At 73.8% G+C, this 57399-nt stretch carries 46 protein-coding genes, 1 tRNA gene and 1 pseudogene (1 of these 48 only partly in view); 28 read left to right on the plus strand and 20 right to left on the minus strand.

Annotated elements, in window-relative coordinates; translation table 11 throughout:
- Window positions 1-167: 167 nt before the first annotated feature.
- The 22 genes from E0W78_RS11100 (at window position 168) to E0W78_RS11200 (ending at window position 19345) form a co-directional block, all read left to right on the plus strand.
- A complete protein-coding gene (locus E0W78_RS11100; RefSeq protein WP_131404024.1) occupies window positions 168-1235 on the plus strand; it encodes a tetratricopeptide repeat protein in 1068 nt (355 codons plus the stop codon).
- 66 nt (window positions 1236-1301) lie between these two features.
- Window positions 1302-1643 (plus strand): single-stranded DNA-binding protein, encoded by a 342-nt coding sequence (locus E0W78_RS11105; RefSeq protein WP_131404025.1) that lies wholly within the window; start codon window positions 1302-1304, stop codon window positions 1641-1643.
- A complete protein-coding gene (locus E0W78_RS11110) occupies window positions 1640-2638 on the plus strand; it encodes an HAD-IIA family hydrolase (protein WP_242686321.1) in 999 nt (332 codons plus the stop codon). The genes E0W78_RS11105 and E0W78_RS11110 overlap by 4 nt, the downstream gene beginning before the upstream one ends.
- A complete protein-coding gene (locus E0W78_RS16570) occupies window positions 2635-2790 on the plus strand; it encodes a hypothetical protein (RefSeq protein ID WP_165570481.1) in 156 nt (51 codons plus the stop codon). Before E0W78_RS11110 ends, E0W78_RS16570 begins: the two co-directional genes overlap by 4 nt.
- A 25-nt stretch (window positions 2791-2815) precedes the next feature.
- Complete coding sequence (locus E0W78_RS11115) at window positions 2816-3631, plus strand: TlyA family RNA methyltransferase (RefSeq protein WP_131404026.1); 816 nt, start codon at window positions 2816-2818, stop codon at window positions 3629-3631.
- Window positions 3628-4539: an NAD kinase gene (locus tag E0W78_RS11120; RefSeq protein ID WP_131404027.1), complete on the plus strand. Its 912-nt coding sequence runs from the start codon at window positions 3628-3630 to the stop codon at window positions 4537-4539. The genes E0W78_RS11115 and E0W78_RS11120 overlap by 4 nt, the downstream gene beginning before the upstream one ends.
- Window positions 4539-6218: a DNA repair protein RecN gene (gene recN, locus E0W78_RS11125; protein WP_131404028.1), complete on the plus strand. Its 1680-nt coding sequence runs from the start codon at window positions 4539-4541 to the stop codon at window positions 6216-6218. The genes E0W78_RS11120 and recN overlap by 1 nt, the downstream gene beginning before the upstream one ends.
- Before the next feature lie 57 nt (window positions 6219-6275).
- On the plus strand, window positions 6276-7628 hold the full coding sequence (steA, locus tag E0W78_RS11130) for a putative cytokinetic ring protein SteA (RefSeq protein ID WP_131404029.1): 1353 nt from the start codon (window positions 6276-6278) through the stop codon (window positions 7626-7628).
- The gene (locus E0W78_RS11135; protein WP_131404030.1) at window positions 7625-8500 is read left to right on the plus strand and encodes a copper transporter; all 876 of its coding nucleotides are present in this window, start codon (window positions 7625-7627) and stop codon (window positions 8498-8500) included. Before steA ends, E0W78_RS11135 begins: the two co-directional genes overlap by 4 nt.
- Window positions 8501-8617: 117 nt before the next feature.
- The gene (locus tag E0W78_RS11140; protein ID WP_131404031.1) at window positions 8618-10294 is read left to right on the plus strand and encodes a CTP synthase; all 1677 of its coding nucleotides are present in this window, start codon (window positions 8618-8620) and stop codon (window positions 10292-10294) included.
- Entirely contained in the window at window positions 10291-10917 is a 627-nt protein-coding gene (locus E0W78_RS11145) for an NUDIX hydrolase (RefSeq protein ID WP_131404032.1), read from the plus strand. The genes E0W78_RS11140 and E0W78_RS11145 overlap by 4 nt, the downstream gene beginning before the upstream one ends.
- Window positions 10914-11837, plus strand: a complete 924-nt coding sequence (gene xerD, locus E0W78_RS11150; RefSeq protein WP_131404033.1) for a site-specific tyrosine recombinase XerD — start codon at window positions 10914-10916, stop codon at window positions 11835-11837. The genes E0W78_RS11145 and xerD overlap by 4 nt, the downstream gene beginning before the upstream one ends.
- Window positions 11838-11883: 46 nt before the next feature.
- On the plus strand, window positions 11884-12729 hold the full coding sequence (locus tag E0W78_RS11155; protein ID WP_131404034.1) for a ParA family protein: 846 nt from the start codon (window positions 11884-11886) through the stop codon (window positions 12727-12729).
- Window positions 12714-13052, plus strand: a complete 339-nt coding sequence (locus E0W78_RS11160; protein WP_131404035.1) for a hypothetical protein — start codon at window positions 12714-12716, stop codon at window positions 13050-13052. The genes E0W78_RS11155 and E0W78_RS11160 overlap by 16 nt, the downstream gene beginning before the upstream one ends.
- On the plus strand, window positions 13049-13951 hold the full coding sequence (locus tag E0W78_RS11165; RefSeq protein WP_131404036.1) for a segregation/condensation protein A: 903 nt from the start codon (window positions 13049-13051) through the stop codon (window positions 13949-13951). Before E0W78_RS11160 ends, E0W78_RS11165 begins: the two co-directional genes overlap by 4 nt.
- Window positions 13948-14652 (plus strand): SMC-Scp complex subunit ScpB, encoded by a 705-nt coding sequence (scpB, locus tag E0W78_RS11170; protein ID WP_131404037.1) that lies wholly within the window; start codon window positions 13948-13950, stop codon window positions 14650-14652. The genes E0W78_RS11165 and scpB overlap by 4 nt, the downstream gene beginning before the upstream one ends.
- Window positions 14649-15395: a pseudouridine synthase gene (locus E0W78_RS11175; protein ID WP_131404038.1), complete on the plus strand. Its 747-nt coding sequence runs from the start codon at window positions 14649-14651 to the stop codon at window positions 15393-15395. Before scpB ends, E0W78_RS11175 begins: the two co-directional genes overlap by 4 nt.
- Before the next feature lie 88 nt (window positions 15396-15483).
- Entirely contained in the window at window positions 15484-16539 is a 1056-nt protein-coding gene (locus E0W78_RS11180) for a prephenate dehydrogenase (RefSeq protein ID WP_242686322.1), read from the plus strand.
- Between the two features lie 10 nt (window positions 16540-16549).
- The gene (cmk, locus tag E0W78_RS11185; RefSeq protein ID WP_131404040.1) at window positions 16550-17197 is read left to right on the plus strand and encodes a (d)CMP kinase; all 648 of its coding nucleotides are present in this window, start codon (window positions 16550-16552) and stop codon (window positions 17195-17197) included.
- Window positions 17197-17901 carry a lysophospholipid acyltransferase family protein gene (locus E0W78_RS11190; RefSeq protein WP_131404041.1) on the plus strand — a complete coding sequence of 235 codons (705 nt, stop codon included), beginning with the start codon at window positions 17197-17199 and terminating at the stop codon, window positions 17899-17901. The genes cmk and E0W78_RS11190 overlap by 1 nt, the downstream gene beginning before the upstream one ends.
- Complete coding sequence (der, locus tag E0W78_RS11195; RefSeq protein WP_131404042.1) at window positions 17894-19216, plus strand: ribosome biogenesis GTPase Der; 1323 nt, start codon at window positions 17894-17896, stop codon at window positions 19214-19216. Before E0W78_RS11190 ends, der begins: the two co-directional genes overlap by 8 nt.
- A gap of 55 nt (window positions 19217-19271) precedes the next feature.
- Window positions 19272-19345, plus strand: a tRNA-Pro gene (locus E0W78_RS11200).
- A 131-nt stretch (window positions 19346-19476) separates the two neighbouring features.
- Here the strand turns inward: E0W78_RS11200 and E0W78_RS11205 are convergent.
- The 3 genes from E0W78_RS11205 to E0W78_RS11215 form a co-directional block, all read right to left on the minus strand.
- The gene (locus E0W78_RS11205; RefSeq protein WP_131404043.1) at window positions 19477-20472 is read right to left on the minus strand and encodes a hypothetical protein; all 996 of its coding nucleotides are present in this window, start codon (window positions 20470-20472) and stop codon (window positions 19477-19479) included.
- 369 nt (window positions 20473-20841) lie between these two features.
- Complete coding sequence (locus E0W78_RS11210) at window positions 20842-22077, minus strand: hypothetical protein (protein ID WP_131404044.1); 1236 nt, start codon at window positions 22075-22077, stop codon at window positions 20842-20844.
- A gap of 131 nt (window positions 22078-22208) precedes the next feature.
- Window positions 22209-22763, minus strand: a complete 555-nt coding sequence (locus E0W78_RS11215) for an MSMEG_6728 family protein (RefSeq protein WP_207392728.1) — start codon at window positions 22761-22763, stop codon at window positions 22209-22211.
- Window positions 22764-22870: 107 nt separating this feature from the next.
- Between E0W78_RS11215 and E0W78_RS11220 the strand changes: the two genes are divergently transcribed.
- Window positions 22871-25312, plus strand: a complete 2442-nt coding sequence (locus E0W78_RS11220) for an excinuclease ABC subunit UvrA (RefSeq protein ID WP_131404045.1) — start codon at window positions 22871-22873, stop codon at window positions 25310-25312.
- A 118-nt stretch (window positions 25313-25430) separates the two neighbouring features.
- Entirely contained in the window at window positions 25431-27323 is a 1893-nt protein-coding gene (locus E0W78_RS11225) for an alkyl sulfatase dimerization domain-containing protein (RefSeq protein WP_131404046.1), read from the plus strand.
- Window positions 27324-27333: 10 nt separating this feature from the next.
- Here E0W78_RS11225 and E0W78_RS11230 read toward each other — a convergent pair whose 3' ends face one another.
- The 5 genes and pseudogenes from E0W78_RS11230 to E0W78_RS16995 form a co-directional block, all read right to left on the minus strand.
- A complete protein-coding gene (locus E0W78_RS11230) occupies window positions 27334-28725 on the minus strand; it encodes a DUF1254 domain-containing protein (RefSeq protein WP_131404047.1) in 1392 nt (463 codons plus the stop codon).
- A gap of 59 nt (window positions 28726-28784) precedes the next feature.
- Window positions 28785-30443 carry a hypothetical protein gene (locus E0W78_RS11235; RefSeq protein WP_131404048.1) on the minus strand — a complete coding sequence of 553 codons (1659 nt, stop codon included), beginning with the start codon at window positions 30441-30443 and terminating at the stop codon, window positions 28785-28787.
- Complete coding sequence (locus tag E0W78_RS11240) at window positions 30440-30964, minus strand: DUF1269 domain-containing protein (protein ID WP_131404049.1); 525 nt, start codon at window positions 30962-30964, stop codon at window positions 30440-30442. Before E0W78_RS11240 ends, E0W78_RS11235 begins: the two co-directional genes overlap by 4 nt.
- A gap of 222 nt (window positions 30965-31186) precedes the next feature.
- On the minus strand, window positions 31187-33841 hold the full coding sequence (locus tag E0W78_RS11245) for a LuxR C-terminal-related transcriptional regulator (RefSeq protein ID WP_131404050.1): 2655 nt from the start codon (window positions 33839-33841) through the stop codon (window positions 31187-31189).
- A gap of 196 nt (window positions 33842-34037) precedes the next feature.
- Window positions 34038-34232 (minus strand): annotated as a pseudogene (locus E0W78_RS16995) (LuxR C-terminal-related transcriptional regulator); the annotation flags it as partial.
- A 2692-nt stretch (window positions 34233-36924) separates the two neighbouring features.
- Here E0W78_RS16995 and E0W78_RS11255 point away from each other — a divergent pair.
- Window positions 36925-37593, plus strand: a complete 669-nt coding sequence (locus E0W78_RS11255) for a GAP family protein (protein ID WP_131404052.1) — start codon at window positions 36925-36927, stop codon at window positions 37591-37593.
- Window positions 37594-37711: 118 nt separating this feature from the next.
- Here E0W78_RS11255 and E0W78_RS11260 read toward each other — a convergent pair whose 3' ends face one another.
- Both E0W78_RS11260 and E0W78_RS11265 read right to left on the minus strand, forming a co-directional pair.
- Window positions 37712-38758: an SUMF1/EgtB/PvdO family nonheme iron enzyme gene (locus E0W78_RS11260; RefSeq protein ID WP_242686323.1), complete on the minus strand. Its 1047-nt coding sequence runs from the start codon at window positions 38756-38758 to the stop codon at window positions 37712-37714.
- Window positions 38759-38768: 10 nt separating this feature from the next.
- Window positions 38769-41111 (minus strand): arylsulfatase, encoded by a 2343-nt coding sequence (locus tag E0W78_RS11265; RefSeq protein WP_131404053.1) that lies wholly within the window; start codon window positions 41109-41111, stop codon window positions 38769-38771.
- Between the two features lie 159 nt (window positions 41112-41270).
- Between E0W78_RS11265 and E0W78_RS11270 the strand changes: the two genes are divergently transcribed.
- On the plus strand, window positions 41271-42875 hold the full coding sequence (locus E0W78_RS11270) for a SulP family inorganic anion transporter (protein WP_131404054.1): 1605 nt from the start codon (window positions 41271-41273) through the stop codon (window positions 42873-42875).
- A 30-nt stretch (window positions 42876-42905) separates the two neighbouring features.
- Here E0W78_RS11270 and E0W78_RS11275 read toward each other — a convergent pair whose 3' ends face one another.
- The 10 genes from E0W78_RS11275 to E0W78_RS11320 all read right to left on the minus strand — a co-directional run bounded on the left by E0W78_RS11275 (window position 42906) and on the right by E0W78_RS11320 (window position 55799).
- Window positions 42906-44621, minus strand: a complete 1716-nt coding sequence (locus E0W78_RS11275; RefSeq protein ID WP_131404055.1) for a SulP family inorganic anion transporter — start codon at window positions 44619-44621, stop codon at window positions 42906-42908.
- Window positions 44618-46375: a SulP family inorganic anion transporter gene (locus E0W78_RS11280; RefSeq protein WP_131404056.1), complete on the minus strand. Its 1758-nt coding sequence runs from the start codon at window positions 46373-46375 to the stop codon at window positions 44618-44620. The genes E0W78_RS11275 and E0W78_RS11280 overlap by 4 nt, the downstream gene beginning before the upstream one ends.
- Window positions 46375-47358 (minus strand): FUSC family protein, encoded by a 984-nt coding sequence (locus E0W78_RS11285; protein ID WP_131404057.1) that lies wholly within the window; start codon window positions 47356-47358, stop codon window positions 46375-46377. Before E0W78_RS11285 ends, E0W78_RS11280 begins: the two co-directional genes overlap by 1 nt.
- Window positions 47359-47583: 225 nt before the next feature.
- A complete protein-coding gene (locus E0W78_RS11290; protein WP_131404058.1) occupies window positions 47584-48897 on the minus strand; it encodes a threonine/serine exporter family protein in 1314 nt (437 codons plus the stop codon).
- 17 nt (window positions 48898-48914) lie between these two features.
- Window positions 48915-50261: a dipeptidase gene (locus tag E0W78_RS11295; protein ID WP_131404059.1), complete on the minus strand. Its 1347-nt coding sequence runs from the start codon at window positions 50259-50261 to the stop codon at window positions 48915-48917.
- Window positions 50262-50264: 3 nt separating this feature from the next.
- Window positions 50265-50711: a hypothetical protein gene (locus E0W78_RS11300; RefSeq protein ID WP_131404060.1), complete on the minus strand. Its 447-nt coding sequence runs from the start codon at window positions 50709-50711 to the stop codon at window positions 50265-50267.
- Window positions 50708-52171 carry an APC family permease gene (locus tag E0W78_RS11305; protein WP_131404061.1) on the minus strand — a complete coding sequence of 488 codons (1464 nt, stop codon included), beginning with the start codon at window positions 52169-52171 and terminating at the stop codon, window positions 50708-50710. Before E0W78_RS11305 ends, E0W78_RS11300 begins: the two co-directional genes overlap by 4 nt.
- 122 nt (window positions 52172-52293) lie before the next feature.
- Entirely contained in the window at window positions 52294-53427 is a 1134-nt protein-coding gene (locus tag E0W78_RS11310) for an aminopeptidase P family protein (protein ID WP_131404062.1), read from the minus strand.
- Window positions 53424-54923: an MFS transporter gene (locus tag E0W78_RS11315; protein WP_131404063.1), complete on the minus strand. Its 1500-nt coding sequence runs from the start codon at window positions 54921-54923 to the stop codon at window positions 53424-53426. The genes E0W78_RS11310 and E0W78_RS11315 overlap by 4 nt, the downstream gene beginning before the upstream one ends.
- Window positions 54924-54932: 9 nt before the next feature.
- Window positions 54933-55799: a class II glutamine amidotransferase gene (locus E0W78_RS11320; protein ID WP_131404064.1), complete on the minus strand. Its 867-nt coding sequence runs from the start codon at window positions 55797-55799 to the stop codon at window positions 54933-54935.
- Window positions 55800-55962: 163 nt separating this feature from the next.
- Between E0W78_RS11320 and E0W78_RS11325 the strand changes: the two genes are divergently transcribed.
- A complete protein-coding gene (locus tag E0W78_RS11325) occupies window positions 55963-57084 on the plus strand; it encodes a YbdK family carboxylate-amine ligase (RefSeq protein WP_131404065.1) in 1122 nt (373 codons plus the stop codon).
- A protein-coding gene (locus tag E0W78_RS11330; protein WP_131404066.1) for a hypothetical protein crosses the window boundary here: on the plus strand, window positions 57081-57399 show its 5' portion. Its footprint extends 230 nt past the window's final position; 319 of the gene's 549 nt are visible here — the first part of the coding sequence; it begins with the start codon at window positions 57081-57083; its stop codon lies off the right edge, out of view. Before E0W78_RS11325 ends, E0W78_RS11330 begins: the two co-directional genes overlap by 4 nt.

Genomic DNA, 57399 nt, shown 5'->3' on the forward strand with positions numbered 1-57399 from the left:
CCCGGAAGTTAAGCCTCTCAGCGCCGATGGTACTGCCCCCGGGAGGGGGTGGGAGAGTAGGACGTCGCCGGACAATTTCTAGTGCGCGAGGCCGCCCCAACACACCGGGGCGGCCTCGCAGCCATTTACGCTGAACTTCACGAACTCGAGAACGAAGGACCTGACTCATGGCTGACGGACGCACCCCTCGCGGTGGCGGCTCGGGCGGACCGCGCCGCAACGGCAAGCCCGGAGGCGGCAAGCCCGGATCGGGCGGCGGCAAGCCCGGATCGGGCGGCGGCAAGCCCGGCGGCGGACGCCCCAGCAGCAGCGGTGGACGTCCCGCCGGCGGCGGCCGGTCCGGTGACGGCAAGCCCCGTCGCGACGGCGCGCCCGCGGGTCGCGGCGGTTCCGCCGGATCGGGTCGTGGACGCGACGATCGTCGTGACGACCGTCGTGACGACCGCCGCGACGACCGTCGCGGTGGCCCGCAGTCGCGTGGCGGACGTCCGCCCCAGCGCGGTGCCCGCCCCGACCGCGGTCGTGACCGCGAGGACCGCACCACCGACCAGAAGGTCTACGACGGCCCGCCGATCCCCGAGGAGGTCACGGCCGCCGAGCTCGACAAGCACGCGATGCGCGCGCTGCAGGGCCTGCCGGACAAGCTGGCCGATCGCGTCGCCCGTCACCTGGTGATGGCGGGCCTGCTGGTCGACGAGGATCCCGAGACCGCCTACCAGCACGCGCTGGCCGCGCGAGCCCGCGCCCAGCGCGTCGCCCTCGTGCGCGAGGCCGTCGGCGAGGTCGCCTACGCCGCGGGCAAGTTCTCCGAGGCGCTCGGTGAGTTCCGCGCCGCGAAGCGGATGAACGGCCAGCTGTACTACACGCCGATGATGGCCGACTGCGAGCGTGCCCTCGGCCGTCCGGAGAAGGCCGTGAAGATGGACGCCCCCGAGGTGCGCAAGCAGCTGGACGAGGCGGGCTCGGTCGAGCTCGCGATCGTCGTCGCCGGCGCCCGCCGTGACATGGGCCAGCCCGAGGCCGCGCTGCGCGTGCTGGAGGTCGAGCCGCTCAACAGCCGCGCCCGCTCGTCCTGGGTCGCTCGCCTGCGCTACGCCTACGCCGACACGCTGCTCGCCCTCGGCCGCACCGACGATGCCATCGAGTGGTTCCACCGCACGGTCGCCGTCGACGGCAACAAGGAGACCGACGCCGAGGAGCGTCTCGCCGCGTTGTCCACCGTCAAGGACGACTGAGCGCGTCGTCCACAGGCGGCTCCGGACCCGATCGGGGCCGTCGGAGCCGACGACGAGGGTGACGGCATGGACACCAACACCGTCACCCTCGTCGGGCGCCTCAGCGTGGCGCCCTCCGCCCTCACCCTGCCCAGCGGCGACGAGCTGGTCTCGTTCCGGCTCGTCGTCCCGCGCTCGGCCGCCGCGCGGCGTCGCTCCAAGCAGACCGTCGACACCTTCGAGTGCAGCGTCTGGCCGGCCAAGCTGCGGCGTCGTGTGCTCAAGCTCGAGCCGGGCGCCACGGTCCGCGTGAGCGGCGAGCTCCGTCGCCGGTTCAGCCGGTCCGGTGGGGCCCCGACCAGCTGGGTCAGCGTCGACGCGGCGCTCGTCGAGCCGGTCGCCGACGCGTCGGTACGATCGAGCGCGTGACGTTGTCCAGCTGCCCGGTGCCGCTCGTCGAGCAGCACGACCTCGTGATGCTCGACCTCGACGGCGTGGTCTACCGGGGCCCTGATCCCGTGCCGCACGCCGTGGACGCCCTCGAGCGGGCCCGCACCGCCGGCACACGCCTGGCCTACGTCACCAACAACGCCTCGCGCACCGCCGCGGCGGCGGCCCAGCACCTCGCCGACCTCGGCGTGCCGGATGTGGGCCCCGACGACGTCGTGACGGCCGCGCAGGCGGTCGTCGACCTCATCGCGGCCGACCTGCCGTCGGGCTCCCGCGTGCTGGTGGTCGGGGGCCCCGGCCTGCGTGAGCCGCTTGCCGCCGCCGGCCTGGTGGCGGTCGGCTCGGCCGACGACGACCCGGTCGCCGTCGTCCAGGGCTTCCACCCGGACGTCGCCTGGCGCGACCTGGCCGAGGCGACCTACGCCGTGGCCGCCGGGGCCCGGTACTACGCGAGCAACCTCGACCTCACCGTCCCGACCGCCCGCGGCGTCGCCCCGGGCAACGGCTCGCTGGTGTCGCTGGTGCAGCAGGTGACCGGTGTCGACCCGACCGTGGCCGGCAAGCCCGAGCCGCCGCTCCTGCGGTCGACCATCGCCCGGTGCGACGGAACGTCGCCGCTCATGGTCGGCGACCGGCTCGACACCGACATCCGCGGCGCCGCGAACGTCGGCGTCCCGAGCCTGGCCGTGCTCACCGGTCTCAGCGACGCGCAGACGATCGCCGACGCCGAGGGCGACCTCCGGCCGTCATTCGTGGCCCCCGACCTGCGTGGCCTCCTGGTGGCGCATCCGGAGGTGACGGTCGACGGCGAGCGGGCGCGCTGCGCCGACGCCGAGGTGCGGCTCGACGGCGACCGGGTCGAGGTGAGCGGGGGCGAGGAGCTCCACGGGCTGCGGGCCGCCGTGGCCCTGGCCTGGGCGTGTCGCGACGGGTCCGGTCGGCGGGTGCGGCTCGATGGGATGATGACGCCATGAGCGCTGACCACGAGACCGGGCTGGCCCGCCTGGACGCCGCCGTGCGTGGGCTGGACGCGCTCGACGAGCGTCCGGTCGACCAGCACCCGCCGGTCTTCGACGAGATCCACCACGCCATGCGCGAGGTCCTGGCCGGCGCGCACGACGCATGAGCGTCCGCGACACGGAGCGCACCGCGTGACCCGGCGGCTGAGGCTGGACGCCGAGCTGGTGCGGCGCGGGCTCGCCCGCTCGCGCGAGCACGCCAGCACCCTGGTCGAGCAGGGACTGGTCAGCGTCGGGGGAGCGGTGGCGACGAAGCCGGCCACCGGCGTCACCACCGACCAGGCGATCGTCGTCCGGGAGGCCACCGGCCCGAGCTGGGCGTCCCGCGGCGCCTACAAGCTGCTCGGTGCGCTGGAGGTGTTCGAGCCGCTCGGTCTGGACGTGTCCGGGCGGCGCTGCCTCGACGCCGGCGCCTCGACCGGCGGGTTCACCGACGTGCTGCTCAGCAAGGGCGTCGAGTCCGTCGAGGCCGTCGACGTCGGCTACGGCCAGCTGGTCTGGGCGCTGCAGAACGACCCGCGCGTCCACGTGCACGACCGGACGAACGTCCGCACCCTGGAGCCCGAGACCCTGGGCGGCCAGGTCGACCTCGTGGTGTCGGACCTGTCGTTCATCTCGCTGACGATCGTCATGCCCGCCCTCACCCGCTGCTGCCGGCCCGACGGCGACGTCGTGCTGATGATCAAGCCGCAGTTCGAGGTCGGCAAGGAGAACCTGGGCAAGAAGGGCGTCGTCCGCGACCCCGTGCTCCACGCCGACGCCGTGCAGCGGGTCTGCGAGTCGGCGTTCGAGCTCGGCTGGGGCACCCGGCACCTCGCGCCGAGCCCGCTGCCCGGTCCCGCGGGGAACGTCGAGTACTTCTGCTGGCTGCGCACCGACGCCGGCCGGCCCACCTACGAGCAGGCCGAGCGCGTCGTCGCCGACGGCCCGCTGAAGGAGCGCGCATGACCGACCGCAGCATCCTGCTGGTGGTGCACGCCGGGCGCGAGGACGCCCGGCGGGTGGCCAGCGACTTCGCCGCCGACCTGTGCGACGCCGGCATCACTGTCCGTCTGGTGGAGCCGGACGCCCGCGACCTGGACATCCCCAAGGCCGTCGTCGTGCCCGAGGGTCACGAGGCGGCCGAGGGCTGCGAGCTCGCCGTCGTGCTCGGGGGCGACGGGACGATCCTGCGTGCCGCCGAGCTGTGCCACGGCGTCGGCACCCCGGTGCTCGGCGTCAACCTCGGGCACGTCGGGTTCCTGGCCGAGGCCGACGTCGAGGAGGTCCACGCGGTCACGCAGCGGGTCATCGCCCGCGACTACGCCGTCGAGGAGCGCCTCACCGTCGAGGTCGAGGTGGAGGTCGACGGCCGGGTCGTCGCCCGCAACTGGGCGCTCAACGAGGCCACCGTGGAGAAGGCGTCGCGCGAGCGGATGCTCGAGCTCGTCGTGGCGATCGACGACCAGCCGGTCTCCCGCTGGGGCTGCGACGGTGTCGTGTGCGCGACCCCCACCGGCTCGACCGCCTACAACTTCAGCGCCGGAGGCCCGGTCGTCTGGCCACAGGTCGAGGCGCTGCTCATGGTGCCGATCAGCGCCCACGCGCTCTTCGCGCGTCCGCTCGTGGTGTCACCGGACTCGGTGCTCGCGATCGAGATCGTCGGCACGGCCGCGACCGGCGTGCTGTGGTGCGACGGTCGGCGGGCCGCCGACCTGCCGCCCGGGGCCCGCGTCGTGGTCCGCCGCGGCCGCCAGCCGGTGCGGCTCGCGCGTCTGCGCCACGCCAGCTTCGCCGAGCGGCTCGTCCGCAAGTTCGACCTGCCGGTCGCCGGGTGGCGCGGGGCGGCCGAGCAGCGCCGGGGAGATGGGGCCTGATGTGGCAGCACATCCGCCTGTCCTCGCTGGGCGTCATCGACGAGGCCGAGCTCGAGCTCGGCGAGGGCTTCACGGTCATCACCGGTGAGACCGGTGCGGGCAAGACCATGGTCGTGACCGCGCTCGGCCTGCTGCGCGGCGCCCGTGCCGACTCCGGTCTCGTGCGCCACGGCAGCGGCCAGGCCCGCGTCGAGGCCACGGTCGAGCTGCCCGCCGGCTCGGCGCTCGGCGACCAGGTCCAGGAGGCCGGCGGCTCGGTCGACGACGGCACGCTCGTGCTGGGTCGCGTGCTGTCCGCCCAGGGACGCTCGCGGGCGTACGTCGGGGGAGCGGCGGCCCCGGCCGCGCTGCTGACCACCGTCACCGACGAGCTGGTCGCGGTGCACGGCCAGTCCGACCAGCACCGGCTGCTGCAGGCCGCCGAGCAGCGGGCCGCCCTCGACGGGTTCGCCGGGGCGCCGCTGACCGAGCTGCTCGACGCGTACCGCCCGGTCCACGCCCGGCTGCTCGAGGTCACCCAGCGGCTCGCCCGCATCCGCGAGGACGCCCAGGCCCGGGCCCGCGAGCTCGACCTGCGTCGCTTCGGCCTGGCCGAGATCGACGCCGTCGAGCCGCAGGACGGCGAGGACGAGCAGCTGCAGGCCGAGGAGAACCGGCTGGCCCATGCCGAGTCGCTCGTCCGCGCGGCGCTCACCGCGCACGAGGGGCTGGTGGGCGAGCCCGACGGGGGAGCCCGGGCGTACGTCGCCGGCGCGCAGGCCGCGCTCGACGAGGCGTCCGGCCAGGACCCCGCCCTCGACGCGCTCACCGCGCGGCTCCGCGAGGTCGCGATCGAGCTGGACGACCTCGGTCTGGAGCTGAGCTCGTACGCCTCGTCGGTCGAGATGGACCCGGCCCGGCTGGCCGCGGTGCAGGAGCGTCGCGCCGCGATCATCGCGCTGCTGCGCAAGTACGGCCCCACGCTCGCCGACGTGCTGGCCTGGCGCGAGGAGTCCGCCGCCGCCGTCGAGGAGCTCGACGACGAGCAGGTCGTCGGACGGCTCGAGGGCGAGCAGCGCGAGCTGGAGAAGCAGGCCCGCGAGCTCGCCGGCCGCATGACGACGGTTCGGGAGCAGGCCGGCGTCGAGCTGTCCGCGCGCGTGCAGGACGAGCTGTCCGCGCTGGCCATGCCGCACGCGCGGCTGACGGTGCAGGTGCGTCCGCGTCCCGACGGCCGCCTCGGCGCCAGCGGTGCCGACCAGGTCGAGATGCTGTTCGCGGCCAACAACGGGGCCGAGCCGCGTCCGCTCCACCGCGGCGCCAGCGGCGGTGAGCTCTCGCGACTCATGCTCGCGCTCGAGGTCGTGCTGGTCGACGCGCGCGACGTGCCGACGCTGGTCTTCGACGAGGTCGACGCCGGCATCGGCGGACGTGCCGCGGTCGAGGTGGGCCGACGGCTCGCCCGGCTGGCCCGGCGCTCGCAGGTGCTGGCCGTCACCCACCTGCCGCAGGTGGCCGCGTTCGCCGACCACCACTTCCACGTGCAGAAGGACGACGACGGGGTGGTCACCCGCAGCGCCGTGGTGGTGCTGCAGGGAGACGAGCGGGTCGACGAGCTGGCACGGATGCTGGCCGGTCAGGACGACTCGGCCGCGGCGCAGGCGCACGCCCGCGAGCTGCTCGACCTCGCACGCGAGTAGCGGACACGCCCGGCGCGCGCCCCGGAATCACGGGCCCTGCGTGCGACGATGGCGGGGATGAAGATCCGCCACCGCAAGTCCGAGGACGTCCCGGCCGACGCCGCCGACGACCTCACCGCGACTGCCGACGAGACCCGCGACGAGCCTGCCGCCTCGACCGGCACCGTCACCGACGACACGGTCGGTGAGGTGCCCGCGGCCGAGCCGGCCCGTCCCACCCCGACCATCGCGTCCACCCCGCCGCGGGTGCGCGAGCCCGAGCCGTCCGAGGCCGACCGCGGCATCACCGGCACGGTGCGGCTCGAGCGCGACCACCGCGTCCTGGGCGACAAGGTCGGTCCCGGCGACGTCGTCGTCATCGAGCACCCCGACCTGGACCGCCGGCGCGCCGAGGACCTCGTCGACCGCGGTGTCGCGGTGGTCGTGAACGTCGCCGCCTCGGTCTCCGAGCACCTGCCGAACAACGGCCCGCTCGTGCTGGCCCGCGCCGGCGTCGTGCTGGTCGACGCGGTCGGGCCCGACGGCTGGAACCTCAAGAACGGCGACACCGTGCGCGTCGTCGACGGCGCGGTGCACAAGGGCAGCAAGCAGGTCGCGAAGGGCACCGTGCTCCACGTCGAGGACCTGCGCGAGCGTCACGGCGCCGCCGAGCAGGCCCTGCGCACCCAGCTCTCGGCCCTGTCGGCCAACGCCGCCGACCACCTCCAGCGCGAGCACGAGCTGCTGCTCGACGGCTCCGCCATCCCGTACCTGGACGTGTCACGCCGCGGACGTCCGTACCTGGTCGTCAGCCGCGCCCACGACTGGTCCGACGACCTGGCCGGGCTGCGCCGCTACATCCGCTCGTACCGTCCGGTGCTGGTCGGCGCCGGCGCGGGTGCCGACGCGCTGCTCGAGGCCGGGCACACGCCCGAGGTCGTCGTCGGCCCGCTCGACGAGCTCTCCGACCGCGCGCTGACGTCGGCCCAGGAGGTCGTCGTCACCACCGCCACCGCCGCGCTCCCGCCGCTGGACCGGCTCGAGCGGCTCGCGGTCGACGCGACGCTGTTCCCCGGCGTCGGCTCCAGCGAGGACCTTGCGATCCTGCTCGCCGACACCAACGAGGCCAGCCTGGTCGTCGTCGCCGGTGCCGCCCCGGACCTGCGCGCCGTGCTCGAGCCCGGGCCGAGCGAGGCGGCCACCGCGCTGCTCTCGCGCGTCCGTGCCGGCTCGCGCGTCGTGGACGCCAAGGCGCTCGGCGCGTTCTACCGCCAGCGCGCCAGCACCTGGCCGCTCGTGCTGCTCGTGATCGTGGCGGTCGTGGCCGTGGCCGCGGCCATCGCCACGACCCCCGTGGGCCAGGACTGGTACGAGGCCCTGGGTGACTGGATCGGGGCCCGCGCCGACGACGTCCGGGGGTGGTTCGCATGAGCCGCGTCCGCACCGCCGTCGTGGGCGGCTCGCTCGTCGCCGTCGGCCTGGCCGCCGGCGTCGCGCTCGGGGTCGGTCCGCTGGACGAGGTCGACAGCGTCCGCCCGGCCGCCCAGTCCGACGCCAAGGACAAGCCCGCACCCGACACCGACCCGGTCGAGTCGGCGTTCGTCGACGAGGCGGGGACGAAGCTCGTGGCCGGCACGCTCGAGGGACGTTCGGCGCTCGTCGTCACGCTGCCCGGCGCCGCGGACGGCGACGCCGACCGGCTCGCCGACGCGCTGCGGGCCGCCGGTGCCACCTACGCCGGACGTATCGGCTTCAGCGCCCGCCTGCTCGACCCGGCCGAGCGCCAGTACGCCGAGAGCGTCGCCGAGGAGGCGGCCAAGGGCGTCAAGGACGTCCCGGCCTCCGAGGACGTCTACACCCGCGTCGGTGCCGTGCTCGCCCGGGCCTACACCGGCACGGGCGCCGCGGACGCGCCGGCGAGCACGATCCGCACGGTCGTCACCACGGCCGGCCTGGTCGACCAGGTGCAGGAGCCCGAGACCCGGGCCGACCTGGTCGTCCTGGTCGGCGGGCCGCAGCGCGACGCCGACGAGAGCGGCCGCGCCGAGGTGCTCGGCGGCCTGCTCGAGGCCTGGGACGCCGCCGCGACCGGTGTCGTCCTGACCGCCCCCGAGGCGGCCGGCTTCGAGGGCGGGCTGCTGCACGAGCTGCGCCGCGCCGGCAAGGCCGAGGGCGTCTCGACGTTCGACGGCCTGGACGCCACGGCCGGCGCGTACGTGACGGTCGAGGTGGCCGCCGGCGAGCTCGAGGGCCGCACGGGCAGCTACGGCACGGGTGACGACGCCTCGGCGGTGCGTCCCTGAGCGTGTCGCTTCCGGCGACGGCCGGGGTGTTGATAGGCTGGAGTCCCGTGGAGGAGACGCAGGCGTGAGCCCGCGACGAGCCCTGATCATCCGCTCATCACGACCACGGGAGTCACCTTGGCAACCAACACGCCCACCAAGCACGTCTTCGTCACGGGCGGCGTTGCCTCGTCCCTCGGCAAGGGCCTGACCGCCTCCAGCCTCGGACGCCTGCTGAAGTCGCGCGGGCTGCGGGTCACGATGCAGAAGCTCGACCCGTACCTGAACGTCGACCCGGGCACGATGAACCCGTTCCAGCACGGCGAGGTGTTCGTCACCAACGACGGCGCCGAGACCGACCTGGACATCGGCCACTACGAGCGCTTCCTCGACGAGGACCTCGTCGGCCGCGCGAACGTCACCACCGGCCAGGTCTACTCCGACGTGATCGCGCGCGAGCGCCGCGGCGACTACCTGGGTGACACGGTGCAGGTCATCCCGCACATCACCAACGAGATCAAGGACCGGATGCTCTCGATGGGCGGCCCGGACGTCGACGTGGTCATCCACGAGATCGGCGGCACGGTCGGTGACATCGAGAGCCAGCCGTTCCTGGAGTCGGCCCGTCAGGTGCGCCACGACGTCGGCCGCGGCAACGCGTTCTTCATCCACGTCTCCCTGGTGCCCTACATCGGCCCCTCCAAGGAGCTCAAGACCAAGCCGACCCAGCACTCGGTCGCCGCGCTGCGCTCCATCGGCATCCAGCCCGACGCGATCGTGTGCCGCTCGGACCGCGCGCTGACCCCGGGCGTCAAGGACAAGATCGCGCTCATGTGCGACGTCGACTCCGAGGCCGTCATCACCTGCGCCGACGCCCCGTCGATCTACGACATCCCGAAGGTGCTGCACGCCGAGGGCCTGGACGCCTACGTCGTCCGTCGCCTCGACCTGCCCTTCCGCGACGTCGACTGGAAGCAGTGGGACGAGCTGCTGCGCCGGGTGCACCAGCCGGTCGAGGAGGTCACCGTCGCGCTGGTCGGCAAGTACATCGACCTGCCCGACGCCTACCTGTCGGTCTCCGAGGCGCTGCGCGCCGGCGGCTTCGCCCACGAGGCCCGCGTGAACCTGCGCTGGGTGCCCTCCGACGAGTGCGCCACCCCGGCCGGCGCCGCCCAGCACCTGGGCGACGTCGACGCGGTCTGCGTGCCCGGCGGCTTCGGCATCCGCGGCATCGAGGGCAAGATCGGCGCCCTCACGTACGCCCGCAAGAACGGCATCCCGACGCTCGGCCTGTGCCTGGGCCTGCAGTGCATGGTGATCGAGTACGCCCGGGTCGAGGCCGGCATCACCGACGCCAGCTCCACCGAGTTCGACGCCGCCACCACCTCGCCGGTCATCGCCACGATGGCCGAGCAGAAGAGCATCGTCGACGGTGCCGGCGACCTGGGCGGCACGATGCGCCTGGGCCTGTACCCGGCCGACCTGAAGGCCGGCAGCATCGTGGCCGAGGCCTACGGCGCGGAGCACATCGAGGAGCGCCACCGCCACCGCTTCGAGGTCAACAACGCCTACCGCGACCAGCTCGAGGCGGCCGGCCTGGTGTTCACCGGCCTGAACCCCGAGCTCGACCTGGTCGAGTTCGTCGAGCTGCCGCGCGACGTGCACCCGTACTACGTCGCCACGCAGGCCCACCCCGAGCTGCGCTCGCGCCCGACCCGTCCGCACCCGCTCTTCGCCGGCCTGGTCGGCGCGGCCGTCGCCCGTCAGCGCGAGCTGCTGCTGCCGGTCGAGGCCGACGCCGTCGTCGAGGCATGACCGCCCACCCGTCGCTGCCCGGCGAGGTCGTCGACGGCGCCCAGCTGCGCGACCGTCCGGCGTCCTGGCCGGTGGTGGCCAAGGAGAACAAGTACGCCAGCGCGTACCTGCGGGTCTGCCTGGACACGGTCGAGACGCCCACGGGCGACCGGGTCGACCGCGTCGTGGTCAAGCCGCACGGCGCCGTGGGTGTCGTCGCCCTGGACGACGAGGGCCGCGTGCTGCTCGTCGAGCAGTACCGCCACGCGGTGAAGGGCCGCCTGCTCGAGCTGCCCGCCGGGACGCTGGACGTCGAGGGGGAGCCCTCGGTCGACGCCGCCCGTCGCGAGCTGCGCGAGGAGGCCGACCTGACCGCCGAGCAGTGGAGCGCGCTCGTCGCGCCGTACGCGTCGCCGGGCTACTCCAGCGAGCGCTGGGAGGTCTTCGTGGCCACCGGGCTCAGCGCGGTCGACGAGGCCGACCGGTTCGAGCGCGAGGCCGAGGAGGCCGAGATCCGGCAGCTGTGGGTGCCGCTCGAGCAGGCGGTCGAGGCCGTCCTGGACGGCCGGGTCGCGGACTCGATGACGGTGGCGGGGGTGCTGGCCGCGCACGCGCGCGGTCTGGGGCGCACGGACCGTCGGTGAGCACGCTGGCCCGCGCGGTCGCGGACTACCTGAGCCACCTCTCGGTGGAGCGCGGCCTGGCCGCCAACACCATCGCGTCCTACCGGCGCGACCTGAGCCGCTACACGGCTCACCTGGACGCCCAGGGGGTCGGCGACCCCGCTGACGTCACCGAGGCGCACGTGCTGGGCTTCCTGGCCGCGCTGCGCACCGGCGACGACGACCACGCGCCGCTCGGGCCGGCCAGCACCGCCCGGACGATCGTCGGCGTGCGCGGCTTCCACAAGTTCTTGCTGCGCGAGGGCGTCGTCACCGTCGACGTCACCGCCGCGGTCAAGCCGCCGGCGCCGGTCAAGCGGCTCCCGAAGGCGCTGCCGCTGTCGGACGTCGAGGCGATCCTCGAGGCGGCCGGGGCACCCGGCACCGTGCTCGCCGCCCGCGACCGCGCGCTGCTCGAGGTGCTGTACGGCACCGGTGCGCGCATCTCCGAGGCGGTCGGCCTGGACATCGACGACCTCGACCTCGAGGACGGCTCGGTGCTGCTGCGCGGCAAGGGCGGCAAGCAGCGCATCGTCCCGCTCGGCTCGTACGCGCTCACCGCCCTCGGCGACTACCTCACGGCGTCCCGCCCGGCGCTCGTGCGCGCCGGTGCCCACACCCCGGCGGTGTTCCTCAACGCGCGCGGCGGGCGGTTGTCGCGGCAGAGCGCCTGGGCGGTGCTGAGCCGGGCCGCTCGCGCCGCCGGCGTCACCGCGGAGGTGTCCCCGCACACGCTGCGGCACTCGTTCGCGACCCACCTGCTCGACGGGGGAGCGGACGTCCGCGTCGTCCAGGACCTGCTCGGCCACGCCTCGGTGACGACCACGCAGATCTACACGCTGGTGACCGTCGACCGGCTCCGCGAGGTTTACGCGACGGCTCACCCAAGGGCGCGACGCTGAGTTGTAGAGTGACGCGAAACCTCCGCCCGCGACCCGAAGGACGTGCATGACTCAGGAGCTGGGACCCACCGGGCGGCCGTTGCCGTCGTTCCCGGAGCCCTCGCCTCCGACGCCGGGCAAGGCGACGATCATCGCGATGTGCAACCAGAAGGGTGGCGTCGGCAAGACGACGACCACCATCAACCTGGGCGCCGCGCTGGTCGAGGACGGACGCAAGGTGCTGCTCGTCGACTTCGACCCGCAGGGCTCGATGACCGTCGGCCTGGGCTTCAACGCCCACGAGCTGGACCTGAGCATCTACCACGCGCTCATGGACCGCGACGTGAAGCTCGAGGACGTCCGGCTCAAGACGACGGTGCCGAACCTGGACCTGGTGCCGGCCAACATCGACCTGTCGGCCGCCGAGATGCGCCTGGTCAGCGAGGTCGGCCGCGAGCAGGCGCTGCTGCGCGTGCTCCGTGACGCCCGTGACGAGTACGACGTCATCCTCATCGACTGCCAGCCGTCGCTGGGCCTGCTGACCGTCAACGCCCTCACCGCCTCCGACGGCGTCATCATCCCGCTGGAGTGCGAGTACTTCGCGCTGCGCGGCGTGGCGCTGCTCAAGGAGACGATCGAGAAGGTGCGCGAGCGTACCAACCCCGACCTGGAGATCATCGGCCTGCTCGGCACGATGTACGACGGCCGGACGCTGCACGGCCGCGAGGTGCTGCAGACGCTCGTCCAGGGCTGGGGCGACGCGGTCTTCCACACGGTGATCCGCCGCACGGTGAAGTTCTCCGACTCGACCGTCGCCGGCGAGCCGATCACCGAGTACGCCTCGAAGTCGCCGGGTGCCGACGCGTACCGCCAGCTCGCCCGGGAGGTGCTGGTCCGGTGCCCCGCCGCGTGAGCATGCCGGGCGCCGACGAGCTCTTCCGCCCGACGACGCCCAAGCCACGCGACGGTGCTGCGCCGGCCGAGCCCGAGGCCGCCCCGGAGCCGGCCGCCCCGGCCCGCACCAGCGGACGGGTCAAGCACGACGAGAAGATGACGGTCTACGTCACGTCCGCCGAGCTGCTCGAGATCGAGCAGGCGCGGCTGCGGCTGCGCTCCGAGCTCGGCCGCACCGTCGACCGCGGCCGGCTCGTGCGGGCCGCGCTCGCCGTCGCGCTGCGCGACCTCGACGCCCGCGGCCTGGGCAGCGACGTCGCCCGAGAGCTGGACGAGCGATGAGCACCGCCGGGCCCGCGACGCAGGCGCCCGGTGCCGACGAGACCGCGCCCACCTCGGGGTTCTCGGTCGTCCTGGACTCCTTCGAGGGTCCCTTCGACCTGCTGCTGCAGCTCATCTCGCGGCACAAGCTGGACATCACCGAGGTGTCGCTGGCCACGGTGACGAGCGAGTTCATCACCTACATCAAGCAGATGGACGGCGACCTGGAGGAGACGACGCAGTTCCTGGTCGTCGCGGCCACGCTGCTCGACCTCAAGGCCGCGCGCCTGCTCCCGCAGGGCGACGTGGACGACGAGGAGGACCTCGCGCTGCTCGAGGCGCGTGACCTGCTGTTCGCCCGCCTGCTGCAGTACCGCGCGTTCAAGCAGGTCGCCGGCGTCATGGCCGAGCGGCTGGCCACGCAGGGCCGTCGCTACCCGCGCTCGGTCGGCCTGGAGCCGCGCTTCGCGTCGCTGCTGCCCGAGGTGCTGCTCACCGTCGGGCCCGACGACCTGGCGCAGCTCGCGGCCCGCGCCATGGAGCCCAAGCAGGCGCCGGTCATCTCGCTGGCCCACCTGCACGCGCCGAGCGTGAGCGTCCGCGAGCAGGCCCACCTGCTCGTCGACCGGCTGCGCCGTGAGCAGCAGACGACGTTCCGCGCGCTCGTGGCCGACGCGCCGGACGTGATCACCCGCGTGGCGCGGTTCCTGGCCGTGCTGGAGCTGTTCCGCGAGGGGGCGCTGTCGTTCGACCAGGCCACCCCGCTGGGCGACCTGCACCTGCGCTGGACCGGCTCGGACGAGGGCGACATCGACGTCGGCGACGAGTTCGACGTCCCGGCCGGCACCGAGGTGGAGCCCGGCGACACGTACCCGCTGCCCGAGGACGCCGATAGCGTCCCGACCGAGGAAGACCGATGAGCGACACGACTCCCGACACCGCGGCCGAGGCGACCCTGCCGCTGCAGGGCACCGACGAGCTCGAGCTCGGGCTGCTCGACCTCGAGCCCGCCCTGGAGGCGGTGCTCATGGTCGCCGACCAGGCGCTCGACCACCTCACGCTGGCGCAGGCCGTCGGCCACCCGCCGGCCGACGTCGAGCAGGCGCTCGCCCGTCTGGCCGCCGAGTACGACGAGCAGGGCCGCGGCTTCGAGCTGCGCCGCGTCGCGGGCGGCTGGCGCTTCTACACGCGTGAGGCGTTCGCGCCGGCGGTCGAGCGCTTCGTGCTCGACGGCCAGCAGGCCCGGCTCACCCAGGCGGCGCTGGAGACGATGGCCGTCGTGGCCTACCGCCAGCCGGTGAGCCGCTCGCGCGTCTCGGCGATCCGCGGCGTCAACGTCGACGGCGTCATGCGCACCCTGGTGACGCGCGGCTTCGTCGAGGAGGTCGGGAACGACCCCGAGACCGGCGCGGTGCTGTACGGCACGTCGGCGTACTTCCTCGAGCGCATGGGGCTGGACAGCCTCGACGAGCTGCCCGAGCTGGCGCCGTACCTGCCCGAGATGGACGACATGGAGGACGAGCTCAGCGCGCTGGCCGCGCCCGCCCCGGCGGCACCCGCCGAGGCCGCGGACGCGCAGGCGCCCGGGCTCGACGACGCACCGGAGGGTGAGAAGCAGTGACCGAGGGGACCGAGGGCGCCGAGGGCGTCCGGCTGCAGAAGTACCTGGCGCAGTCCGGGGTCGCGAGCCGGCGCAAGTGCGAGGAGCTGATGCTCGAGGGCCGCGTGGAGGTCGACGGCGAGGTCGTCACCCTCATGGGCACCCGCATCGACCCGGCCACGGCCATCGTCCGGGTCGACGGCAAGCGCCTGCTGCCGCCCACCGAGCACACCTACCTGGTGCTGAACAAGCCGCGTGGCGTCGTGACGTCCATGGCCGACGAGCGCGGGCGTCCCGACCTGGCCGGCGTGCTGAAGGGCCGCGAGGAGCGGCTGTTCCACGTCGGGCGGCTCGACACCGACACGTCCGGGCTGCTGCTGCTCACCAACGACGGCGAGGCCGCCCACCGGCTGGCCCACCCGTCGTACGAGGTGACCAAGACCTACGTCGCCCTCGTCGAGGGACGCATGAAGGACGCCGCGGGCCGTCGCCTGGTCGACGGGATCGAGCTCGAGGACGGCCCGGCGAAGGCCGACCGGTTCACCGTCCGCGACCGCCAGGACGACCGCACGCTCGTCGAGCTGGACGTGCACATCGGCCGCAACCGCATCGTGCGGCGCATGCTCGCCGAGGTCGGCCACCCGGTGCGCGAGCTGACCCGCACCGCGTTCGGCCCGGTGCGGCTCGGACAGCTGCGGCCGGGCGCGACGCGCGACCTCACCGCCGAGGAGCGCGGGGAGCTCTTCGATAGCGTGGGCCTGTGAACGAGCGCAGCGAGAGAACGATGAGGATTCTCGCCGGCGCGCGTCCGTACCCTGTTCTTCCGACGGAGGCTCGCCGGTGAGCCAGAGCGTGCCTGAACCCGTTCTCGTCGTGGGGTGCGGGCTCATCGGCACCTCGGTGGCGCTCGCCCTGCGCGGGCGCGGCGTCGAGGTCGTCCTGGCCGACGCGTCCGAGAAGCACCTGGAGCAGGCCGTCGCGCTCGGCGCGGGCGTGCCCGTCGACGAAGCGGTCGTGCCGGGACTCGTCGTGGTCGCCGTGCCCCCGGCCGTGGCGCCCGGCGTCGTCACCGACGCCCTGGCCCGCTGGCCCGAGGCGCTGGTCACCGACGTCACCAGCGTGAAGTCGCTCCTGCAGCAGACCCTGGCCGACGTGCCCGGTGCCGAGCGCTACGCGGGCGGGCACCCCATGGCCGGCAGCGAGCGCAGCGGCCCGACCGCGGCGTCCGCGCAGCTGTTCGAGGGGCGTCCGTGGGCGGTCACGCCCACCACGCAGACGCTGCCCGGCGCCCTGGACGCCGTGGTCGACCTGGCCCTGAACCTGGGCGCCGTGCCGATCATCATGGACGCCTCGGCGCACGACCGGGCCGTCGCGGTCGTCTCGCACGTGCCCCAGGTGATGTCGACGCTCACCGCCGCTCGGCTCAACGACGCGGCCGAGAACCACCTCGCGCTGTCGGGCCCGGGCCTGCGCGACGTCACCCGCATCGCCGGCAGCGACATGAGCCTGTGGATCGACATCCTCAGCAACAACGCCCGCGACGTCGGCGCCGTGCTCAAGGACGTCCGCGCCGACCTCGACCGCGTCATCGCGGCGCTCGACGTCGCCGACGGCGACACGCTGGGCGAGGTGCTGGAGTCCGGCCGTCAAGGCACCCGGCTCATCCCGGGCAAGCACGGCGACGCGCCGTCGACCCTGGACACCGTCCGGGTGCAGGTCGCCGACCGCCCCGGCGAGCTGTCGCGCCTCATGACCGACACGGGACAGTCGGGGGTCAACATCGAGGACCTCCGGCTGGACCACGACCTGGGACGTCCCGTGGGCCTCGCCGAGATCGCGGTCGCGCCGGGTCTCGGGGACGTCCTGGTCGCCGCGCTCGCCGAGCGCGGCTGGATCGCATACCGATAGGAACCGCTGCATGACCTTGGTGATCGCCCTCGACGGACCCTCCGGGTCGGGCAAGTCCAGCACGTCCCGCGCCGTCGCGGCGCGGCTCGGCCTGGACTACCTCGACACCGGCGCGATGTACCGCGCCGTGACCTGGGCGGTGCTCGAGCGCGGCGCCGACCCGCACGACCCCGAGGCGGTGGCACGCGTCGCGGCGACGATCAGCATCGAGCCCGGCACCGACCCGCTCAAGCCGGCCATCGCGGTCGACGGCGTCGACGTCAGCGAGCCGATCCGCTCCGACGCGGTCAACGCCGCGGTGAGCCCCGTGGCCACCGTGCCGGACGTGCGCACCCGCATGGTCGGGCTGCAGCGCAGCATCATCGCCGCGTCCGAGGGCATCGTCGTGGAGGGTCGCGACATCGCGTCCACCGTGGCGCCGGACGCGCAGGTGAAGGTGTACCTGGTCGCCGACCCGGCCGCGCGCGCCGCCCGCCGCGCCGCCGAGGAGGGGCACGCGGACGCCGAGGCGACCAAGGCGTCGCTGCTGGCCCGCGACCGCATCGACTCCAGCCGCGAGACGTCCCCGCTGGTGCGGGCCGATGGCGCGGTCGAGGTCGACAGCACGTTCCTCACCCTCGACGAGGTCGTCGACCGCGTCGTCGCGATGGTGCCGTGATGACGGACTCGGGGGAGAAGACGTACAGCGCGCCCGGCCACGCCGGGCTCACGGTGCTGCGCGCGACGGTCGGACGCTGGCTGGGCTCGCGCTACGACCTGCACCAGCACGGCACCGAGCACGTGCCGGCCGACGGACCGGTGATCTTCGCGGCCAACCACTCCGGCTGGCTGGACGGCCCGCTGCTCATCGCGTGCACGCCGCGCCCGGCGCACGCGCTGGTCAAGGCCGAGCAGTTCGAGGGTCGCAGCGGCGCGCTGCTGCGCCTGGCCGGGCAGATCAGCGTCCGTCGTGACGAGAACGACGCCGCCGCCGTGCGCAAGGCGGTCGCCGCGCTCGAGGCGCAGCACGCCGTGGCCGTGTTCCCGGAGGGGACGCGCGGCGCCGGCGACGTGGCCCACGTCAAGGACGGCATGGCCTACCTGGCCCTGGTCACCGGCGCCCCGGTCGTCCCCGTCGCCATCTTCGGCACCCGTCAGGCCGGTCAGCCGGGCGACGCGAAGCCGGACAAGGGCGCGCGCATCGAGCTGTTCTACGGCCGGCCGATCGCCGTCGAACGACGCCCGTGGCCGCGCGCTCGGGGTGAGGTGCGTACGCTTGCGGGGCGGCTCCAGCAGGAGCTGCGCGTACACGTCGAGAAGTCCGCAGAGGTCAGCGAGGTCGCGCTGCCCGGACCTTTGCCCCCAGGAGACACCCATGTATGACCAACTGCCCGTTCTCGCCGTCATCGGCCGGCCGAACGTGGGCAAGTCCACGCTGGTCAACCGCATCATCGGCCGGCGCGAGGCGGTCGTCGAGGACGTCCCCGGCGTCACGCGTGACCGGGTCGCCTACGAGGCGACCTGGAACGGACGCGAGTTCACCGTCGTCGACACCGGCGGCTGGGACCCCGACGCCCGCGGCATGGCCGAGCTGATCGCCGCCCAGGCCGAGCTGGCCATCGCGGCCGCGGACGCGGTGCTGTTCGTCGTCGACGCCAACGTCGGCATCACCGACGCCGACGAGGCCGTCGTCCGCATCCTGCGCGCGGCCAAGAAGCCGGTGCTGCTCGCGGCCAACAAGGTCGACGACCAGCGCGCGGAGAACGAGTCGTCCTCGCTGTGGGCCCTGGGCCTCGGCCAGCCCTACCCGGTCTCGGCGCTGCACGGACGCGGCTCGGGCGACCTGCTCGACGCCGTGCTCGACGCGCTGCCCGAGGCGCCGCCGGAGGACTTCGACAAGATCGAGGGCCCGCGCCGCGTCGCCATCGTCGGCAAGCCGAACGTCGGCAAGTCCAGCCTGCTGAACAAGCTGGCGGGGGAGAACCGTGTCGTCGTCTCCGACGTCGCCGGCACCACCGTCGACCCGGTCGACGAGATCATCGAGCTCGGCGGCCGCGAGTGGCACTTCATCGACACCGCCGGAGTGCGCCGCCGGGTCAAGGAGGCGTCGGGCCACGAGTACTACGCGAGCCTGCGCACCAACACCGCGATCGACCGCGCCGAGGTGGCGGTCATGGTGGTGGACGCGAGCGAGCCGCTCTCGGACCAGGACCTGCGCATCATCAACACGATCCGCGAGGCCGGCCGCGCGCTGGTGCTGGCGTTCAACAAGTGGGACCTCGTCGACGAGGAGCGCCGCTACTACCTGGACCGTGAGATCGAGCGCGACCTCGTCCAGGTGCCGTGGGCGCCGCGCATCAACGTCGCGGCCCGCACCGGCTGGCACGTCGACCGGCTCGTCCGGGCGCTGGACGCCGCGATCGAGGGCTGGGAGACGCGCGTCCCGACCGGCCAGCTGAACGCGTTCCTGGGCCGTCTGGTCGCCGAGCACCCGCACCCGATCCGTGGCGGCAAGCAGGCCAAGATCATCTACGGCACGCAGGCGTCGACCGCGCCGCCGACGTTCGTGCTGTTCACGCGCGGCAAGCTCGAGGCGTCGTACCTGCGCTTCGTGGAGCGTCGCCTGCGCGAGGAGTTCGGCTTCGTCGGCTCGCCGATCCACATCCAGCAGCGTCCGCGCGAGACCCGCAAGCGATAGGGGATCCCGCGTCGAGGACGTCCGGGGGAGTGCGGTAGGCTTCTGGACGTTGTCACGGGCTGTAGCGCAGCTTGGTAGCGCACTTGACTGGGGGTCAAGGGGTCGCAGGTTCAAATCCTGTCAGCCCGACAACGGAAGGGTCTCTCACCACCGGTGAGGGACCCTTCGTCGTTGCCTCCTGCGTGGTTCGCCCGCTGCCCAGCCGCCTTCGCGAGCCTGGGGCGGACGGGCTGGTCGGCAAGGCGGAGGCAGGTCGGGTCTCAGTCGGCGTTGGCGGTGAATCGTATGGCCGTGTAGTCGCCCCGGGTGACGTCGATGGACGGGGTCGGCACCTGGGAGACGCTGGTTCCGGGGTACGGCACCGTCCCGGGCGTCCCGTCCTGGCGCACCACCCAGCAGCTGCCGGTGGCGTCCTGTCCGTCAGGGCCGGGGATGTTGCTCGAGTCGCAGACGGTGTAGAGCCCCGGCGGCACGTCGAATTGGAAAGACCCGTTGAAGAAGTCTGGTCGAGCAGCGAAGGCACCCACCAGCTTCAGCGCGCCAGGACGTCCCGCAAACGCCGAGACGGTGCGCTGGCCGCCATCGCCAGGGGCGAAGGTGACCGTGCCGCTGAGACGCTGGGAGCCGAGCACGGTCGAGGTGTTGGCGTAGGAACGGGAGAAGTTGCCGGCCTGGTCACGCTCGATGACGAAGTAGTAGTAGGTGAGTCGGTTGAACCCAGGGTTACCCGGCCCGGGCCACCCTGCATCCTCGCTCCACGCCCGCGGGCCGATCTTGGTGTCGGTCCAGCTCTCGGTGCCGGCCGGAAGCCGGGCCGCCACCACCTCGCCTCCGGTGGTGGTCGGGTCGACGTTGCGTACGATCCGCACGTAGCCCATCCGGTCGGTGTGGTCGCCGGTCCACGTCAGCGTGACCTGTCCCGACCCATCGCCGATGGACGCCTTCGCCGTGAGACCGGTGACCGGGTTGGGCCGGGTGGTGTCGGGCCGCGTGCGGGTGGTGATCGTGATCCGCTTGGAGTAGACGCCGCGATGACGGATCCATACCGCGAACGTGTAGTACGTGTTCGCCACGAGGGGCGAGGTAGCAGCCGTGCGGGCGACGTGGCGGCCGTCCGTAGCCACGGCGTATCCCTTGCTGGGCGACGCCGCCGGGGTGCGTCCGGCGGTCAGGCGTACGACGCTGCCCGCACCAGGGCGGTAGAAGGCCGCCGGGACCGCGAACTGCACCGCCAGACGGTGGTCGGTGCGCTGCACGACCTTGAGGTGCGAAGCAGCGGGAGGCTTGGCCGCCGCCTGTGCCGGGGCACCCCCCGATGCCGCAGCGAGGACGAGTCCGCCGGCCACCATGGCCGTGACGAGCATTCCACTGATGAGGCGAGACATAGGACCCTGCCTTCTGTGCTGTCCGCAACCAGACGAGATCGGACTCTAACTCCTTCCTCATGCCCTGACCAGCACGTGCGGGCCGCAGCACCTCACGGCGCGACGGGGGCGGACGCGCTCGGTCGAGGCATGAGCCGGGCCTGCGCCGGGCCGGCGCCAGCGGCATGCGGCGGGGGAGGGCAGGCCGGCGCGGGCGCGTCATGCGACGCCCCGCAAGGGCGGCCCTGACCCACCGCAGGCTCAACGAACCCTGAGCGTCCGGGTGCTCGACTGGCCGAGGGAGTAGCCCGGCTCCGCCGTGACGCGGGTGACGACGCGCCAGGTGCCGGTGCGACGCGCCGTGAACCTGACGCGATAGTTCCCGCGAGCGTCCGCCACGTCCGAGCCGAGCTTGACCAGGCGGGAGCCCGCCTTGCGGTAGACCGAGACGACCTGGCGTCCGCCGGGGGCGACTCGGCCGTGGGCGCGGACGGTGGTGCCCTTGCGGACGGTCGAGTCGTCCAGACGGAGGGAGACCTTCGGCCGGACCCGGACGCTCACCGCCGAGGTCACGAGACGGGCACGGTCCCGTCCGACCGCCGGTGCGACCCACCGGTAGCTCGTGTGCTCGGAGGGCTTCACCCGCCAGCGAGCGACGCCACCGGCACCGGTCCTGACGACGACCGAGGTCCGGGTGAAGGTCGGCTCGCCCGAGCGCCTGCGCCACAGCTCGACAGCGCGACCCGCGCGGGGCGTGCCGGCCTCGCGGTAGACGGTGGACACCACGGCAGAACGACCGTAGGTGACGACGGACGACGAACGCGCGACGGACAGGCTGTCGGGCACCGGCGCCTCGAAGTCGACCAGGTCGTCGCCGACCGCCCAGCGGTCGACGCCCACGACGGGGCTGAGGTTGCTGGCACCCGGGCAGCTGACGGAGCCGAGGCTCACCGCGCCCGCCGGGGGGAGGTTGTCCCAGTTCTCCCGCTCCGCGAGCGCGGCGAGGGTCCAGGAGCCCAACGGCGTGCCGTCCGGGTCGGCCTCGTCCCCCGGGAGCGCGTCCGGGTGGCCGGTCCACTCGTAGGTCAGCGCCAGCAGGTCGAAGGACCCCCGGGCCGAGGTCGTCGGGATCACGGCCCGCCCGGTGTAGGTGATGCCCCCACCGTTCGACAGGTTCGCCGTGACGAGCGACGGTCGTGCGCTCGGGCTCCAGGCGGTGACGCGCATGGTGCGCTCGCTCAGGAGGTCGGGGGACGAGGCCGACACCCGGTTGATGCCGGTCGTGCCCGGCGCGCCGATCTCGAGCCCGCCCCAAGAGGATCCCCCGTCGGTGAACCGGCGGTGCGAGTAGACGGCCGGCGAGACGACGCCGTCGCAGGTCTCGCCGGTGGCGGTGAACCCGGCCGGGAGCCCGTGCCGCGACACGACGACCGGTGCGGCGGAGGGAGCGGCAGAGGCGGCTGCCGGGACGATGGACAGGGCGGCGAGGACCGCCAACGGGAGGACGGTCGCAGTGGTTCGACGCATCGGTCACCAGGTTCGCTAGGCGCAGCACGGACGAAGGGCGGCCCCGACGGGCACCGGCCCGATCGTACCGACGAGAGGGCTCTCGGGCGGACGAATCGGGATCACCGTCGGGCGTCGCTGGGACCACCGTCCGCCTGCTCGGCGCGGAGCCGCCGGCGCTCGGCGTTCTCGGCCTTGCGCCGCTCAGCCGCGACGACCGCCGCAGACCGCACCGGCCAGACGTAGTCCAGGTCGTCGGGGACGTCCGGGAAGAGCGGCCGGTAGTGCTCGGGGTCCTTGCGGACGAGCGCGGACCGGTGGCTGCGGTGTACGGCCTCGTCGCCGAGCCAGGGCGGAAGCGCGCCCGCGTCCGCGAGCTCGGACTGGGTCCGGACGGCGTCGACGCCGTACGCCCGCAGGTCCGTGACGATGGTGGCGGCGCACGTGTCGGCGAACCCGAGGTCGGTCCAGGCCGTGCAGCAGGTGAGCCCGTACCGCCCCAGCGCCTCCTCGAACCCCTTCCACATGAGGACGGCCGGGTGGTTCTTCCACCCGTAGTCGGTCCGGGTCAGCGCGCGGACGACCTGGAGGGTCTCCACCCGTTGCTTCCCGAGCCGCTTGTCGTCCAGCACACCGGCCGACCGGTCGAAGTCGGCGTAGGGGAGGAAGGTCTGCACCGCTGGACTGTGCCCACGAGCCGGCCGATGAATCGTCCGGCGTCACGGTGGCCTGCGTGCGCCACCTCCGCGGGGCGGACGTCGGCGGCCGCCACTAGGTTGGGGCGATGCCCGACCGTGAGCCCGACCTGCACGACACCGACCTGCCGAAGGGGTCGTCCGGCTGGATCAAGGTCCGGGGCGCGCGGGAGCACAACCTGCGCGATGTCGACGTCGACCTGCCGCGCGACTGCCTGGTCGCGTTCACCGGCGTCTCCGGGTCGGGCAAGTCGTCGCTGGCGTTCGGCACCGTGTTCGCCGAGTCGCAGCGGCGCTACTTCGAGTCCGTGGCGCCGTACGCCCGGCGGCTCATGTCGCAGGTCGGTGCCCCGGAGGTCGACACGATCGAGGGGATGCCGCCCGCCGTCGCGCTGCAGCAGTCGCGCGGCGCGGCCAGTGCTCGCTCCACGCTCGGCACGCTGAGCTCGCTGTCGGACGTCCTGCGCCTGCTCTACAGCCGGGCCGGCACGTACCCCGAGGGCGCCGCGCACCTGCCGGCGTCCGCGTTCTCGCCCAACACCGCGATCGGCGCCTGCCCGACCTGTCACGGCAGTGGTGTCGCCCGCAGCACCAGCGAGGCGCTGCTCGTGCCCGACCCCGACCTGTCCATCGAGGACGGCGCGATCGGCGTGTGGGCGTCCCGCGCGTGGGTCGGCCTCAACGTGCGGCGCATGGTGACCAAGCTCGGCATCGACCGCTTCGCGCCCTGGCGCACCCTGCCGCAGGAGCAGCGCACCTGGATGCTGTTCACCGACGAGGAGCCGCGGATGCTCCTGCAGGGCAACAAGCAGGGCCAGGAGAGCAGCTACCACGGCACCTGGCAGTCGGCCGAGAAGTACCTCATGCGCAACCTGGCCAAGACCAAGTCCGACACCGAGCGGGCCAAGCTCGAGCAGTTCCTCGCCGAGGGACCGTGCCCGACCTGCCACGGCAAGCGGCTGACGCCCGAGGCCCTGGCGGTGACGTTCGCCGGCATCGACATCGCCGACATGACCGCCATGCCGCTGTCGCAGGTGTGCGGGCTGCTGGACGAGGGGCTCGTCGAGCAGGCCCGCGGCACCGACCGGCACGGCGCCGCCGCGTCCACCGCCGCCCGCTCGCTGGTCAAGGACTTCGGCGCCCGGGTCGAGGCGATCATCGGGCTCGGCCTCGGCTACCTCTCGATGGACCGGCCGAGCACCGCGCTCTCGGCCGGGGAGCTGCAGCGCGTCCGGCTCGCCGGCCAGCTGCGCTCGGGCCTGTTCGGCGTGCTCTACGTGCTGGACGAGCCGTCCGCCGGCCTGCACCCGGCCGACTCCGAGGCGCTGTACGCGGCGCTGCGCGAGCTCGTCGCCACCGGCAACTCGCTGTTCGTGGTCGAGCACGACCTCTCCATCGCCCGCAACGCCGACTGGGTGGTCGACGTCGGCCCGAGCGCCGGCGTGCTCGGCGGGCACGTCGTGCACAGCGGCCCGCCCGAGGCGCTCGCCGACGTCGCGGACTCCGCCACCGCCGAGTTCATGTTCGGACGCCACGCGCTGCCGAGCCTGGACGCCCGCGAGCCGCGCGGCTGGCACGAGCTCGACCACCTGTCACGGCACAACCTGCGGGACGTCTCGGTGCGCCTGCCGATCGGCGTGATGACCGCGATCACCGGCGTCTCGGGCGCCGGCAAGACGTCCCTGCTCACCGCGGTCGCCGAGCGGCTCCAGGCGGCGGGCGAGGACGGACGAGACGCACCGCGCCTGGTCGAGATCGACCAGCGGCCGATCGGCCGCTCGCCGCGCTCCAACCTGGCCACGTACACCGGTCTGTTCGACGCGGTGCGGCGCCTGTTCGCCGCCACCGACGAGGCGAAGGCCCGCGGCTGGTCGGCCGGACGCTTCTCGTTCAACGTCGAGGCCGGCCGCTGCCCGACCTGCGAGGGGGAGGGGTTCATCGCCATCGAGCTCGTCTTCCTGCCGACGAGCTACTCGACCTGCCCCACCTGCCACGGGTCGCGCTACAACCCCGAGACGCTCCAGGTGCGCTACCGCGAGCGCGACATCGGCCAGGTGCTCGCCATGACCGTGCAGGAGGCGGCGGAGTTCTTCGCCGACGTGCCCGCGGTCAGCCGCTCGCTGACCACGCTGCTGGACGTCGGGCTCGGCTACCTGACCCTCGGCCAGCCGGCCACCGAGCTGTCCGGCGGCGAGGCCCAGCGCATCAAGCTGGCCACCGAGCTGCAGCGTCCGCGCCGTGGCGACACCGTCTTCGTGCTCGACGAGCCCACCGGCGGCCTGCACCCGGTGAACGTCCGCGACCTCGTGCGCGTGCTCGTCCGGCTGACCGAGGCCGGAGACACCGTGGTGGTGGTCGAGCACGACATGCAGGTCATCGCGGCGGCGGACTGGGTGATCGAGCTGGGGCCCGGCGGGGGAGACCGGGGCGGCACCGTCATCGCCGCGGCGACGCCGGCCGACCTGCTCGAGAACCCCGACAGCGTCACCGCGCCCTACCTGCGTCGCGCCCTCGAACGTCCGGAGGCGTAGCCGGGGCGGGCTGTCCCGGCGCGAGCGGCCCTGTGCCGAGGGCGACCGCCACAGCGGGGTCCGGACGTCGCCTGATTCGGGCGAAGCGTCCGGCGAGGAGCCCTCGGACGCTCGACCCATGACCACCGCCCCGAAGGACGCCAGCCCCGCCGTCGTGGCCCAGCAGCGCGCCGTGCTGGACACGTTGCCCTTCTCGGACGTCCGCGACTTCGACGCCGTGCGCCGTGGCCTGGTCGCGCGCCGCGAGCCGAACGCCGTGACCGCCGAGGACGGACGGGTGGTGTGGGACAACGACACCTACGGCTTCCTCACGGGGGACGCGCCGGACACGGTGAACCCCAGCCTGTGGCGGCAGTCGACCCTCGTCGCCGCCGACGGGCTCTTCGAGGTGGTGCCGGGCGTGTACCAGGTCCGCGGCCTGGACCTGTCCAACATCAGCTTCGTGGAGGGCGACACCGGCGTGATCGTCATCGATCCGCTGATCTCCACCGAGACCGCCGCGGCCGCGCTCGACCTGTACCGCGAGCACCGTGGCGACCGTCCGGTCACCGGCGTGATCTACACCCACTCGCACGTCGACCACTTCGGCGGCGTGAAGGGAGTCACGTCGCAGGAGGACGTCGACGCGGGTCGGGTGCCGGTCCTCGCGCCGGAGGGGTTCGTCGAGCACGCCGTGGCCGAGAACGTCTACGCCGGCACCGCGATGGGACGACGTGCCGGGTACATGTACGGCGCCGCCCTGCCCCGGAGCCCGCGAGGCGCGCTCGGCGCCGGGCTCGGCCAGACGACCTCCACCGGCACCGTCACGCTCATCGCGCCGACGGTCGAGATCACGACGACGGGGCAGGAGGAGGTCGTCGACGGCGTCCGGATCGTGTTCCAGATGGCCCCCGACACCGAGGCGCCGTCCGAGATGCTGTTCTACTTCCCCGACCTCAAGGCGCTGTGTGCCGCCGAGGACGCGACCCACACGCTGCACAACCTGCTGACGCTGCGCGGCGCGCTCGTCCGCGACCCGCACGTGTGGTCCACGTACCTCACCGAGACGCTGGACCTGTTCGGCGCCGAGGTGGAGATCGTCTTCGCCTCGCACCACTGGCCGACCTGGGGCAACGCGGACGTCGTGGAGTTCCTCACCCTGCAGCGGGACCTGTACGCGTACCTGCACGACCAGACGCTGCGGATGCTCAACCAGGGCCTGACCGGCTCGGAGATCGCTGAGCAGATCACGCTGCCTCCTGCGCTGGAGGACGCGTGGTCGACACGCGGCTACTACGGCAGCGTGAGCCACGACGTGAAGGCGATCTACCAGCGCTACATGGGGTGGTTCGACGGCAATCCCGCCCACCTGTGGGAGCACACGCCGGTCGAGAAGGCCGTACGGTACGTGGCGCTCGGGGGCGGCGCGGACGCGGTCGTCGCGCACGGACGGGACGCCCTGGAGGCCGGCGACCTGCGTTGGGCGGCCGAGGTCCTGAGCCACGTCGTGTTCGCCGAGCCCGACCACCCCACGGCACGCGAGCTGCTCGCCGACACCCTCGAGCAGCTCGGGTACGGCGCCGAGAACGGCACCTGGCGCAACTTCTACCTCTCCGGCGCGTACGAGCTGCGCAACGGCGGGTTCGGGACGCCGACGGTCACCGCCTCGCCCGACATGGTGGCCGAGCTCAGCCCGGGGATGCTGTTCGACGCCCTCGCCGTCCAGGTCGACGGACCGGCGGCCTGGGACGAGCGGCTGACGATCGACGTCGTGCTCACCGACGCCGACGAGCGGTACCGGCTGCGCCTGGCCCACGGCGTGCTCGTGCACAGCGCCGCGCCGCAGACCGGCGCGCCCGACGCGACGCTCACCACGACGCGGCGCGGACTCACGGCCCTGGCCACGGGTCCGCTGACGTCCGAGCGGCTGACGGCGGCAGGCATCGCGGTCGACGGCGACGCGTCGGCGCTGACCCGGCTGGCCGCGGTGCTCGACCCGGGTGACCCGGACTTCGCGATCGTCACTCCCTGAACGGCGCCGGTCACTGACGGGTGATGTCGCCGAGCTTCCAGGAGCGGTCGAAGTAGGGCTCGAGCGGTCCGTAGAGCCGGAAGTACGAGAACCAGTGCCGGCCCGGGAGCGTCTGCACCCAGTTGCTCTCGCGGCCCGGGGGCGGCGTCGGGCCGAAGTGCAGGTCCACCGAGCCGTCCTCGTTGACCTGCAGGTCGGCGTCGCGGGAGCCACGGTCGCCGCGCTGCTGGTCGTTGTCGACCAGGCAGCGGGTCCACGCGTCGTACACGGTCACCGACCAGAACAGCCGGGCCGGCGGGTCCGCCGGGACGTGCAGCGCGTACGCCGAGCCGCCGTCCAGCCACTGCCCCTCGGCGTCCGTGTAGGCCCCGAGGTAGGCCTGGCCGACGCCGGGCGTCCGGCTCTTCATCGCCTCGGAGAAGCTGACCGCCTCGTAGAACCAGGACGCGCGCTCGAGCAGCTCGTCGTGGTGCTCGGCGCGCTGGTCGGACCGGCTCAGCACGATCGCGGTGTCCCAGCGCCGGTCCGGCCAGTAGCGCGAGCCCTCGAACCGCTTGGCGAACGTGTTCGCCTGGGCCATGAGCTCGCCGGAGGCCGTGGCCGTCGTGAGCAGCCGGGCCATCCGCTCGTCCGGGTCGAAGGGGCGCCCCTTCTCGATGCCCAGCGCCGCGAGCATCGCGAGGTGGAAGCGGTCGCGCTCGTCCACGACCTCGGACTGGTAGACGTCGTGGAGCCGCACCCAGTAGTCCAGGCCGCGGGGCTGGTCGCCCGTCCACGGACGCCCCTCGGGCGACACGATGCGGGTCGACGGCGGGTCGTTCCGCTCGGCCAACGGGTGCACCCGGACGGCGTCGACGAGCCGGCGCGCGCTCGCCGGGTCGGGGTCGAGCGTCCGGAAGCCGAACATGACGTTCATGCCGGTCGCGTGCAGGACGTACCAGGCGTCGTCCACCTCGGGCGGCTGCTGCCCGGGCGGCACGACGACGTAGGTGCCGCCGCGTCCGGCGTCCGGGCCCATCTCGCCCATCACCGCGAACTCGCGCTGCCAGAAGTCCGACATGCCACCCGCGGTGTGGCCCGGCGGGAGCTCGACGACCAGCGGTCCGGTCTCCGCGAGGTCGAAGAAGTTGAGGACGTAGGGCGTCGTCGCGTTGGCGGTGATCAGCCCGAGACGGTCGCGGTAGCTCTCGTAGAGCACCAGGTCCGAGCTCGTCGCGCCGAACACGTCACGGTGCTGGGTGCGCCACTGGGCGTACGAGACGAGGGGGAGGGCCCACAGGTAGACCTGGCAGGCCATCTGGTGGTCCAGCTCGTCGAACACGAGCGGCAGGTCGTCGCGGGCAGGCAGCTCGCCGTCCATGCGGACGTCGCCGAGCCGTCCGGGCAGAGGGGTGTCGGTCATGGCCTGACAGTCGTCGGGCGGTGGCGGCGCCGCGTCACCCGAATCGGACCAGCGGACGGTCAGGGGCTCCCGTGCCGGCGCCGGTGGACGAGCAGGAGCGAGCCGCCGACGACGACCAGGACGACGCCCGCGACGGCGGCGGCCAGGACGCCGGCCGGCGCACCGGCGCCCGGGAGCCCGTCGGCCCCGGCCTCGTCCGCGTCGCGAGCATCGGCGGGCGGGTCGCCCGCCTCGGCCCCGTCGTCCGGGGCGGTCGGCGGCGGGGGAGCGGCTGACGACGCGGTGGGCTCCGGCGTGGGGCCCGGCGCCGGGACGTCCACGCGGACCACTGCGTCGTCGCGGTTGGAGGTGACTCCGCCCTGCTCGGCGCTCGCGACGGCGGTGTTCACCACCTCGCCGGCCTCGCCGTCGGCCGCCCGGACCCGGTAGGTACCCGAGCACGTGGTGGCGTTCCGCGGCGCCTCGGTCACCGGCTCCAGACGCGTGGCCTCGCACCGGACGGTGTCGATCCGGTCGTCGGTGACGACCAGGTCCTCGACCGTCGCGTAGCCCGTGTTGACGACGTCGTACCGGTACCGGACGTCGTCACCCGGGAGGTACGGGCCGGAGCCGACGACGGTCTTCTCGAGCGTGAGCGACTGCACCGGCTGGACCGACTCGATGACGACGTTGCGCAGGAGGTGGACGTCGGTGAACTGGCCGGTCGACGCCGAGAACCCGAACTTGTAGCCGTCCGGCACCGGTGACGGGGCGTCGAACCGCAGGACCTCGACGGCCGCCTCGTCCCCCCGGGCCAGGCTGACGACGACGACCGGGTCCGGTGCGGGCGTGACGGTCACCGTGACGGTGCGGCGCACCGGTCGCAGCACCGCCTCGGCCGCCGCGGGATCGGCGGGCACCGTCGTCACGTCGCTGCGCAGCGAGAACGGCAGGGTGCTGTCCCACGGCGGGGTCGTCCGGTCCAGGTTGGTGGACGTCGAGGTGAGGAAGCAGTAGCCCTCGGTGCCGTCGCCGGGCCCGCGGACGGTGATCTTGTCCGGCTCCGGCACGCGGAACCCGGTGCCGGCGGGCGAGCGACCGTCGGCGGGGCAGCCGTCGCCGCGCAGCTCCCAGTCGCCGAAGTAGTTGCCCAGGGCGTCCAGGCCGATGCCGAGGTAGCCGTCGTCCACCCCGGGCAGGAACGGGCGTGACGGATCGCCGTCGGGCAGCTTCTGGGCGTAGCCGAGGCTCCCGCCGAACGCACCGGGCGCGGTCAGCTGCGCGTCCTCACCGGTGAGGAAGAACGCGATGCCGTCGGCCGGACGGCGGCCTCCGGTCGTGGTCGTGCTGCCGTACTGCCATTGCTCGAACGTGACCGACAGCCCTTGGGCCGACGGCACCACCTGGTCGAACAGCACCGCCGCAGCCTGGTCGGTCGAGGCGTCGGTCAGCTGCAGGAAGCCCCGGCCGTCGGCGCCGGCGGGCGGGACCGGCCCCTGCCGCGTCCGGGCCGAGCACCCGCCGAGGTCGTGCAGGCCCGGCGGCAGCGCGGTCGCGATCTCGTCGGCCCCGGTCAGGCAGGCCGACCCGAAGGCGCGGAAGCCCTCGTGCGCGGTGGCTCCGGTGAAGGTCTCGGTCACGAGCGGACCGCCGACCGCCCGCGCGAACGGCGGCGCCAGGCCGAGGACGACCAGCACCAGGACCGCGGTGGCGGCCAACGGACGGACGACGGCGGTCATGTCGGTGCGCCGGGCCCGTCGCGGAGCAGATCGGCCAAGGCGCTCGGTGCGTCGTCGGACAGCTGGGCGTGCATCAGCGTGACGTCGCCGCGGGCACGCCCCCGCTCGACCACCTCGCGCACCTCGTCCAGGTCGGCGTCCGTGGACAGGACGACCAGGGCGGACGTGCCGGGGGTGAGCCGCTCGCGCAGCTCCTGCAGGAAGTCGTGGTCGATGCCGGTGCCGCGGAGCCGCTGGGCGAGCCCCGCGATGCCGGCCCCGGCGGCAGCGCCGACGACCGGACCGGCGAGCACGACCCCGACGACGAGTCCGAGCACCGAGCCCTTCGACGCGGCGGTGGCGGTGGCGTGCCGCAGGTGCCCGACCCGCGGCTGGTGCGCGCCCTTGACCCACATGACCGTCAAGGCGTCCAGCACGGTGACCGCGCCGCGCTGCTGCAGGTCCTTGAGCCGCACCTCTCCCGCGGCGGCGCCCATCGCCGTGTCGTAGTGCCAGACCGTCAGCGAGCTGGTGCCCGTCATGGTGCTCCCGTCTCCGTCAGTGCTTCAGTCGGCGTCCAGGACGCGGCAGGCGGACCCCACGACCGGTGGACCGGATCATGCTGCCTCCCGGTGCGTGGACGGCCGGACGATGCGCACGGTAGGTGGGTCAGCCGCACCGGGCGTCGCCCGATTCGGGCGACGGTGCAGGGGCCGGGTGGCGGTCCGGGGACGCTGACGGACCGGGCATCCGGCCGTTCCCGTTCAGAGCAGGTGCAGCGTGCGTGCCACCGCCAACGCCTCGCTGCGGCTCGAGACCGACAGCTTGGCGTACAGGTTGGAGACGTGGGTCTTCACGGTGTTCTCGGAGACCACGAGGTTCGCCGCGACGTCCGCGTACGTCGAGCCCCGCGCCAGCTCGGTGAGCACGTCCCGCTCCCGGGCGCTGAGGGCGAGACGGGCCGCCGGCGTGCTGACTCGTTCCCGCTCCACCGAGGTCGCGACCGTCGGGGCGTAGGCCGCGGCGAGGTCGGGTTGGTCACGGCGGGCGGTGAGCACCTGGTCCAGCCACGAGCCGGGCGGGGGGACGTCGTGCAGGGCGAGGTCCTCCAGCAGGGGCGAGAGGGGCGATCCGTGCCGCGACCAGCCCAGGAACGGGGCGGCGTTGTTGCGCACGGCCGTCGCGACCACGGCCTCGCGCAGTCGGTCGAGCGCCTCGTCGTGGTCGCCCAGCACGTCCAGCACCTGAGCCAGGCAGGTCAGTGCGAGCTCGCGCGTGGCGGGCTGCGGGTACCGGGCGGACGAGACCGCGAGCCGGTAGGCCGCGGCTGCGGCCCTGCGGTCGCCGTCCAGGTCGGCTCGTAGCCCGCGCACGAGCTGGTGCTCACCGGGGGCGTCGACCTCGCGGAGCTCGTCCTCGAGCTCGCGCAGCCCTCGGAGGTCTCCGGAGAGGTACGCGAGGAAGGCTCGTTCGACCAGGACGACCACACGCAGGTGCTGCGGCAGCGCGGGCCCGGGCAGGTTCCACGGGGTGGTCAGCAGACGCTGCGCCTCGTGGACGGCGCCGGCGCGCATCGCCACCCGCGCGTCGCGCACTCGCAGCCAGAAGCGCGTCGCCAGGTCGGCCGGGTGGGCGTGGGCGCCCGTGTCACCGTCGACGACCGGGGGTTCGGGCCACGGCAGCCCGGGGAGCCGAGCCAGCAGCGACGCCAGGTCGGCTCGTGTCCGTGCGAACCGCGGTTGCCAGCTCCCGGCACCGGAGAGAAGCCGGTCGGCGTCCTGGGCGATCTCGACGCATCCCCGTTCGCAGCCGCGCATGTACTGGGTCAGCGCGAGGTGCGTGGTGGCGGCCAGGGTGAGTGCGGGCAGGTCTCTCCGTCGGCCGAGCTCGACCGCGGCCGTGAGGTTCTGCTCGGCCGCGGCGAGGTCGCCGGTCCAGTTCTGGGTGATGCCGAGCTCGGCGAGCAGCTGGGGGAGAGCGGCGTGGTCGGCTGGCCCACCGGGGGTGGCCACCATGCGGTCGGCGACACGCTTGGCCTGGACGACGGCCTCGTCCAGGTCGGCGAGACCGAGTCGTGCGCGCACCAGCCCGACGAAGGCGGACGTCAGCACGCGGGTCGGACCCGTGGACGGCGCGGCGTCACCCGTCGACGCGCGCCTCGAGAGCCGCTCCGCCCAGCGACGGGCCGCGTCGACGTCGCCGGCGACCCATCGCTCGAGGAGCACGGCGAGCCAGGCGTCAGGCTCCGCCTCGACCACGTCCGTGTGGTCGCGGACGAACGAGGCGATGGCGGCCCCGTGGCCGCGCATGAGCAGGGAGATCCCCTCCTGTGCCAGCAGGCGGACGGCCGACTCGTCGTCATGGACCGCGACGAGGCGACCGAACGCCTCCTGGGCGTCGCCGCGGGCCACGTCGAGAGCGACGGCCCGGGCGACGGTGGCGCGGGCGCGCTGGACGTCGACCCCGCCGGCGACGAGCCGGCGACGGATGACCTCGACCAGGAGCGGGTGGATGCGGAAGCGGGCGTCCGAGTCAGGGGCGAACGGCCCGTCGAGGGACGCGCCGTCGACCCGCGTGACGAGCATGCCCGTCAGCTCGAGGTGACTGAGCAGCTCGCCGGCGTCCGGGTCGTGCGAGAGGTGGGCTGCGAGGTCGGTCGTGACGAGCTGCTCCGAGGCGACCGACAGCAGCAGGTGCCGCTCGCGGGGCGGGAGCGAGGCGAAGACCTCGCTCGTCACCCGACCGGCGATGCCCCCGTCCCCGGACGCGAGCCGGCGGGCCGCGGTGGCCGGGACGGCGGACGTGGCGATCGTCCGGGAGATGAGGACGACGGCGGCGCACCAGCCTTGTGCCTGCTCGGCGACGGCGCGGGCCACCTCCGGGGCGGGCGTGCGTGCGTGCTCGGCGACCAGCACCGCGACCTCGTCGTCGGCGAGGCTGAGCACGTCGCCGCGCAGGACCGTGAGGTGGCCGAGGAGCTCAGGCACCAGACGCCGCAGCGGCAGGTCCCACCGGCTCAGCAGCAGGACACGCAGGTCGTGCGGTGACTGCGACAGGCGACGTTCCACCAGGGTGAGGGCGTCGTGGGGCAGGAGGTGGGCGTCGTCGACCACGACCAGTCGGGGCGACGGATCGCCGGCGGCGAGGTCGAGCAGGGCGCCGAGCCGCTGCGCGTCCCAGCGGCTGTCCGCCTGGACCCAGGCGACCGGTCCGTCGTGTCGTAGCCGCGCCCACCCGCCGGCCCCGAGCGTCTTGCCGGTACCGGCCGGGGCCACGAGCATGGTGAGCGGCCCTTGCGTCGCCACGTCGAGTCGCTCGAACAGGGCGGTGCGCTGGAGGTAGGTGCGGGGCAGCCGGGGCGGGTCGCCACCCAGGCGCGCCGGCAGCCTTGCCGCAGGACGGTCGTGGGACTGGGACATGAGCGGGCTCCCTCCGAGACGGCGCGCCGCGCGCGTGGATCGGACGCCCTCTCCTGCGGTCACGATGCGTTCGCCGCGCTCCTGGGGACAGTGCCTTCGTCCCCCACCAGCGACGCTAGGGACGGGTCTCGGCGCGCTCCATCACCCGTCCGGGTGACCTTCGGGTGAGACCGGGCCGCCAAATCGTTCAGCCGGGTCACAGGAGGCCGCGGACGCGGGCGACGGCCAGCGCCTTCGCCCGGCGGTCGACCTCGAGCTTGCGGTAGATCGAGGCCAGGTGGGTCTTGACGGTGTTCTCGGACAGGAAGAGCGCCGAGGCGATGGCGTGGTTGGTGCCGCCCTGGGCCAGCGCGTGCAGCACGTCGAGCTCGCGTGCCGTGAGGACGGTGCGCCCGTCGTCGGCCGGCGGCGGGGTGACCGGCGCCGGGCGGAGCGGTCGTGGCTCGGTGGGTCGGCTCAGGACGGCTTCGAGGGCCGTCCGGGCCGCGGGATGCGCGTCGGGCCGCTCGAGCTCCCGCGCCAGCAGCTGGGGCAGGCGATCGGTCGCGACCGTCGCGCCGGCCAGGACCCACCAGAGCCGGTGGGGGGCCGTGCGGGTGAGGACGTCGGGCAGCAGGTCCGCGGCGCGCGCGTCGGTGTCGGGGCGGGCGGCCCGGAGCAGGAAGGCGACGCGTCCGACCGTCGCTCCCGCGGCAGTGACACGCGAGACGGAGTCCGGCGACGTCCAGCCGCCGACCCGGCCGGAGTCGAGCAGCGCGTCGATGTCGTGGACCGCTCCGTCAGGGTCGCCGGAGAGTCCCCGGACGAACGCCCGCACGAGGGTCGCGTCGACCGGATGGCCGAGCCGGTCGAGCACGTCGGCCTTGGCGAGCATGGAGGACAGGTCGCCGGCCCGGGCGTGGGTCGCCATGCGGCTGAGCGCCAGGTGCCGCCGGGCGAAGCCCGGGACCGGTCCGGGTGCATCCGCCGCTGCGTCCAGGATCCGACGGGCCTCGTCCACGTCTCCGCCGATCGTCGTGAGCGTCGCCCGGAGCACGCTGCGGTAGGTGGCGATGAGCGGGTCGAAGGGGTCGGCTCCCGCGGCCTCGGCCGCCTGGAGCGCGGCATCGGCGGCGTCCAGCTCCAGAGCCTGCACGTGGGCCAAGCCCCGCACGAGGTGGGCGCGCGCCGCCGCGGTGCCGCTCGCCGGCAGCGGCACCGCGGCCGTCAGCCGGTCCAGGGTGGCCGCACCCGTCGCCGCTGCGGTCTGGTAGGTCTCGTGGGCGAGCTCCACCACCGCCCGCAGGCTCATCGCGGAGGCGGAGAGCGCGGCGAGCGAGGCGGAGGCGGCGTAGGCGGCGAGCCCCCGCAGGTGGATGTCGGCGGCGTCGACGTCGCCCGCCGCGAGGTGGAGGGCCGACAGCTCCAGCATCAGTGCGCACCAGCGGGCCGGGCCGATCCCGGCCGAGTCGTGGTCGTGCTCGCCGGTCTCGTGGCGGCATCCCAGCAGGGTGCTCGCCCGGTGCAGGGCTCCGTCCACCGACCGCCAACCGCATCGAGCCTGCCAGAGATCGAGCACCGCGAGGTCGGCGTCGGCGTCGCGCGAGCGCCGTGGCCGCCAGCGGCCGTCGTCCGCGTGCTCGAGGGCCTGGTCACCGACTCGGCGGGCGGCGTCGTGCTGGCCGCCCGCGCGGAGCAGCAGCGCGTCCAGGGCCACGACCGCCCGCGAGCCCGAGCGGATGTCCTCGGGGACGCCGGCGAGCGCGGCGGCGGCGAGCTCGAGACGGCCGGTCGACATGATCTCGGGCAGGTACTCGTGGGCGGCGTCCAGCTGCAGGGGCAGGTCGCCGCTCAGCGTGGCGTGCCGGACGGCGGCGGCGGCGTCGCCGGCGCGACGGTAGTACGCGACCGCCCGGGTCTGGGCGGCGACGCCGATCGTGTGCTGGGGGCCGCCCGGGCGCACCCGCCAGCGGACGACCTCGGCGACGAGCGGATGCAGGCGCCACACCCCCTCGTCGGCACCTCGACGTGCGGAGACCAGCAGCCCGTCCGCGGCGGCGTCGTGAAGCAGCCGGTCGGCGTCGGGGTCACCGGACAGGACCCGGGCGGCTCGTGGTGTGATGCGCGGCTCGTGGGCGACGCCGGCCAGGACCAGCGCGAGCTCGGGCGGGTAGCTCGTCAGCGCCTGCTCGACGAGTCCCTCGGCCGCTTGGGCCAGGCCGCTCGGGACGGTCCGGCCGCCCGGACCGGTGTACCGCGCCACGTGCCACCACTCGCGGGCCAGCAGGGACGCCGCCCCGGCCCACCCGTCGGCCGCCACCACGAGCGACGTGGTGGCGTCCTCGTCGAGGTCCGGCTGATGGGACCGGACGAGCACGGCCGCCTCGTGGTCGTCCAGGCGGAGACCGTCCAGGTGGAGCGCGTCGACGCCGGCAAGCAGGCCGAGGCTGCCGGTGAGCCACGGCAGCGAGGTGCGCGAGAGCACGACCAGGCGAGGCTCGGCCGGGTCGGCAGCCAGCGTGGCGAGGCGTCGGCGGCCCTCCTCGTCCAGGTCGTGAGCGTCGTCGACCACGAGCACGTCACACGGCGGGGTGCCTTCGAGGACGTCCGCCGGGCTGGCCCACCGCACGCTCTCGTCGGCGCGGACCGCCCAGGCGCGCGTGCCGGCGGTCTTGCCGGTGCCGGCCGGCGCGACGACGAGACTGAGCGGACGTCCCGCGGCGAGGTAGGCGCTCAGGCGGGGCCGGGGGAACGGGTCGCCGGGCACGAAGCGGGGCGGCACGCCGTGGCGCGGTCCGGTCTCCGACAGCATGACGCTCCCCCCTCCCGGCGTGACGCGTCACGCCGGCCTCCCGTCGTCATCCTCACCTGCCGGAGGCTCACGCGCACGCGCGTGCGTCACGTGCGGGCCGGGACTGGGACGAAGCCCCGGACCCGGCCGCCCGGAAAGGGGCAGGGGCCGTGCCGGGCGCCGCGACCGACCGACGTCCGCCCTCGGTCTCCCGCGTGGCCGGTCCGGTGGCCCTCGCCCGAATCCACCGAGGCCGGCCAGGAGGTCGCCGCCTAGCCTCGCCGGCGAGGTCGGCCCACGAAAGGATCCTGCGATGAACGAGGTCATCGGCGACCTGCTGCCGCTCGCGCTGGGCGTGGCCATCTCACCCGTGCCGATCATCGCGGTGATCCTGATGCTGCTCGCGCCCCGGGCGCGGGCCGCATCCGTCGCCTTCCTGGGCGGGTGGCTCGTCGGCATCGCCGTGGTCGTGACCGTCGTCGCGCTCGTCGTCGACCCGGCCTCGGGCGACGAGGACGGTCCGGCCACCTGGGTCTCGTGGACCAAGCTCGCCCTCGGTGTCGTCGCCGTCGTCCTGGCCGTGGGCCAGTGGCGCGGCCGTCCGCGCCCGGGCGACGAGCCGCACCTGCCCGGCTGGATGGCGGCGATCGACTCGGTGACGCCGGCGCGGGCGGCCGGGCTCGGTGCGCTTCTCTCGGCGCTCAACCCGAAGAACCTCACCCTCTGCCTGGCGGGTGGCGTGGCCATCGGTGGTGGCGGGCTCGACGGCGCGGGGACGACCGTGGCCGTCGTCGTCTTCACGCTGCTGGGCGGGTGCTCGGTCGGGGTGCCCGTGATCAGCTACCTCGTCGCAGCCGACCGCCTGCGCGGACCGCTGGACGAGCTGCGGGCGTGGCTGACGGTCCACAACGCCGCCGTGATGAGCGTGCTGCTGCTCGTCATCGGTGTCTCGCTGGTCGGCAAGGGAGTCGGCGGCCTCTGAGGCCTGGCACGGTGCGCCGTGGCCGCGACGGGTGGTCCGCACCGTCGGAACCTGCGGGACGTCACGCGGCGCGCCCCCAGGGGCGGGACGAAGGAGCAGCGGCCGGCTCGACCGACGGTCACGCGCCTCGCACGACGCACCGGAACCCGACGTGCGAGGTGGTGTCGCGGACGCCGTGACCCTGGCGGGCAGCCGGGCGGTAGCGCTGGCAGTAGTAGGGCGAGCACAGGTGCGAGCCGCCCTTGGTGACGCGGCGGTCGCCCTCGGTCACCACGTCGGTGACCGTGTCCGGCACGACGGTCGCCGGCGCGGGCTGCGAGGCACCGGTGCGGGAGTGGCCGCCGCAGCAGGCATGTCCGGAGGGGGGCGCCTGCTGCGGCGACCGGCCCGGGCCCGCCGCGGTCCCTCCCGACACCTCGAGGAGGGTCGTGGAGGGGAGGAGGTCGCGGTGGTCGGGCGTCCAGGGGGTGCGGGTCCACTCCCACACGTTGCCGATCATGTCGGCCAGGCCGTGCCCGTCCAGCGGGTACGAGCCGACGGGGGAGGTGCGGTGGTGGCCGCGCACGTCCTCGCTGCGCCAAGGGAACGGCCCTTGCCAGGTGTTGGCCATCGTGCGTCCGCCCGGTGCGAGCTCGTCGCCCCAGGCGAAGTCCTGGGGGGGCCGCCCACCCTGGGCCGCGTGCTCCCACTCCGCCTCGGTGGCCAGGTCCTTGCCCGTCCACCGGGCGTACGCGAGGGCGTCCTCCCAGCCGACGTGGACGACGGGGTGGTCGGGACGGTCGGTCCAGGTGGAGCCGGGGCCCTCCGGGTGGCGCCACTGGGCGCCGGGCTGCCACCGCCACCACCGGGTCCAGTCGGTCAGCGGCACCGGGCCCGGCGGCTGGGTGAACACCTGGGAGCCCGGCACGAGCATGGCCGGGTCGGCGCCGGGGAAGTCGGCCGGGTCGAGCTCACGCTCGGCCACCGTCACGTGGCCCGTGGCCGCGACGAACTCGGCGAACCGTTCGTTCGTCACCGGGTGCACGTCGAACCAGACGTCCGGCACCGAGACGGGCACGACCGGACGCTCCTCGGGGTAGAACCGCTCGCTGCCCAGGCTCGTGACGCCGCCGGGGACGAGCACCATGCCGTCCATGGTCGAGTCCTCGGCCACGCTCGCCGTCATGCTCGCCGCCTCAGTCCCGTGCCACGGCGGCGGCCAGGTGGGCCTCGACGTCGACGTACGCGTCGTCGGCGACGTCGAACACCACCTTGTGCAGCGTGCCGCCGGTGAACTCGAACCGGGATCCCGCGTAGGCCTGGGACACCGCGTCGCCGCTGTCGTAGCCGATGCACAGGCCCTCGCCGCACAGCGAGAAGTGGCCCAGGACGGTGCGGATCCGCTGCTCGGCGACGAGCTCGTCGTCGACGTACAGGCGCAGCGGCCCGACGCCCTCCCGGTGCGGTCCCATCTCCTCCTTCACGAACTCCACGCCCAGCACGTGCCGGCCCGAGGCCGGGACGGGTGCCGAGACGCGGTCCTCCGGCGGGATGCCGAGGAAGTTGTAGGCGTACGTGACCTGGCCGTCCTTGAGGAACAGGGCGTGACCGCCGAACCGGGACCCGTGGGCGAACACCACGCCCTCGGTCCGCTCGGTCAGGTCGACGTCGGCCAGCACCTTGTACGAGACGCCATGGACGTTCGCGGCGGAACGCTCGGGCACCTCGGACGTGCCGGGGTAGTAGGTGTACTGGCCGCTGGGCGGCACCGGCACGTGGAACTCCATCTTCACGAAGGTCTCGAAGTCCTCCGGGTTGCCGAGGACCTGCAGGTCGTTGAGCGGGAGGACGTGGTTCGCCCGCGCCTCCTGCATCCACAGCGCCTTCAGCTGCTCGAGCCGGTCGGGCTCCTGCTCGGCGAGGTCGTGCGCCTCGGACCGGTCGACGTCGGTGTGGAACAGCTGCCAGCGGTCCTGGTCGAACCGGCTGCGGCCGTTGCCCGGGCCGTGCTCGGTGACCGCCTTCCAGCCCTCGTGCCACAGGCCGCGGCTGCCGAACATCTCGTAGTACTGGGTCTGCTTCGCCGTGGGCGCGTCCGGCTGGTCGAAGGAGTACGCCATGGAGACACCGGACAGGGGAGTCTGCTCGACGCCCTCGAAGGTCTCGGGGAACTCCACCCCGCAGGCCTCCAGGATGGTCGGCACGACGTCCGTGCAGTGGTGGTACTGGTCGCGCACCTCGCCCCGGGCGCGGATGCCGGCGGGCCACGAGATGACCAGCGGGTCGGCGATGCCGCCCTGGTAGGTGTACCGCTTGAACATCCGGTACGGCGTCGAGAACGCGGCGGCCCAGCCGGTGGGGTAGTGGCCGTACGTGTTCGGGCCGCCCAGGTCGTCGACCATCGACAGGTTCTGCTCCAGGTCGTCGGGGTAGCCGCCGAAGATCTTGCCCTCGTTGACCGAGCCGTTCGGGCTGCCCTCGCCGGACGCGCCGTTGTCGGCGCAGTACAGGATCAGCGTGTTCTCGAGCTGGCCGGACTCCTCGAGGTAGTCGACGATGCGCCCCACCTGGGCGTCGGTGTACTCCGACATCGCCGCGTAGACCTCCGCCATGCGGCAGAACATGGCCTTCTCCTTCTCGTCCAGCTCGTCCCACGGCCGCACGCGGTCGCCCTCGGTGAACGTCCCCTCGGCCATGGGGTTGAGCGGGGTGAGCTCGGTGCCCTCCGGCAGGATGCCGCGCTCGATCATCCGCGGCAGGACCCACTCCCGGTAGGCCTCGTAGCCGTCGTCGAACACGCCCTTGTACTTGTCGATGTAGTCCTGCGGGGCGTGGTGCGGCGCATGGTTGGCTCCCGGGCAGAACCACAGGTACCAGGGCTTGTCCGGCTCGGTCTGCTTCGAGTCGCGGATCATCCTCAGCGCCTGGTCGGCCAGGTCCTTGGACAGGTGGTAGCCCTCGTCGGGGCCGTACGGCTGCTCCACGTACCGGTTGCCCTCCGCCAGCGACGGGAACCAGTTGTTGGTCTCGCCGCCGATGAATCCGTAGAACTGGTCGAAGCCCTGGCCCAGCGGCCAACGCTTCTTCGAGGCGCCAGTCGTCCACTCGTCGATGGGGACGTTGTGGTTCTTGCCGACCCAGAAGGTGCTCCAGCCGGCCTCGCGCAGGACGCTCGCCATCGTCGCGTTGCTCGGCGGGATGTGGGAGCTGTAGCCCGGGAACCCGGTCGAGGACTCCGAGATGGACGCGAACCCGTTCAGGTGGTGGTTGCGCCCGGTCAGCAGGGTCGACCGCGTGGGGGAGCACAGCGCCGTCGTGTGCCACTGGGTGTACGTGAGACCGTCGGCCGCGAGCCGCTCCATCGTCGGCATCTGGATCCGGCCGCCGTACGGCGACCAGGCTGCCTGCCCGGTGTCGTCGTAGAGCACGACGAGGACGTTGGGCGCCCCTTCGCGCGCCTTGCTCGGCAGGAACGCCTCCCAGTCGCCCTGCGAGTCGCGGACGTCCAGCTCGATCTTCCCCTGGAACTCACGGGTCATGACACACCTCTCGGGTCGGTCGCGGAGCCGGCGGCCACCGTCGGTGGCGCCGTTCGCGGCCAGGCTGCGACGGGTGCGGGCCCGGAGCCTCACCTGAGACGGGTGAGGCTCCGGGCGCGGCCCGGCGGTGGGGTCGGGGGAGCGACGAGAGGAGGCGCCATGCCAGGACGTGCCGTGCCCGCGTGGATCGCCCCCACCTGGCGGCGCTACCGACGGGCCTGGCTGCGCGTCGACGTGCTCGCCGGCCTCGCGGCCGGCACGGTCGTCGTGCCCCAGGCCATGGCGTACGCGACGATCGCCGGCCTGCCGGTGCAGGTGGGGCTCTACACCTGCATGGTCCCGATGGTCGTGTACGCGCTGCTCGGCGGAGGACGGGCGGTGTCGGTCTCGACGACGTCGACGATCGCGGTGCTGGTCGCGGCGACCCTGGCCGGCCTGCCGGCGGCCGAGCGGGGCGACGCCGACGCGCTGCTGGGAGCGGCGTTCACCCTCACGTTCCTGGCCGGGCTGTGCCTGGTGGCGATGCGGCTTCTCCGGCTCAGCGCGCTCGTGGAGTGCATCTCGCCGGCGACGCTGACGGGCATCCGTATCGGGGTCGGGCTGACGGTCGCAGCCAGCCAGCTGCCGAACCTGCTCGGGGTGCCGGCGGACCCGGACGCCGGCGGCTTCTTCGAGAAGACGGCCGACGCCCTGGGCCGGGTCCCCGACGCCGACGGCACCACGGTGGCGGTCTCGGTCGGAGCGGTCGTGCTGCTGCTCGTGCTGCGTCGGGTCGTGCCGCAGGTTCCCGGTCCGCTGGTCGTCGTGGCCGGGGGGATCGCGCTCGTGGCGCTGACCGACGTCGAGGAGAGGGGCCTGGCGCTGGTCGATCACGTCCCGACCGGGTTGCCCTCGCTGTCGGTCCCGGTGGCCGGGGACGTGCTGGACCTCCTGCCGGGCGCCCTCGCGGTGGCGTTCATGGCGTTCCTGGAGACGGTCCTCGTCGCCCGGACGAACCGGCGGCGCGACGAACCGCCGATCGACTCCGAGCAGGAGCTCGTCGCCACCGGCCTGGCCGCCCTCGCCGGTGGGCTCACGCAGACGCTGCCGCCCGCCGGAGGGTTCTCCCAGTCGGCGGTCAACCTGCGATCGGGGGCGCGGACCCAGGTCGCCCAGCTCGTCACCGCCACGCTCGCCGTGCTCGTCGCCCTCGTGCTGGCGCCGCTGCTCGACGAGCTGCCGCGCGCCGTCCTGGCGGCGATGGTGCTGGTGGCGATCCTGGGGCTGCTCCGGCCCTCCGAGCTGCGGCTCTACGCGCAGGTGGACCGGGCCGAGCTCTGGGTGGCGCTGGTGGTGGCTGGGCTCGGACTGACCGGAGGCATGCTGCTGGGCGTCGCGGTCGGTGTGGCCTTGACGCTCGTGCTCGTCGTCCGCGCGGTGAACCAGCCCCGGGTCCAGCCCGCTGCCCCGAGCCGCGACGGCGTCCTGAGGCTGCGCCTGCTCGGCGGGGTCTACACCGGCAACGCCACGGCCACGCACGACGAGGTGCTCAGGCTGGTCGCGGCGTGCGCCACCGCACCGCGCGAGGTGCGTCTGGACGCCGAGGCGGTGTCGAGGGTGACGGTGCCGTTCCTGGACCTCCTGCGGTCGCTGACCGACGAGCTGGGCGACGTGCGGCTCGGCCTCGAGCGCGTGCCGGAGGACCTCGTGCTGGTGCTGCGCCGCACCGACTGGTGGCGTGCGCACGAGTCCGACCTGCTCGTGCCGGACGGCACGAGTCGATAGTCGCCGTGCGGCGGATCCCCTCCGGCCGGGTCACCCGAGGTCGGGCCTGCCGGGCCGGGGCTCGACGAGCCAGCTGCTCGCCTCGGCGAAGGCGGCTCCGGTCGACCGGCCGAGCGCGGGGCGGGCCCGGAAGATGCGGATCATGCCTTGCACGTCGAGGGCCTGGGTGTGCTGGAAGCGTTCGACGACGTCGGGGGAGACCCCGGAGAGGTAGAGCAGGCCGCCGCGGTCGTGAAGGTCGGCGGCGTAGGCGGCCATGACGGCGAAGAACGTCGACCCGAGGGACGTCCGCCCCCGCAGTCGGAGCACGACCACGGGACGGTCGGCGTCGCCCGGGTCCGGGAGCCGGGCCTCGAGGGTGCGCGATCCCGCGTAAAGGAGACTGCCGTAGACGTCGAGGACGACGGGCTCGCGATCGGGCAGCACCGCGGGCGGGTCCGTCTCGACGAGGTCGCCCGCGTGGGGCACGAGGCGGACGACGCGCAGGTCGAGCGCGTCCTTGTTCAGCTGGAGCAGGAGGGACACCAGGACTCCGACCCCGACGGCAGCAGCCACCGGGAGGACGAGGGTGGCCACGAAGGTGCCGACGAGCGCGACCCGGGAGATGGTGCTGGTGCGCAGCACCTCCAGCAGGTCGGCCGGACGGACCGACATGACGCCCGCGTACATGAGCACCGCGGCCAGCGTCGGCATCACGACGTGACCCACCACGCCGGCGAGGGCGACGAGGATGAGCAGCATCCACGCGCCGGCGAGGATCGCCGCCCAGCGAGAGCGGGCGCCGGCGGCCCGGCTCAGAGCGGTCGCACTCACCGACCCGCCGATGGGGATGCCGTGGAAGACGCCCGAGCCGAGGTTGGCGACGCCCTGGCCGACGAAGTCGACGTTGATCCGTGACGGGGTGCCGTCGGGGTTCGGGGCCGACTGGGCGACGCCCGCACCCTGGACGAGGACGATGGCCGCGATCGCCAGGGCGCCCCCGACGAGCTCCCACGACAGGTCGGACAGCGTCGGCAGCACCAGCGGCGGCACGCCGCGGGGGATCTCGCCGGCGTCCGCGACCGTCGCGATCCGGTCCGTCCCCGACGCCACGGCGACGGCGGTCGGGACGACGACCGCGAGCAGCGAGCCCATCAGCTCGAACCGGGTCCGTGACAGCGCGGCCATGATCGCGACCGCGCCGAGGCCGGCAGCCGCAGCGGGCCACGAGATCGCTCCGAGGTGGGTGAGGGCGTGCCACGCCTTGGTCACGTTGAGCGACCCCTCGGACGGCGCGCCGACGAGGTCGGGGAGCTGGCCCAGCGTGATGTTGACCGCGACGCCCGTGAGGAAGCCGAGCATGACCGAGTGCGACACGAAGCGGACGTACCGGCCGAGCCTGAGGACCCCGGCGGCGATCATGAGGAGTCCGGACAGCAGGGTCAGCAGCACGAGCGCGGAGTCGCGCTCGGGGGCGGACAGACCGTCGAGCGCCGACCCGGCCGCCAGGGCGGCCGCGGTGGTGGTGGTGACCACCATGAGCTTCGTCGACGTCGTCAGTCCGCCGCCGATGGGCCCGGCGAACCCCGCGTACAGTCCGTACGCCGGGTTCACCCCCACCAGGACGGCGGAGGCCATGCCGTCGGGCACGGTGCTGATCGCCTGCGGCAGGCCGGCGAGCGCGTCCGCCCGCAGGTCCGAGCGCCGGGGGCGCAGGCTCTGGAGGATCGTCGCGGCGCGCCTGATCGCCCGGGCGGCCGGGCTCATCCGGACTCCCGCGGGCGCTGCCCGCGGGTCCACGCGAGCGCGTCGTCGTACGCGTGGTCGAGCGCCTCGAAGAAGGTCGGCGTCCTCATGACGACGTTCTCGGATCCGAGGATCGAGCTGAGGCCGGTGCGGTCGAACACCTTCATCAGCGTCGGGTCCAGGCCCACCACCATGAGTCGCGACCCGTGGTCGGTCAGCTGGTGGGCGCGCTGGGCGAGAGCCTTGATGATCGTCGACGACGGGACGTCGGGCAGGGTCCGGACGTGGAAGATCACGACCGCCTCGCGTGCCTCCGCGAGGGCGGGCCACTCCTCGTCGAGCCGGGCGACCTCGGCGAACATGCTCACGCCCTCGTAGTGGAGCACCGTCACCGTGCCCGGTTCGACGCGCGGAGGCACGTCGGTGGTGCGCCATCGACCGCGCGCGTCTCGTTCGAGCGCCCGGATCCGGGCCCGTCGTTGCGCGTTGACGCAGAAGAGCAGCAGCGACAGTCCCGCGCCGAGCAGGATCGCGTCCTGCAGGGGGAGCTGGGTGGTGGCGACGAAGGTCGCGATCATCGCGACCGTGGGCAGGGGGCCGGTGCGCGCGACCAGCCTGATGTCGCCGAGCCGGCCGATGATCAGCTCACCGGCGATGACCACGATCAGGCCGCCGATCACGGGCATGGGGATCTGCTCGGCGAGGGGACCGGCGACCAGGACCAGCACAGCGAGCACGATGCCGGCGAAGACGCCGGCCCAGCGGGTGCGGGCGCCGGCACTGGTCGCGACCCCGGTGCGTGACATGGACCCGCCGGTGGGAAGCGCCCGGAAGAACCCCCCGGCGATGTTCGCCACGCCCTGGGCGGTGAAGTCGCCGGAGACGTTGCTGCGGGTCCCGTCCGGGTTCGGCACGGCGGCGCCGATTCCCGCAGCCTGGGCGAGGGCCACCAGCGCCACGGCGACCGCGCCGGTGATCAGCTCCGGCGCGACGCCGGGGTCCGGGACCACGGGCTGGGGCAACGACCGCGGGATCGTCCCGATGTCGCCGACGAGACGCACGTCGAGGTCGAGCACGACGACCGGCAGGCTGGCGATGATGAGGGCGAGCAGGATCGCGAACGCTCGAAGGCGCTCGACGGCGTGGAGCGCGAACCAGCAGGCGACGGTCGCGGCGGCCACGACCGTGGAGGTGGGCTCCCAGCTTCCGACGTGGATGACGGCGTCGCCGAGCTTGGCGAGAGTGTTGTGGGCGCTCGTCCGGTAGCCGGTGGCGTCCTCGATGACGCCGGCCAGGATCTGGATCGCGATGCCCGTGGTGAAGCCGGTCATCACCGCGTTCGACACGAAGCTCATCAGCGAGCCCATCCCGAGCAGCCCGAACAGCAGCATGAACGCCCCCACGAGGATCGTGAGGGTGGCGATGTGCCTGGGGTCGTCGGCATCCAGGCCCGCTTCGTCCAGCACGCTGTGCGAGGTCAACGCGATGGCACTGGTGAGGGTGGTGGTCATCAGCACGGTGCGGGAGAACAGCGACCCGACCGCCGTCGGCACCATCCCCGAGTACAGGCCGAGCAGGGGGTTGAATCCGCCGATGGAGGCGTAGGCCATCCCCTCGGGGATCGAGAACAGGCCCGTGACGAACCCGGCGACGGCGTCCTGGCGGGTCGGGCGCCCCCATCGGGACCGTCCCAGGACGCGCCGCCAGCGAGAGGGTCCGCTCGCGGGCAGCTCGGACTCGGGGCCCTGGTCGGCCGCGGGCCCGTACGTGCCCATCAGTCCGCCCGCCTCGGGTCCGCCGCGCTGCCTCCGCGCGGAGACGGTGGGCGGGTGCTGGTGCCAGGGGGCGGCTCCGCCGCGTCGCGGCGACGCCGTCGCAGGACGGCCGGCAGGACGAGGAAGGCGCCCAGGGCCGCTACCGCGACGCCGAGGCCGGTCTCCAAGGACCGTTCCCAGAACCGGTGGGGCGCGTCCGCCGGGTCGCGAGCCAGGAGCAGGACGAACACGAAGAACGTGGTGAAGGTGGGCAGCACGTACCAGCGGCTGCCGCTGGTCGCCGTGGCCGCCACCACCACCAGTCCGATCGCCCCGGCGTACACCCACCCGGGTGGGTCGATCGCCACCAGCAGCGACGCGGCCACGGCTCCGAGCACCACGTCGGCGAGACGATCGAGGGAACGCATCCGCTGCGTCGGCGGATTGGGCCGCATCACCAGCAACGCTGCCGCAGGAGCCCATCCCACGTGCTCGAGGTCGGCGGCGAAGCCGATCGCGGCGCAGACGGCACCGACGAGACCGGCGATCCAGCCGTAGGGCACCATCGTCGCCGGGGTGCGCCGCGCTTCGGCCACCGGCGGTGCCGCGGGGGTGCGTCCCCCGGGCCAGCAGACGGCGACCAGGACGGCCCACGCGGTGCCCAGCAGGATGTCGACGGCCAGCCCGGCCGTGGTCTCCGGTCCGGGGTAGCTGAAGCCGACGGCGAGCAGGGGCAGGCACAGCAGCAGGCCGAGCATCGCGATCGGCCGTCGAAGGTGCGCGACCAGGTGTCCCATGGCCCCGCCGGCCAGCAGCATCGCGGTCACCGCCACCGCGGGCCACTGCGCCAGCACACCACCGACGAGGATCGAGACGGCGGCGAGGACGCCGTACAGGGCGAGCTTGACCCGGGCCACCCGTGAGGGTGGCAGGGGGAGCGGGCAGACCGGGAGCAGCCCGATCGCGAGGCCGGCGCCGAGCTGGACGTCCGACAGCGCTGCCACGGAGGCGGGTGCCGCGGTGACGGCTCCGCGCAGCGCGTCGGACCACCGCCACGTGAGTCCCGGGGTGCGGATGGGACCTCTCGTACCTGACACGCCCGCCTCCAGACCCGTCCGGTGCGACCTCTGCTGGACCCTCGTAGTCGACGCGAGGACGACGAGGAGGGACTCACCCGCATCGGGCGAACTGGACGGAGGCGCGGCGCGGGCGGTCACGCCGGCCGCACGTCAGCCGCGCCGGCCTCGCAGGCCGGTGCGGCGGAGCGTGCCGACCATGCGTGGGCCGGCGAGCCGCCGCTCGATCCGGTACGCGCCCTGGTCGAGGGGATGGGCCAGGTACTGGCCGAGGATGACGCCCGCCGCCAGCGAGAGGGCCGTCGCCAGTGCTGACGCCAGCTGCAGCACGCCGTCCTTGCCCTCGGCCAGCAGTGCGAGGCCGCGGTAGATCTCGAGCCCCGGCAGGAGCGGGACGATCGCCGGCACGACGACGATGAGGGGAGGGACGTGGAAGCGCCTCGCCACGAGGTAGCAGGTCGTGCCGATGGTGACGGCGGCCGCCGCGGAGCCCCAGGTGCGTCCGACGTCGGTCTGGTCGATGGCGAGCATGACGACGTGGGCCAGCGTGCCGACCACGGCCACCGCGGCCAGGGCGCGCAGGGGTGCGTAGGACGCATAGGCGAACGCGGCCGCGGCCAGCGCGGCGCCGAGCACGGTCACGCCCGCCTCGGCCAGGCCGCTCGCCCCGGTGTTGGCGTTCACGAGCCGGACGCCCACCAGGTCGCCGACGGTCAGGCCGGCGCTGACGCCGGCGATGATCCCGGCGGTGTCGAGGAACGCGTTGATCAGCCGGGCCGACGCCGTCACGGGGAACCCGGTGAGTGCGTCCTGGGTGGCCCCCATGATGCCGACGCCGGCCAGCAGCATGACGATGCCGGCGGTGACCACGCGCGACGGGCTCACCGCGAGGTCGCCTGCGGCCGCGGCGACCGCCACCATCGTGGCGACGAACCCGCCGGCGGCCTGCTGGTAGAACGCCGGGATGCGGTGGGCCGGCAGCAGGATCTGCGTGCCGTCGATGCCGCAGGCCGCGACGAAGGCGAGGAGGCACACCACCGGGCTTCCGCCCAGGGTCAGGGCGATGCCCGCGCCCATGACGCCCCAGCCGAGCGTGACCGCCCAGCGTCGCCGGGCGTGGCCGGTGGAGACGATGCGGGCGACCCGCTCACGCGCCTGCTCCCGGGTGACGGTGCCGTCGACCGTCTCGTGGACGGTCCGGTCGACCTCGATCAGGTCGGCGTAGTCGACCGCGCGCCGGTTGACCCGGCGGACCAGGACCGTGACGGGGTCGTCGCGGCCGGGCTGGTGGCGCAGCGTGAGGTCGACGAACGTCACGTCGGCGGAGACGTTGCGCAGCCCGCAGGCGTGGGCGACGTCCAGCATCGTCGAGCTCACGTCGGCCGCACCCGCCCCCGACGACAGCAGCACCTCGCCGATCCGCAGGGCCAGGTCGAGGGAGTCGTAGACCTCGCCACGGCTGGTCATGGGCCCCGACGGCCCCGTCAGGCGGACGTGGAGGCGAGACGCTGCAGGAACAGGGCCTCCACCAGCGCCATCGACGCGAGCTCGCCGGGGTCGACGCTCTCGTTCGGTGCGTGGATGAGCGCCTGCGGCTCCTCGACGCCCATGAGGATGATCTCCGCGGCGGGGAACGTCTCGTCGAGCACGTTGCACAGCGGGATGGAGCCGCCCTGGCCCAGGTGGGTCATCTCGGTGCCGTACGCCTCCTTCATCGCCGCCGCCATCGCCTCGTAGGCCGGGCCGTCGGTCGCGGCCTCGAACGGCGAGCCGGTCGCCTCGACCTCGACGGTGCACCGGACGCCCCAGGGCACGGCCGCCCGCAGGTGCGCCTCGAGGGCGGTCTGCGCGTCGGCCGCCGTGACGCCCGGCGGGATCCGCAGGTTCAGGCGGGCCGCCGCGCGCGGGACGACGGCGGCCGCGGACCCGACGACCGGCGGGCAGTCGATGCCCAGGATCGTCACCGCGGGCCGGGCCCACAGCATGTCGGCCACCGTGCCGTCGCCCAGCAGTCGCACGCCCTCCAGCACGCCCGCGTCGGAACGGAACTGGTCAGGCGGGTAGGGCGCGCCCGACCAGCGGCGGGACGCGTCCAGGCCGGTGATGGTGGTGTTGCCCTCGGCGTCGCGCAGGCTGGCCAGGGTGGCGACCAGCGCGGCGAGCGCGTCGGGGGCGGCTCCGCCGAACATGCCCGAGTGGACCTCGGTGGAGCTGGACTCCAGCGTCACGACGACGTTGACCATGCCGCGCAGGCTGACCGTCGCGGCCGGCTGCCCGACCGCCGCGTTGCCGGTGTCGCAGACCAGGATCGCGTCGGCCCGCAGCAGGTCGGCGTTCGGCGGCACGAACGCCTCGAGCCCGCCGGTGCCCTGCTCCTCGGACCCCTCGACGACCAGCCGCAGGTTCACCGGCACGTCGTCGCCGAGCGCCCGGAGGGCGGCCAGGTGCATGACGATGTTGCCCTTGCAGTCGGCCGACCCGCGGCCGTACCAGCGTCCGTCGACCTCGGTGAGCGTGAACGGGGGCGTGCGCCAGGCGGCCTCGTCCAGCGGCGGCTGCACGTCGTAGTGCGCGTACAGCAGCACGGTGGGTGCGTCCGGGTCGCCGCAGGGACGTGACCCGACGACCGCCATGCTGCCGTCGGCGGTCTCGGCCAGGTGGGCGTCCGTGAAGCCCACGCCGGCGAACTTCTCCTGCACCCAGCGGGCGGCGCGGGCGCACTCCTCGGCGGGGTACTGCCGCGGGTCGGCCACCGAGGGGATGGCCACCAGCTCGGCCAGCTCGTCGTGGGCGGTCGGCATCAGCTCGTCGACACGGCTGCGGAGGTCCATGGCTCAGTCACCCACGTGGTCGGCGGTCTCGAGGTCCTCGACGAACTTCTGGAAGTCGTCGAGCTCGTCGGGGCAGTAGGTCTCGATGATGAGCAGCTGGCCCTGGACGGCCCGGCTCTCGGCGACGACCGGGCGCAGGCCCGGCCCGCTCGCCCCGTTGGTCAGCAGCGAGAACAGGGTGGCGCGGTTCAGGGCCGCGTTCGGGTCCTGGCAGGTGGATCCACCGTCGTCGCCCAGGACCCGCACGATCAGGTCGCGATCGGGCGTGCGGGCCCCCCGCTCCTCGAGCGCGGCGATGAGCTCGTCGGCCTTGTCCTCGGCGCGCGCGGTCTCCCGAGCGCCGCGGAAGGCGATGAGCCCGGCGATCACCAGGCCGGCGAGCAGCACGCAGCTGGTGATGTAGATCCACGATCGCTCGCGGTGGCTCTGGGTCTCCGTCGACGTGGTCATGACGGTGTCACCTCGTTCGGCTCGGGCTGCTTCCAGGACGGCTTGCGGGCCTTGAGGAACAGGAACGGCACGAGCAGCCCCAGCCCGAGGGCGCCGCCACCGACGATGAGGAAGTACAGCGCCGGGTCGCCGGACGCGAACTGCGACGGCGGGATGAAGCCGACCAGCAGGGCCGCGAGCGAGGCCGCGAATCCCACCCCGCACAGGCCGACCAGCATCGGGGCGCGGTAGCCGCGGGGATGGTCGGGGTGCTTGCGCCGCAGCTGCACCGCGGCGGCGAACATGAGCAGGTACATGATCAGGTACACCTGCGTGGTGATCACCGAGAAGATCCAGTAGGCGCTGGAGACGTCGGGGATGAGCGCGTAGGCCAGGCCGATGAGCGTCGTGACCACGCCCTGCACGACCAGGATGTTCTGCTGCACGCCGTTCTTGTTCAGCTGCTGCAGGAACGGGGGCAGGTAGCCCTCCTGGCGCGAGATGAGCAGCAGGCCCTTGGACGGTCCGGCCAGCCAGGTGAGCATGCCGCCGAGCGACGCGGTGACCAGCATGATGCCGACGATCGGCGTCAGCCACTGCCAGCCGAAGTTCGCGAACACCGCGTCGAAGGCTTGCATGACACCGGCGGTGAGCGACAGCTCCTCGGCCGGGACGACCCAGCTGATCGCCAGCGCCGGGAGGATGAAGATCGTCAGCACGAGTCCCATCGCCAGGAACATCGACCGCGGGAACTCCTTGCCCGGGTCCTTCAGCGACGAGACGTGCACCGCGTTCATCTCCATGCCCGAGTACGACAGGAAGTTGTTGACGATCAGCACGAGGCTCGACAGGCCGGCCCACGCCGGGAGCAGGTTCTCGGACGTCATGGGGGCGGCGGACTCGTTGCCCTGGCCCAGGAAGACCACGCCGAGCAGCACGAGCACGACGCCGGGCACCAGGGTGCCGATGATCAGGCCGCCGCTGGCCAGTCCCGCGACGCCCTTGGTGCCGCGCGACGAGACCCACACGCCGGACCAGTACACGACGATGATGACCGCCGCCGTCCACACGCCGCTGCTGGCGAGCTCGGGGTTGAACACGTACGCCAAGGTGCTCGCGACGAACCCCAGGAGACTGGGGTAGTAGAAGATCGTCATCGCGAACTGGCACCAGACGGCGAGGAAGCCCAGCGGCTTCGACAGGCCCTCCGACACCCACTTGTAGATGCCGCCCTCCCAGCCCGAGGCGAGCTCGGCCGAGACCAGCGACGTCGGCAGCAGGAAGACGATGGCCGGCAGCAGGTACAGGAAGACGCAGGCCAGGCCGTACACCGCCATGGTCGGTGCGGCGCGCAGGCTCGCGACCGAGCTGGTGGTCATCATCGCCAGGGCGACCCACGAGATCCACTGGGTCGTGCTCGCCCGGGTGCGGGTGGCGCGGGCGGCGCGTGCGGCGTCGGCGGGGAGGTCGGCGGTGCTCATCGCCGGTCCTCGGGCCGTGGTCCTCGGTTCATGGTGGTCTCCCGTCCAGAGATCCGATCGTCGTTGCTCAGCATGCGCGGGCCCGCGCGGCCGGGTGCTCACCCGTCCCGGGTGACGATGGGCTACTCGACGACGTGCAGGGCGCGGTCGGTCACGTTGAGCCGGCGGCCGCCGTCGGCGGTGACGGTCACGATGTCCTCGATCCGCACGCCGAGCACGCCGGGCAGGTACACGCCGGGCTCGACCGAGAAGCACATGCCCTCGACGAGCGGCTGCTCCTCGCCCTCGATCATGTAGGGCGGCTCGTGCGTGGTGGTGCCGATGCCGTGCCCGGTGCGGTGGATGAACCGCTCGCCGTAGCCCGCCTCCGTGATGACCCGACGCGCCGCGCGGTCGACGTCCTGGCAGGCGACGCCCGGCCGGACCGCCTCCACGCCGGCCTGCTGCGCGGCCCGCACCACCTCGTGCACCTCGCGCAGCTGCGCCGACGGGTCGCCCACGCTCACGGTGCGGCTCGTGTCCGAGCCGTACCCGTGCTTGAGCCCGCCGAAGTCGAGCACGATCGCGTCGCCGGTCTCGATCGTCCGGTCGCCGGCCTCGTGGTGCGGGTTGGCCCCGTTCGGGCCCGACCCGACCACGGTGAAGTCGACCTGCTCGTGGCCGTGCTCGCGCAGCAGCCGGGCGAGGTCGGCGGCCACGTCGGTCTCCTTGCGGCCGGCGAACCGCAGCCCGACGACCTGCTCGTACGTCGCGTCCGCGGCCGCGGCGGCGGACTGCAGCCGCGCGAGCTCGGCGTCGTCCTTCACCGCGCGCAGCATGGGCAGGCTGTCGGTCAGCGAGCGGTAGCGGCTGCCGGGCACGGCGGCCTGCAGGCCGAGCAGGTGCATCGCCCAGGCCGAGTCCGAGATGCCCATCGTCGCCGTCGCGCCCAGCAGCGTGCCGGCGCGGGCGAAGGGGTCCTGGCCGTCGGTCCACGCCTCGAGCTCGACCGCCGCGGCGCCCGGGGCACCCTCGGCGTCGGGCTGCTCCAGGGCGGGCACGACGAGCACCGGGTCGTGGCCGGGACGCAGGACGAGGGCGGTGAGCCGCTCGGTGATCGCGGTCGGCCGGTAGCCGGTGAGCCAGACCAGCTCGGGTCCGGGCATGACGACCAGGCCGTCCAGGCCGGCCGCGGTGGCCTGCTCGGCGGCCCGGCGCATGCGGGCGGCGTAGTCGTCGGCGGTGAACGGCTGCACGGCCGTCTCGGTGTCGGTCATCGGGCTCGCTCCGTCCCGGCCGTGGCCGTCGTGGGCAGGGTGTGGCTGATGGCGGCCGCGGACGCCGCCGCGTCCGCGAGCGTCCCGGTCGGCGTGCGGGTGCGGCCCATGACGACGGCCATGATCACGCCGACCAGGCTGATGGCGGCCATCGTCCAGGCGGCGGCGGAGAGCCCGGAGGCGAGTGCGTCCCCGGCGGACGCCCCGTCGCCGCGGCGTCCCTCGATGACCCCGTCGAAGATGGTCGCGGCCAGGGCGGTGGCGACGGCGGCGCCGACGTAGCGGGCCATGTTCGAGACGCCGGACGCCCCGCCGACCTGCCGCTCGGGCACCGCGGCGGTGGCCGCCGACGAGGCGGGTCCGTTCGACATGCCCATGCCGACGGCGATCGCGACCAGCGGCAGCAGGAACGCCACGTACCGCCACGAGGGGTCGACGAGCCCCACGACGACGAAGCCGGCGGTGCTGAGCGCGAACCCGAGGCCGACGGTCTGCCGCGCGCCGATCTTGTCGGCCAGCCGCGGCACGAGCGGTGCCGCGACGACCAGGCCGACGGTCGCGGGCAGCGTGGCCAGCCCGGCGTCGAGCGGGCTGAAGCCGAGCGCGGCGGGGTCCTGGAAGTACAGGCTCAGCAGGTACATGAGCGCGTTGATGGTGCCGGCGCCGATGAGGATCGCGACGGTCGAGCCGACCAGGACACGGTTGCGCAGCAGGCCCAGGTCCAGCAGAGGCACGGGGACGCGCCGCTCGACCTCGACGAAGGCGCAGCCGGCGACGAGCGCGACGGCGAAGCAGCCGATCGTCCTGACCGAGAACCAGCCCCAGTCGCTGCTCTCGGTCACGGCGAGGATGAGTGGCGTGAGGGTGAGCGCGATCAGGACGGTGCCGGCGTAGTCGATCGACCGCGGTCGGTCCGGGTCGCGCGACTCGCTCACCATGAAGAAGGTCAGCACCATGCACAGGACGGCCACGCCGGCGTCGATCCAGAACAGTCCCTGCCACCCGGTCGCGTCCACCAGCACGCCGCCCAGCAGCGGGCCGGCCGCGGCGCCGACCGCCGCCGCCGCGCCCCACAACGAGACGGCCCGCATCTGGGCCTGGCCCTTGTTCGCGACCGACAGCAGGCTCAGCCCGCAGGCCAGGATCGTGGCGCCGGCGGCGCCCTGGACGACGCGTCCGGCGATCACCATGGCGCCGGACTGGGCGAGCGCGATGAGGATGCACGACGCCACGAACAGCAGCAGGCCGAGCTGGAACACCCGCTTGCGGCCGAGCACGTCGCCGAGCGAGCCGGAGGTGACGATGACCGCCGCACCCACGAGCGAGTAGCCGGTCACCGCCCACTGCAGCGTCGCCACGGACGTGCCGGTGTCCTCGGAGATGGCCGGCAGCAGGATGCTCACGGCCGACGTGTTGGCGTTCACGATGAGGGTCGACAGGCACGTCGCGGCGAGCACGCCGCCCGCGCGGGTGCCGACCCGGGTCTCGTCGCTCATCGGACGGCCTCAGGGCTCTTGCGGCTGGAAGGTGCCGAGCGTGTCGTCACCCTCCTCGACGATGCCGTAGCTGGACTCGGGCAGCGGGTTCCAGGCGCCGACGAGGTCGCCCAGCGGCTCGGAGACGACGACTCGCGTCTCGTCGGACAGGCCGGCGAACGTCGGGTTGTCCGGGTAGAGCTGCCGCAGCGCGGTGAGCGCGGTGCTGACGTACAGCGTCCGGCTGTGGTGCTCGCTGGAGTAGCGGAAGACCCAGAGCTTCTCGCCGTCGGTCGTGGCGACCGTCATCTGCATCGGGTCCTCGACACCGTGGCGGCGTCCGGTCGCCTCGACGAACCCGACCATGCGCTCGACGGCGCCGACGGCGTCCTCCTCGAGCCCGAAGGTCAGGGCGAGGTGGAACATCACCTCGGAGTCGGTCGACCCGGCGATGCTGCCGTACAGGCGCGGATCGACCGCCATCACCAGGTCACGCTTCATCGTCTCGAACCCGCGGATGGCCCCGTTGTGCACCCACAGCCACTGCTCGTGGCGGAACGGGTGGCAGTTCGTCTGCTGCACCGGGGTGCCCGTGCTGGCCCGGATGTGGGCCAGGAACAGGCCGGACGACGTGGACCGAGCAAGCTCGCGCAGGTTCTGGTCGCCCCACGCGGGGCCCACGCCGCGGAACAGCACGGGGACGGAGGGGCGGCGGCCGGGCGGGAGCTCACCGTCGCCCTCGACCAGCCCGTACCAGCCCATGCCGAAACCGTCGCCGTTCGTCGTCTCGACGCCCATCCGCGAGTGCAGGCTCTGGTCGATCAAGGAGTACTCGGGCTTGTAGAGCAGCTCCTCCAGCAGGACCGGAGTACCGGAGTAGGCCAGCCACCGACACATCGTGCGCTCCTCTGCTCGCGCGGAACCTTGACCGGCAGCCTGCCTCTGAGGCGGCCTGCGGCGCCTCACCCGACGGGGGTGAGGCGGCGCAGGCCGGTGCCCCGCACGCTGTCGCCACCGGGCACGACCGTGCTCGTCCACCCAGCGAACGGCACGGAGGACCATGCTCACCGTCGGCGTGGAGGAGGAGCTCCTGCTGCTCGAGCCTCGAGGGACCGTGAGACCGGTCGCGGCCGAGGTCGTGCGCGCCGTGGCCGACCCGCGCGTCAAGCCCGAGCTGATGAGGTTCCAGGTCGAGACGTCCTCGGGCATCTGCACGGACATGGCCGAGCTGGAGGACGAGCTCGTCGGGCTGCGCCGCCGCGTCGCGTCCGCGGCGCGTGAGGCCGGGGCCCAGCTGGTGGCGATCGGCGCGCCGTGGGCCGACGAGCCGGGCCTCGACCACGTGGCCGACGACCCGCGGTACCGCGCGCTGGCGGCCCGGCTGCCCGAGGCGACCGCGACCGGCGGCACGTGCGCCTGCCACGTGCACGTCGGCGTCGACGACCGCGAGCTGGCGGTGCACGTGGCCGGACGGATGCGGCCCTGGCTGCCGACGATCCTCGCGCTCGGCACGAGCTCGCCGTTGGGCCACGGCCGGGACAGCGGATGGAGCAGCACACGGTTCAGCCGCCAGCTGCGCTGGCCGACGTTCCGTCCGCCGCAGGTCTGGGCATCGGCGACGGACTACGACCGCACGGTGGACGGCCTGGTGCGGGACGGAGCCGCGATCGACGTCCGCAGCGTGTACTTCATGGCCCGGCCGTCGCCGCGGTACCCGACCCTCGAGGTCCGGGTCGCCGACACCGGGCTCGAGGCGGCGGACGCCGTGCTCGTCGCCGCGGTGAGCCGGGCCCTCGTCGCCGTCCTGGTCGACGACGTGCGCGCCGGACGGCCGCCGGAGATCGTCGGGGACGAGCAGCTGGACGCCGACCTGCTGTCGGTCGCGGTGCGCGGCCGTCCTCCCGTCCGGACCTCGACGCCGGACGACGACGGGGAGCTGGAGACGTGGTCGGAGCTCGCGGGCCGGCTGCTGGCCCGGATCGCGCCCGCGCTGGGCGGGGACGCCGACCTCGTCGCGTCCCGGCTGGACCGGCTCGCGGTCGTCGGCACGGGAGCCGATCGTCAGCGCCGGATGCTCGCGCGGACGCACGACCCGGCCGAGCTGGTCTCGGCGATGGCCGCGGCCACGGTGTCGGAGCCCGGCCCCTCCGAGCCGGACGTGCCCCCGGGGGGCGCGCCATGACCGGGGACCGGGACGCGGGTGCCGCCCGACCGGCGCCGACCGGGCGGCGGGTCGGGCGTCGGGTCGGGGTCGCCCGGTGGGCGGCCGCCTCGCACCCGGCCGGGATGATCCACGGCGCGGTGGTCACCGGCGCGACGCTGGCGCTGATGGGCGACCACGCGGGCACGGACGTGAGCCTGCTGGGCGCCGTGGGCGTGCTGGTCGTCTACTGGCTCACGCACGGCTACACGCACGCGCTCGGGCGGGGGATCGACGGCGTGCACCCGCACCTGGCGCGGCGCCTGCTCGACAGCACCCGCCTGGAGCTGCCGATCC

The organism is Aeromicrobium sp. IC_218, assembly GCF_004336805.1.
In the GTDB taxonomy this organism is placed as follows: Bacteria; Actinomycetota; Actinomycetes; order Propionibacteriales; family Nocardioidaceae; genus Aeromicrobium.

What these genes read in the sequence shown, in the direction of transcription:
- E0W78_RS16570 (WP_165570481.1), top strand. Translation starts at nt 2,635, where the DNA reads ATGAGCGCTGACCACGAGACCGGGCTGGCCCGCCTGGACGCCGCCGTG.
- E0W78_RS11230 (WP_131404047.1), bottom strand. Translation starts at nt 28,725, where the DNA reads ATGACCGACACCCCTCTGCCCGGACGGCTCGGCGACGTCCGCATGGAC.
- E0W78_RS11145 (WP_131404032.1), top strand. Translation starts at nt 10,291, where the DNA reads ATGACCGCCCACCCGTCGCTGCCCGGCGAGGTCGTCGACGGCGCCCAG.
- E0W78_RS11300 (WP_131404060.1), bottom strand. Translation starts at nt 50,711, where the DNA reads ATGACCACGTCGACGGAGACCCAGAGCCACCGCGAGCGATCGTGGATC.
- der (WP_131404042.1), top strand. Translation starts at nt 17,894, where the DNA reads ATGTATGACCAACTGCCCGTTCTCGCCGTCATCGGCCGGCCGAACGTG.
- E0W78_RS11190 (WP_131404041.1), top strand. Translation starts at nt 17,197, where the DNA reads ATGACGGACTCGGGGGAGAAGACGTACAGCGCGCCCGGCCACGCCGGG.
- E0W78_RS11310 (WP_131404062.1), bottom strand. Translation starts at nt 53,427, where the DNA reads ATGACCGACACCGAGACGGCCGTGCAGCCGTTCACCGCCGACGACTAC.
- E0W78_RS11325 (WP_131404065.1), top strand. Translation starts at nt 55,963, where the DNA reads ATGCTCACCGTCGGCGTGGAGGAGGAGCTCCTGCTGCTCGAGCCTCGA.
- steA (WP_131404029.1), top strand. Translation starts at nt 6,276, where the DNA reads ATGAAGATCCGCCACCGCAAGTCCGAGGACGTCCCGGCCGACGCCGCC.
- E0W78_RS11290 (WP_131404058.1), bottom strand. Translation starts at nt 48,897, where the DNA reads ATGACCAGCCGTGGCGAGGTCTACGACTCCCTCGACCTGGCCCTGCGG.
- E0W78_RS11240 (WP_131404049.1), bottom strand. Translation starts at nt 30,964, where the DNA reads ATGACGGGCACCAGCTCGCTGACGGTCTGGCACTACGACACGGCGATG.
- E0W78_RS11135 (WP_131404030.1), top strand. Translation starts at nt 7,625, where the DNA reads ATGAGCCGCGTCCGCACCGCCGTCGTGGGCGGCTCGCTCGTCGCCGTC.
- cmk (WP_131404040.1), top strand. Translation starts at nt 16,550, where the DNA reads ATGACCTTGGTGATCGCCCTCGACGGACCCTCCGGGTCGGGCAAGTCC.
- E0W78_RS11225 (WP_131404046.1), top strand. Translation starts at nt 25,431, where the DNA reads ATGACCACCGCCCCGAAGGACGCCAGCCCCGCCGTCGTGGCCCAGCAG.
- E0W78_RS11260 (WP_242686323.1), bottom strand. Translation starts at nt 38,758, where the DNA reads ATGACGGCGAGCGTGGCCGAGGACTCGACCATGGACGGCATGGTGCTC.
- E0W78_RS11315 (WP_131404063.1), bottom strand. Translation starts at nt 54,923, where the DNA reads ATGAGCGACGAGACCCGGGTCGGCACCCGCGCGGGCGGCGTGCTCGCC.
- E0W78_RS11270 (WP_131404054.1), top strand. Translation starts at nt 41,271, where the DNA reads ATGCCAGGACGTGCCGTGCCCGCGTGGATCGCCCCCACCTGGCGGCGC.
- E0W78_RS11120 (WP_131404027.1), top strand. Translation starts at nt 3,628, where the DNA reads ATGACCGACCGCAGCATCCTGCTGGTGGTGCACGCCGGGCGCGAGGAC.
- E0W78_RS11165 (WP_131404036.1), top strand. Translation starts at nt 13,049, where the DNA reads ATGAGCACCGCCGGGCCCGCGACGCAGGCGCCCGGTGCCGACGAGACC.
- E0W78_RS11105 (WP_131404025.1), top strand. Translation starts at nt 1,302, where the DNA reads ATGGACACCAACACCGTCACCCTCGTCGGGCGCCTCAGCGTGGCGCCC.
- E0W78_RS11245 (WP_131404050.1), bottom strand. Translation starts at nt 33,841, where the DNA reads ATGTCCCAGTCCCACGACCGTCCTGCGGCAAGGCTGCCGGCGCGCCTG.
- E0W78_RS11275 (WP_131404055.1), bottom strand. Translation starts at nt 44,621, where the DNA reads ATGAGCCCGGCCGCCCGGGCGATCAGGCGCGCCGCGACGATCCTCCAG.
- E0W78_RS11100 (WP_131404024.1), top strand. Translation starts at nt 168, where the DNA reads ATGGCTGACGGACGCACCCCTCGCGGTGGCGGCTCGGGCGGACCGCGC.
- E0W78_RS11235 (WP_131404048.1), bottom strand. Translation starts at nt 30,443, where the DNA reads ATGACCGCCGTCGTCCGTCCGTTGGCCGCCACCGCGGTCCTGGTGCTG.
- scpB (WP_131404037.1), top strand. Translation starts at nt 13,948, where the DNA reads ATGAGCGACACGACTCCCGACACCGCGGCCGAGGCGACCCTGCCGCTG.
- E0W78_RS11265 (WP_131404053.1), bottom strand. Translation starts at nt 41,111, where the DNA reads ATGACCCGTGAGTTCCAGGGGAAGATCGAGCTGGACGTCCGCGACTCG.
- E0W78_RS11280 (WP_131404056.1), bottom strand. Translation starts at nt 46,375, where the DNA reads ATGGGCACGTACGGGCCCGCGGCCGACCAGGGCCCCGAGTCCGAGCTG.
- E0W78_RS11255 (WP_131404052.1), top strand. Translation starts at nt 36,925, where the DNA reads ATGAACGAGGTCATCGGCGACCTGCTGCCGCTCGCGCTGGGCGTGGCC.
- E0W78_RS11220 (WP_131404045.1), top strand. Translation starts at nt 22,871, where the DNA reads ATGCCCGACCGTGAGCCCGACCTGCACGACACCGACCTGCCGAAGGGG.
- recN (WP_131404028.1), top strand. Translation starts at nt 4,539, where the DNA reads ATGTGGCAGCACATCCGCCTGTCCTCGCTGGGCGTCATCGACGAGGCC.
- E0W78_RS11295 (WP_131404059.1), bottom strand. Translation starts at nt 50,261, where the DNA reads ATGGACCTCCGCAGCCGTGTCGACGAGCTGATGCCGACCGCCCACGAC.
- E0W78_RS11305 (WP_131404061.1), bottom strand. Translation starts at nt 52,171, where the DNA reads ATGAGCACCGCCGACCTCCCCGCCGACGCCGCACGCGCCGCCCGCGCC.
- E0W78_RS11320 (WP_131404064.1), bottom strand. Translation starts at nt 55,799, where the DNA reads ATGTGTCGGTGGCTGGCCTACTCCGGTACTCCGGTCCTGCTGGAGGAG.
- E0W78_RS11155 (WP_131404034.1), top strand. Translation starts at nt 11,884, where the DNA reads ATGACTCAGGAGCTGGGACCCACCGGGCGGCCGTTGCCGTCGTTCCCG.